Here is a 57,671-nt window from a genome sequence, read left to right as displayed (position 1 = left end):
GTTGAAGGTGCTTGACCTGTTGAAAGAGGATGCGAGAAGATCGCCGGCTCTATTGTCCACGCTGCTGGGTGTGGAGGAAGAAGAAGTGAAAACGGCGATTGCAGAGCTGGAGCGCGATCATGTTATCGTGAAGTACGCGACCGTAGTGAACTGGGGCAAGGTGGATGACGAGAAGGTGACTGCGCTGATCGAGGTGCAGATTACCCCTGAGCGCGGCAGAGGCTTTGAGGGCATTGCCGAGCGGATCTATCTGTTCCCGCAGGTGAAGTCGGTGTATCTCATGTCCGGCGCTTACGACCTGCTGGTTGAGGTGGAGGGGGCTAACCTGCGCGAGGTAGCCAATTTTGTATCGGAGAAGCTGTCGCCGATCGACTCCGTATTGTCGACCAAGACGCATTTTATTTTGAAGAAATATAAGCAGGACGGCATTATTTTCGAAGAACGTGAAGAAGACAATCGTCTTCTGATTTCTCCATAACATTGATATCGCAAGGGATTGCGAGCAGACTGACCGCGATTTACAGCGGAAATTTTTTTACGAGTATAGAGTGCCGTGGCTTTCGCTGTTACACATTCTATAGTCTGACAGAAGGAAGAGTGTGCCATGATTGTGAATGAAGAGCAGCTTTCAGAGAAGAACAGGAAATCGATGACTTCCTATTTGGCGCCGCAGGTTAGAGATATTCAGCCGTCGGGCATACGGAAATTTTTCGATCTCGTCAGCGGGAACAAGGATATCATTACACTTGGCGTCGGCGAGCCGGATTTTGTGACCCCGTGGCATGTCCGTGAGGCCTGTGTATATTCCCTTGAACGTGGCTTTACCGGCTACACTTCCAATGCAGGAATGCCGGAGCTGCGCGAGGCGATCGCTGAATACTTGAATGACAGCTTTCATGTCGAGTACAATCCGGCCAATCAGATTATTGTGACGGTCGGAGGCAGTGAAGCCATTGATTTGGCATTGCGGGCTTTGGTTGTACCGGGGGATGAGATTCTGATTCCAGAGCCCTGCTACATCTCCTATTCGCCGATTACATCCATTGGCGGCGGCGTGCCGGTAGGGATCGAGACCACGGCCGAGAACCAGTTTAAACTGACGGCTGAGGCGCTGGAAGCCAAAATCACGCCCAAATCCAAAGTGCTGATCCTCTGCTATCCCAGCAACCCGACAGGGGCGATCATGACCTACGAAGATTGGCTTCCGATTGTGGAAGTGGTCAAGAAGCATGATCTGATTGTGATCTCGGACGAAATTTATGCCGAGTTGACTTATGAGGGCAAGCATGTCAGCTTTGCCTCGATGCCGGGCATGATCGACCGGACCATTCTGGTCAGCGGATTTTCCAAGGCATTTGCGATGACGGGCTGGCGGATGGGCTATGTATGCGGACATCCGGAGCTGATCAATGCAATGCTGAAGATCCACCAGTATACGGTGATGTGCGCGCCGGCAATGGGCCAGGTTGCCGCCCTTGAGGCGCTTCGCAACGGCATGGGCGAGAAGGACCGGATGGTGGAATCCTACAACCAGCGCCGCAGATTGATCGTACAGGGACTGTGCGACATCGGGCTGGAATGCCATGAGCCGAACGGCGCGTTCTACGCGTTCCCGAGCATCAAGCGCACCGGATTGTCATCCGATGAGTTTGCCCAGCGGTTGCTGACCGAAGCGAAAGTGGCCGCGGTGCCGGGGTCCGCGTTCGGTATGGGCGGCGAAGGCTTCATTCGCTGTTCTTATGCGACGTCCATAACGCAGCTAAATGAAGCGCTGGATCGTATGGGCAATTTTGTAGCCAAACTGACCTAAGGGATGGCTCCTCAATGAATGCATAGAAATCAGATTGAGATTTTCCTTGAATTAACAAAATTTTCACTTTTCTTAACTGATTGATATGGTATAATTTTATTTTGGGAGCAGAATTTTACTTTCCAAGGAGGGGTCATCGATGTTATATGATTATGAATTGTCGAACTACCGTGGAGATTTTATGGCTGAGGACAACCAGCACGGTAAATGGTCAATTAAATCAGCAAAGTCTACTCCTCAGGAAATCACCTTGGAAGATGAAATTCACATGCTCCGGCAGAAGATGGAACAAATCTTTATGGAAGAGCAGTCCTTTACGTCAGATATTGTGATTGAGATCAGCAGTCTGCTTGACCTGAAAATCAACGAATATATGAAGACTTATCCGAAGAAGAAATAAGGATCGGGATAGAAGGAGACCTTCAGGGTCTCCTTTTTGGTATTCGCATTTGTTATGATATATTGAACATAAACTGAGGAAAACGGAGGTAGGAGCGATGAAGGTATACACGAAAACCGGGGATGCCGGGGAAACGTCGATCATCGGTGGCCGCGTCCCGAAGGACGATGCGCGTGTGGAAGCATACGGCACGATTGACGAGCTGAACAGCTTTGTAGGGCAGGCGGTGCATGCAGCCAAACAAAGCGGTTATAAGGAGATGGAAGAGCAGCTGCTTCTGATCCAGCACGAGCTGTTCGATAGCGGGTCTGACTTGTCCTATGCCAAAAAGGATGAGAGTCGCTACAAGGTGACGGCCGATATGGTGGAGCGGCTGGAGCAGTGGATTGATGAGCTGGAGCAAGGGAATCCGCCGCTGGAGCGGTTTATTCTGCCTGGCGGTAGTGCGTTGTCGTGCGCACTGCATGTATGCCGTACCGTATGCCGCCGTGCAGAGCGGCTGACGGTTACCCTCGCCCGTTCGGTGGATATCAATCCGGAGGTGCGAAGATATTTGAACAGATTGTCGGATTATTTCTTCGTTGCGGCTCGCGCGGCCAATGTAAAAGCAGGTGTGCCGGATGTAGAATATGTCCGAAGCGGAAAGGTGTTTCGATAAGAAATGGAAGACTATTATCCGCCGATTGCATACACAGTTCCTGACAAAGACGGCGGAATGCTGCTCAAGACCGTGCTGCAGCAGCGGATGGGGATTTCCCGGAAGCTGCTGTCAAGACTGAAGCTGACGGAGCAGGGCATTCAACTGAACGGCAAGCGGGTGTATATCAGCGAGAAGGTAAAGCCCGGGGATCTTGTGGAGATTCGGATGCAGCAGGAGGTATCCGATGATATTTTGCCGCAGCCGATGACGCTGGACATTCTATACGAGGATGATCATCTGCTTGTCGTGAACAAGGAGGCGGGGATCATCGTTCACCCGACCCACGGCCATTACACAGGCACGCTGGCGAACGGAATTGTACACTATTGGCAGTCCCGGGGCTGGAAATATCGGTTTCGTGCCATTCATCGGCTCGATCAGGAAACGTCGGGCGTTCTCGCTATTGCGAAAAATCCTTTTGTTCACCAGCATGTATCCGAGCAGATGATCGCCGGGACGGTCGACAAGCGCTATCTGGCGCTTGTTCACAACGCGCCCGATCCGGCCGTAGGGACGGTGGACGGACCGATCGACCGTGACCCTGAGGAGCTGCATCGAAGGATCATAACGGCCGATGGGTATCCTTCCCTGACGCGATACGAAGTGCGCGAGGAGTATGATGGGGCTTCGCTCGTGGCGCTCAAGCTTGAAACCGGACGGACTCATCAGATTCGCGTTCATATGACCAGCATCGGCTGCCCATTGATCGGGGATCGGATGTACCGGCATCCACTCTACAGCTCCCGGGGGATCGACGGCCCAGGGAAGGCGGACACTTCCCTGCAGGTTGAAGGTATGGACGATTCACGGGCGGAGGCTGCCTCGTCCCCGGCGCTGGCACGGGTTATGGCGCTTGATGAGAGCATAAGCAGACAGGCGCTGCATGCGGCGAGCCTGACGCTCGTTCATCCGATGACACGGGAGCAGATGACGTTCTCCGCTCCGATGCCGGAGGATATGGCGGCATTGCAGCAGCGCTTGCAGCAGAGGGTACGCTGACATGCTTGGAATCGGGAATGCGGACGTGGAAGGAACTCGCTAGGCCAACTTTCAAATTTTAATAACAAACATCAAGGAGAGTTGTTGAAATATGAGCAAATTGACAGTATATCAGTATCCGAAATGCGGCACTTGCCGCAATGCCGTGAAATGGCTGCAACAGCAAGGGCATGAGCTTGAGCTTGTTCACATTTTTGAACAGCCGCCGGGAGAGCATGAACTGGCAGACTTGATAACTAAAAGCGGCCTGGAGCTGAAGAAGTTTTTCAATACAAGCGGTGAGGTTTACAAGAAAATGCAGCTGAAGGACAAGCTTCCGGCAATGTCTGATCAAGAGAAAATCGCCCTTCTGGCTTCGAACGGAAGGCTGATCAAACGTCCGATCGTTACGGACGGTACCCGGGTGACGGTCGGCTTCAAGGCAGAGCAGTTCCAGGAGAGCTGGGGTGGACAGTAACGCGAAGCCTGACGAATATCGGGGCTGGCCAGTAGCAAGATGATGCCAATAGGTGGATATGTGATTCGGCCTGACATCTCGTCCCCAACGGACCGCAGGGATATGATATAATGGCAGGGAACTGCTAGATGGATCATGAAGAGAACAGTTAGGAGCGATTAAACTTGACACCGAACAAGCAGCCATCCTTGATGCTGGTCGACGGGATGGCTTTATTATTCAGGGCGTATTATGCCACGGCTGCGAGCGGGTACATTCGCCGCACCAAGTCGGGTGTGCCTACCAATGCCGTATATGGTTTTTTGCGATATTTATGGGACGCGATTGATACGTTCAAGCCGACGCATGTTGCATGCTGCTGGGATATGGGATCGAAGACCTTCCGGACAGAGCATTTTGCGGCTTACAAGGGCAACCGGATGGAAGCGCCGGATGACCTGATTCCCCAATTCTCCCTCGTCCGGGAGGTAACGGAATGCCTTGGCATTCCCAATCTGGGTGTGGAAGGTTACGAAGCGGACGATTGCATCGGAACGCTGGCCAGACGCTTCGGCGCCCAATCGCAGGTGATGGTGCTGACGGGGGATCATGATATGCTGCAGCTTGTCAACGAATCCACCTCCGTCATTATTATGAAGAAAGGCCATGGCAATTACATGGTCTATTCCCCGGAGACGCTCTATGCCGAGAAAGGCCTCCTGCCGCATCAAATTGTGGATATGAAGGGTTTGATGGGAGATACGAGCGATAACTATCCGGGTGTCCGCGGCATCGGGGAGAAGACGGCGCTGAAGCTGATTCAGCAATATCAGACCGTAGAAGGGATTTTGGCCAATCTCGATTCACTGGCTAAAGGGGTCCGCACCAAAATTGAGTCTGATCTCGATATGCTGCATCTGTCGAGATCTTTGGCCGAAATTTATTGCGAGGTTCCGCTGGAATGCGAGCTGGATTTGTGCCTGCTGGAAATTGACCACAGCCGGGCCCTGGCCAAGCTGGAGGAGCTGGAAATGAAGAGCCTGGCTCATATGTTCGGGGAAGCGACCGTTTCATGAGAACAGCGATAGCTTCACGGCTATACAGAAGCATGACACGATGTGGACTCTCCTGCCTGCTGGCTATGATGCTTATCATCTTGTCTGCCTGCGCTGAGGGTCAATCCGCAGCGCCTGCGACTTCTGGTGGCGAAAGCGGAGGAGCGGAGCCGCCTACCGAGTTGATCGTTTCCGCAGCTGCAAGCCTGAAGGAAACGCTGGAGGAAGCGGGCCGGAGGTTTGAGGCATCCCATCCTGGGGTGCGGCTGAGGTTCAACTTTGGCGGCTCTGGCGCGCTGGTTCAGCAGCTGGAGCAGGGAGCGCCGGCGGATCTGTTCATATCTGCCGCCAGGGAACCGATGGAGCGTCTGGTCCATAAAGGGGTTGTAGCTGAGCAGGATATCCGGGTACTGCTTCGTAATTCGCTTGTGCTAATTGAGCGGAAAGGCAGCGCGCACATCCGGCAGCTCGGCGATATAACCGGGGAACAGGTTCGTATTGTGGCAGTTGGCCAGCCGGAGACGGTGCCTGCCGGAAGTTATGCTCGGGAAGCGCTGGAGCATGTCGGTCTGTGGGAAGCGGTGGAGACCAAGGCGGTTTATGCCAAGGATGTTACGGCGGTGCTTACTTACGTGGAGTCGGGGAATGCGGATGCCGGATTTGTGTATGAGACCGATGCCCTGCAGTCCGATCAGGTGGAGACGGTGCTGCGTCTGGATCCGGAGCTGCACAGCCCGATAGAGTATCCTGCAGCTGTGCCGCTCATCGCTTCTCATCCGAAGGAAGCTGCGGAGCTGCTGGCATTTTTGAGCACGGATGAAGTGAAGGACATCTTTGAGCAGGCGGGTTTTGTTGTAATGGAGGGAATGTAGGTGTCATCATCGGAATTATTCTGGATGCCGGTATGGCTTTCGTTAAAAACGTCATTGCTGTCCAGCATCCTGGCCTTTATACTCGGAACTGCGGCAGCCAGATGGATGTCTCGCCGCATGTTTCCGGGAAAGGCGATGGTGGAGACCTTTCTCATTCTGCCGCTTGTTCTGCCGCCGACCGTGATCGGTTTTATCCTCCTGGTCGTGCTGGGAAGGAACAGCTGGGTTGGCAGACTGGCGGAGTGGCTGTTCGCACAGCCGATTATATTCAGCTGGGGCGCTGCGGTCATCGCCGCGGTGGTCGTATCTTTTCCGCTTGTGTATCAGAGCATGCGGGCCGGCTTTGACTCGGTTGATCGCGAGCTGGAGGATTCCGCCCGGTCGCAAGGAGCGGGGGAGTGGCAAGTGCTTCGCTGGATTACACTGCCGCTCGTAAGCCGATCAGCGATGGCGGCATACATCCTTGCGTTTGCAAGAGGATTGGGTGAATTCGGAGCGACCTGGATGGTAGCCGGTAATATTCCCGGCAAAACCCAGACGCTGCCGACTGCGATATATGTTGCCGTCAGCAACGGGGATCACAGGCTAGCGTGGACCTGGACGGCGGTCATTATATTGTTTTCCTGGCTGCTTCTGGCAGCTGCAGGTTCGGGACGACGAGAGCGCACCGGCCGGTGAACATGATGAAATGAGGGATGAACGAGCATGAGTATACTGGGAGCAATTGAAGCGGGTGGAACGAAATTTGTGTGCGGAATCGGTAATGAGGACGGCACTGTCGTGGAGCGTGTAAGCTTTCCAACGACGACACCGGAAGAAACGATGGGCCGGGTGTTTGAGTTTTTCGCGGATAAGAATGTGTCTGCTATTGGCGTCGGTTCCTTCGGACCGATTGATCCGGTAAAAGGAAGTCCTACATATGGAAGCATTACAACCACACCGAAGCCTCATTGGAGCAACTTCAACATTGTGAATGCGTTGAAGGAGCGCTTTCCGGTACCGATCGGTTTCGATACTGACGTGAACGGGGCAGCGCTGGGCGAATATACATGGGGGGCTGCCCAAGGGCTGGACAGCTGCCTGTATATTACGATTGGCACAGGTGTGGGTGCAGGAGCCGTTGTCTCCGGCGAATTGATCCACGGCTTGTCACATCCGGAAATGGGCCATATTTACGTGCGCCGTCATCCGGAAGACACCTATGAAGGAACTTGCCCGTATCATGGGGACTGTCTGGAGGGGCTGGCCGCAGGTCCGTCGCTTGGCAAACGCTGGGGAGTTGCCGGCGCCGAGCTTACGCCGGATCATCCGGCATGGGAGATGGAGGCTTATTATCTGGCCCAAGCACTGATGAATTATGTGCTCATTCTATCCCCGCAGCGCATCGTGATGGGTGGAGGCGTGATGAAGCAGGAGCAGCTGTTCCCGATGATTCGCAAGAAGCTTCAGGAGCTGCTTGCGGGCTATGTTCAGCATCCAAGCCTTGGGGATCAGATTGACGAGTTCATCGTTCCTCCGGGCCTTGGCGACAATGCGGGGCTGTGCGGGGCGCTGGCCTTGGCGAAGCTGGCTTTGGCTGAAGAGGCGAACTAAGCGGAAGAAGTTCGTTACCACCTTACAGCCATGGTCATGGACAGTTAGAGAAAGCTGTGCGATAAAGGCTTGATTACATTACAGAATATGGTATTATAACTGTAACAGTATAACGGAACGGATAAGGAAGCACCTTTCCAGCCGCGAGTAGCGGCGGAGGGGTGCTTTTTGTCGTTGTACTGAAATGCGTAGCGGGAGGAGTCGTAACATGCAGATTGTGTTTATGAATCAAATGTCGAGAACAGACCAGGAGGGCCTGGCGCAATTCGCACAGGTCTGGATTGGGGAGGAGGAAGGCGTGTGGCGCCTTGGTTGGCGGGATATGGAGCTTGACGGCGAGGCAGTGGATGAGGAATGGTATGAAGGCAGTTCGTGGAATGAAATGCTGTACGTTTATCGTCACCGGCTGGCAGTCAAGCTTGGAGATGGCTACAGACCTATGATTGAAGGCGTGTTTCATGAGCCGCAGGAAGTGGCAGGCAAGCAGCAGACGGCCCAGAAGCTGCAGTGCTACAGCGAGCTGTACGGTAACGAGGAGCTGTACACCGAGCTGTGTGCCTGGCGGCGCAAGAAGGCGGCTTCGGGAAGAAAGGCCCCTTATTTCGTCGCGAGCAATCGTGTGTTGAGACTAATCAGCGCCTTCATTCCGCAGACGGAGGAGGAGCTGCTTCAGCTGCCGGGCATTGGTGCCAGCAAGGCATCAGAGCATGGTGCAGAGTGGCTGGAGCTGACGTCCAAGGTGGCGCGCTCGACCGCGTTTCCGCTTGACTGGGTCTATGATGCGCTAAGGGAGGAAGAATATGTAGCCTGGCTGTACAAGCAGAAGGAGGCCAAGTACAAGCAGGAATTGGAGCGATTTCGCACGCGCAGGGTCATGCTGTCCGGCATAGCCGAAGGGGCGTCTCTCATGCAGCTGAAAGAGCGGACCGCCATGTCCCGGCGTGAGCTGCTGGAGCAGCTGGAAGAGCTGGAGAAGGACGGGTATGATACCGATGCCTTGATTCAGCTGGAGCTGAATGCGGTGCCGGAGGAGGAGCAGAAGTCAATTTGGAAAGCCTTCGAGGAGCTGGGCGACACGTTCCTGAAGCCTGTCCTGCAGCGGGTATATGGTCAGGAGGCGGATGGGACAAGCACGACAGAACAGCTGTACGAACGCCTCCGTCTGATCCGGATCCGTTACCGCCGGAGCACAGGGGGGGCGGACAGTCGAAATTCGGACAGACGAAGAAATGTCGGTTAGACGTGAGGAAAGCCTCAGGCTGCTGTGACAAGCGATGAATAAACCTAAAAAACGCTGTCTCTCATCAGCTACTCTAGCTTGTGAGACAGCGTTTTTCATTTCAGATCCAATCCTTTTTACGGAAAAGATAGAACATTAGGAGACCCGCAGATACCATAATCCCGATGACAACATAATAGGAATATTTCCATTCTAGCTCAGGCATATACTCGAAGTTCATTCCGTATATGCCGGTGATCAGCGTAAGCGGGATGAAGATGGTTGTAATCGCCGTAAAGACACGCATGATTTCGTTCGCGCGGTTGGCGATACTGGACTGGTAGGCTTCCCGAAGGTTGCCCATCAGATCCCGATACGTCTCGAACGTCTCGGAAATTTTGACGGCGTTCTCGTAGATGTCGCTGAAGTACTTTTGCAGCTGATCATCGATGAGCCGAAGATCCTTTTTATTCAGGGTGTTGATCACTTCCTTCTGAGGACCGAGCACCTTCTTCAGCCACAGAATCTCACTGCGAAGACCGATAATCTCATGCAGATGGGCTTTCTTGGTATGCATCAGAATATCTTCTTCCAGCTTCTCGATCCGCGCCTCGATTCGGTCCCCGACGGAGAAGTAGTTGTCGGTCACAAGGTCGATCAGCAGATACAGGAAGCGGTCCGGCGTGCTGACCTCCTCTTCCCATAGAAGAGGTTTCAGTGTGCGAAGTTCGTGGATTTTTTGCTTCGTTACCGTAATGATAAAATGCCGTCCAAGAAAGATGTTAAGCGCCCGTAGAAAGATTTCCTCATCATCAAAGCGAATGCTGTTCACTACAATAAAGTAATGATCTTCATAAATTTCAATCTTCGGCCGCTGTTCCTCTTCGCTCAAGCAGTCCTCGACCGCGAGGTCGTGGAGGGAAAATAGCGGCTGCAGTTCCTCCAGATCGTCCACATCGGCATCCAGCCAATAAAAGCCGCTTTCCGGGGCCGTCAGGGTGGCTCTGATGTCTTCGACAGGTGTAAAAACACCCGCATCAACCAACCGGATTTTCATCTGATATCACTCCATTTCCATTCGTGAAAATTGGCGCATAAAAGCACAAGATATCAGCTTGCCGGGGAAGAACGGGCGAAGAGTTAGGTTTCTCTCATTAAAGCCTTCTATATAAGCGCATGAAAAATAACGCCGCCCTCCGCCGGTGAGCTGATCTTGGTCCTATGCGGTTGTGCTTCCTGGTTATCCAGCTTCTGGCTCGGGTCACCGTCCATCTTCCATGTCACCTCTTTCATCAATGTTGTTGCAGCACTTGTCTAGTATAACGCCGGGTGTACGACCTTTCAAGATGAAATATAGGCCGGATAGGACGCTGTTGTACAGGGTATGGAAACCGCGAGGAATATGTGACGATAAAGCTAAAGGTTCTTGACGAAAAAAAATTATTGATTTAAAGTAAATCTAACAACAGTCTTGTGACAATCGAATACAGCGAAATCTTATCAAGAGCAGGTGGAGGGACTAGCCCTATGAAACCCGGCAACCGGCGGCAACATCGCACGGTGCTAATTCTTGCAGGATGCATGGTTTGCGTTTTTGAAAAACGCAGGCATTCTGACAGATGAGAGAGGCGCATAGTTAATACGTATATGATGACCTTTCTCTTCGGAGAAAGGTTTTCTTGCGTTTCAAGGTACTTATCGCTCTTTCTCTTGAAAGCATGAATCGATTCGTCATTTAATTTGAAGGAGTGAGTTCACATGCCGATTAAAATTCCAGATGCGCTGCCAGCTAAAGAAGTGTTGGCTGGAGAAAATATTTTTGTGATGGATGAAAGCCAGGCCTTCCATCAGGACATCCGTCCGCTGCGAATTGCTATCCTGAATCTGATGCCTACCAAGGAAACGACCGAGACGCAGCTGCTTCGGTTAATTGGTAACTCGCCGCTGCAGGTCGATGTGGTGCTGCTCCATCCGAGCTCCCACACTTCCAAAAACACGTCGGCTGAGCATCTCTCCACGTTTTACAAAACGTTCGAGCAGGTCAAAAATCGCCGTTTTGACGGCATGATCATTACTGGCGCTCCGGTGGAGCAGCTGGAGTTCGAGCAGGTGAACTACTGGAATGAGCTGACGGAAATATTTGAGTGGACCAAGACGAATGTGACGTCTACCCTGCACATATGCTGGGCCTCCCAAGCCGGCTTGTATTATCATTATGGAGTTCCGAAATACAGCCTGCCGAAGAAATGCTTTGGCGTATTCGAGCATTCGGTTAACGAGCCCTGTACGAAGCTGCTCCGGGGATTTGATGAGATGTTCCTCGTTCCGCACTCCCGTCATACCGAGGTTCGCCGCGAGGACATTGCCCAGCATGAGGATCTTGTCATTCTGTCGGAATCGGAGGAGGCCGGCGTATATCTGGTAGCTTCCAAGGATGGCAAGCAAATATTTGCTACCGGTCATTCCGAATATGATCCAGACTCGCTGAAATGGGAATATGATCGCGATGTGGCAAAAGGGATGGAGATTGATCTGCCCGTTAATTATTATCCAAACAACGACCCGTCCAGGCAACCACGGTCCGTATGGCGGGCACATGCCAACCTGTTATTCTCGAATTGGTTGAACTATTATGTGTACCAAGAGACACCGTATGATATCGGCCCGCAAATCTAGCGCGCACACCCGAGGAGGAGCAATGATATGGATAAAAAACCGTTGAATATCGAAAGCCGGCTAGCCCAGATCGGTTCGGTTCAGGAGCCGGTAACCGGCGCGATCAATTTCCCGATCTATCAGGCAACGGCCTTCCGCCACCCCAAGCTTGGCCAAAGCACCGGGTTTGATTACATCCGCACGAAAAGCCCGACGAGACAAGTGCTGGAGGATGCCTGCGCGGAGCTGGAATCCGGGGATGCCGGATTCGCTTGCAGCTCGGGCATGGCAGCGCTGCAAACCGTATTTGCCCTGTTTGGCCAGGGGGATCATCTGATTGTATCCCTGGATTTGTACGGCGGCACTTATCGGCTGCTGGAGCGGATTATGTCCAAGTTCGGGGTAACGGCAACCTATGTGGATACGAACGATCTGGATGCGCTGGAGCAATCGCGGCAGCCAAATACAAAGGCGGTATTCATCGAGACGCCGACCAACCCGCTTATGATGATTACCGATATTGAAGCGGTTTGCACATGGGCAAGTCGTCACCAGCTGTTGACAATCGTGGACAACACGCTGCTCACGCCTTATTTTCAAAGGCCGATTGAGCTTGGAGCCGATATCGTCGTACATAGCGCGACCAAATATCTGGGCGGGCACAACGATGTGCTGGCAGGCCTGATTGTAACGAAGGGCAAGGAATTGTCCGAGGAGATGGCCTTTCTTCATAATTCGATCGGAGCGGTGCTGAGCCCGTCCGACTCCTATCAGTTAATGAGAGGGATGAAGACGCTGGCCCTCCGAATGGAGCGCCATCAGTCGAATGCGACGGCGGTTGCGACCTTCCTGCAGGGACATCCGGCTGTGGAGGAAGTATTCTATCCGGGTCTGCCGGAACATCCGGGCTACGATATTCAGAGCCGCCAGTCCAGCGGCAATACCGGAATTTTCTCCTTCAAGGTGAAGGATGCCCGCTATGTAGAACCGGTGCTGCGGCATATTCGCCTGATTGCCTTCGCAGAAAGCCTGGGCGGGGTCGAATCGCTCATGACCTATCCGGCCGTACAGACGCATGCGGATATTCCGGTTGAGATTCGGGAAGCGGTTGGTGTAGATGACCGTCTGCTCCGTTTCTCAGTCGGCATCGAATTCGCCGAGGACCTGATTGCTGATCTGGATCAAGCGCTGAACGCAGCGATGGCCGAGGTGGAAGGAGGCGAGCTGCGATGAGTTCGGACCGACATTCAACCGATCCGTTGAAGTTTGAAACGAAGCTGCTTCATTTCGGAGGCGAGATCGACCGCACGACCGGAGCGTCAAGCGTCCCGATCTATCAGGCGTCAACCTTTCATCACGAAGACGTCAATCATCCGCCGGTTCATGATTACAGCCGTTCCGGCAATCCGACCCGGCAAGCGCTGGAAGACTACATTGCGCTGCTGGAAGGCGGCGTGCGCGGGTTCGCGTATTCCTCCGGCATGGCTGCCATATCCAGCAGCTTCATGCTGCTGTCCGCCGGCGATCATATGATTGTCACCGAGGATGTATATGGCGGCACTTACCGGTTGTTGACCACCATCCTGAACCGCATGGGCATCGAGAGCACGTTCGTCGACATGACCGATCTGGAGCAGGTCAAGGCAGCAATCAGGCCAAATACCAAAGCTGTATATATGGAGACACCATCCAATCCAACATTAAAAATAACGGATATCAGCGGCGTGACGAGCTGGGCCAAGGAACACGGCCTGCTGACGCTGCTGGACAATACGTTCATGACCCCATACTATCAGCGTCCAATTGAACTGGGTGTCGATATTGTCATTCATAGTGCAACCAAGTTTCTCGGGGGCCACAGCGACGTGCTGGCCGGTCTTGCTGTCGCCAGAACGGAAGAGCTTGCGGCGGAGCTGAAGAAGCTGCAGAACGGGCTCGGGACGGTGCTCGGCGTTCAGGATTCATGGCTGCTTATGCGGGGCATGAAGACGCTCGGGGCGCGAATGGCCCACAGTGAGCAGAGCGCAGCCAAGCTTGCAGCCTGGCTTCAGGGGCGCAGCGATATCGGGCGGGTCTATTATCCGGGCCTGCTGCATCATCCGGGGCGCGAGATTCATGAGAAGCAGTCGACCGGATATGGAGCGGTCGTCTCGTTTGATGTAGGTTCCGGAGAACGGGCGAAGCAGGTGCTGAACCGCGTCAGGTTGCCGCTTGTAGCTGTCAGTCTTGGGGCTGTGGAGAGCATTCTGTCTTATCCGGCGATGATGTCCCATGCGGCCATGGGTGCAGAGGTGCGTCAGGAGAGAGGCATTACGGACGGTCTGCTGCGCTTCTCTGTCGGGCTTGAGGACGTGGATGATTTGATTATGGATCTCAGCGAGGCGCTTAACGGCGCTTGAGCAGATAAACCTGGCAGCGAATGAAGGCAAGTACCCCGGGCAAGAGCGATCGGAAGTCCCCTCATTCCCCGTAGCGGCATCTTTGCTGGAAGTCAAGCACTTATATCTGATATGAGCCTTATATATCTTCTTAAATGTTATGAATTCATGAACAACGGCATCCCGTTTCATTCGGTATGTCGTTTTTGAACCGGGAATGTGGTAGGATGGTGAAGACAAGAGTTTACTTGCCACTGCGAATTTGCTGCAGATAGGAGGCTATCAATATGGGTACGATCGATCGTATCTTGGATAAAGCATTGCGGGGAGAACGCCTTAACCTGGAGGACACCGTAACGCTGTTTGAAAGCGATCAAGTGGAGAAAATAGGCCATGCCGCGAACATCATGACCAAGCGTTTGCATCCTGACCCGATTACAACCTTTGTAATTGGACGGAATATAAACTATACGAATGTGTGCGACGTATACTGCCGCTTTTGCGCATTCTATCGCAGACCTGGCTCTTCTGAGGGCTATGTTCTTCCGGATGAGACCATTTTCCAGAAAATCCAGGAAACCCAGGATGTGAACGGGACGGAAATACTGATGCAGGGCGGCACGAACCCGGATCTGCCATTCAGCTATTACACCGACCTGCTTCGGAACATCAAGAAGCGTTTCCCGAACATTACGATGCATTCCTTCTCGCCTGCCGAGATCATGAAGATGGTGGAGGTATCCGGCTTGCCGCTGGAAGAAGTGGTGCGCGAGCTGCGGGATGCGGGACTGGATTCGCTGCCTGGCGGCGGAGCTGAAATTCTGGACGACCGAATCCGGAAAAAAGTCAGCCGTCTCAAGGGTTCCTGGCGCCAGTGGATGGACGTGATGCAGACCGCCCACAAGCTCGGCATGAACACGACAGCGACGATGGTTATCGGCCTGGGCGAGACGATGGAGGAGCGCGCACTCCACCTTCTGCGCATCCGCGACGCGCAGGATGAATGCATTCAGAACGGATGGGATTCCAAAGGCTTCCTCGCCTTTATACCATTCACGTTCCAGCCGGACAACACCAATTTGAAGCGGGAGCGGGAGACGCCGGAGGCTTATCTGAAGACGGTGGCCATCGGCCGGCTTGCCATTGACAATGTGCCGAATCTTCAATCGTCCTGGGTGACGATGGGGCCGGACATTGGCAAGCTGTCGCTAAGCTACGGTTGTAATGACTTCGGCAGCACGATGATGGAGGAGAACGTTGTATCCTCCGCAGGTGCGGTATACAAGGTCAACATCGAGTCCATTCTTCGTCTGATTCGTGAAGCGGGACATATTCCGGCTCAGCGGAATACCCGGTACGAAATTTTGCGTGTGTTTGAGGATAACAGCACCGTCGAGCGCGATTTTGTGATGCAGAACTAATCTGTGTTTATCCATCATCCGAAGTGTGAGTGATCAAGGCTTCCTTGGTCACTCACACTTTTTCTGTGGGAACAGTTTCCGCCTCGAGTACAACGTCATCGTATAGCGAAGCACCGCCCCGATCGTCTGGCTGAGCCGGAGTGAACGGGGTGTTTTTTATAGTAAGGCTGATGCGTTGCTTCATAAGGACTTGCTTGTTTTTCCAAGCTGATGTTCCGTATATCCCCCTGCCACTCCCCATATACTGAAAAGGGAACTCGAAAGGAGTGATTCCATGGAACTGTTCAGCATCTCAATCGATACACGGTCGGATCATGAGAAGGAGGCATTTCGCCGTATATTGTCAGACAAGCAGAAGGAGCTACATAAGCGATGCAAGCAGCTGAAATTTGCTTTCAGCGCTGCAGAAGCCCGGGTCACTTGGACTTGCTCCGGCAAGCTGCCGCTGTCGACCTGGACGCTGTCTGCGGAGGAGCTGCGACGGCTTATCTCCGAGGCGGTTACTGCTTACATTATGGAGGAGAGGGAGCAGGAGCTTGCTGCACGGCTACTGTACTCGGAGTTCGAGTTTGACGATGAAGAGGAGGCAGAACGAATTCTGCAATGCTATTTCCAGCTGCTGTCCAATGAAGGGGAGGCTGCCCAATATTGGCAAAGCCGCAGACGGAAGCTGGTTGAAGGCATTGACCAGTGTCTGCTTGAGGGGCCTGAGCTCAATTTGAACGGCTTCCTGACGTTTCGCCTCCACACTTATGAGCAAGAGCTGCGCGACTTGGCGGAGTACGCCGTTGATGAGTTTATCCTGGATCAGCAGTATGAGGAGTTTGTGAGTCTGCTGAAGTATTTTGTTTATTTTCAGGAGCCCAAAATGCCGATCGTCCACGTCATCCACAAGGGCGAAGAAGATTTCCTGCTGCTGGATGGCAACTTGAGGCCGATCGAGCGGCCGCAAGAGGACGGACTCATCATTGAGAGGCTGGATCAGGAAATGGAAATCGAAGATATGATCGTCAGCACACTGATTGCGGTTTCCCCGGCCCGAATGATCATTCACACGCGAAATCCTGATTTGCCGGTCATTATGACATTGGCCCAAATTTTTGACAACCGGGCTCAGATATGCTGCAGCTGTCCGGAATGCAGTGTGTTTCTCGGAAGCGGGCGCATGATGACTTGACGTATTCTGGCCAGCAGGATTATAATATCTCATAAATTCACGTAAAAGCTATGACAAAGACATGAGTCAATCGGCTAGATCCGTTCCAGAGAGAGGGAACCCGGCTGAAATTCCCTTCGGTGCGTCATTGATTTACCCCTTTGTAGCTGTGCGGTCGAAATTATGGGATTCATTTTTCGTAAGAGTAGGCTTCACCGGTTCATGACCGTTATTCAATGCTGATGAAGGATCCTTCGGATCGGCCCTGGCGCGGGCCAGTGTGACCGAGGATCGAATTAGGGTGGAACCACGGGTATAACACTCGTCCCTTTGCGGGACGGGTGTTTTTTGTTATGTCCTGCGAGAATGGAACAGGAAACGTGAAATTAAACCAACGTATGCTTTGAGGAGGAATGTAAGGTGGCTATCAGTATTAAACTGCCAGACGGCTCGGTCCGTGAATATGAGGCAGGCAGCTCGATTGAGGATGTGGCTGCATCCATCAGCAGCGGGCTGAAGAAAAACGCAGTGGCAGGAAAATTAAACGGGGTGCTGGTCGATTTGGCGACGCCGCTTGAGGAAGGTGCCCTCGTAGAAATCGTAACCCAGGATTCGGCTGAAGGGCTTGAAGTGATCCGCCACAGTACAGCTCACTTGCTGGCACAGGCAACGAAGCGCTTGTATGGCGCCAAGGAAGTGAAGCTGGGAGTCGGACCGGTCATCGAGGACGGCTTCTACTATGATATGGATCTTGAAGAGCCGCTGAATCCGGAGGATCTGCAGAAGATTGAGAAGGAAATGGAGCGCATCGTAGGCGAGAACTTGCCAATCGTGCGCAAGGAAGTGAGCCGTGCGGAAGCGCTGCGGATTTTTGGCGAACTGGGGGATCCGTACAAGCTTGAGCTGATCCATGATCTGCCGGAGGACAGTGTCATTACGATTTACGAGCAAGGGGAGTTTTTTGACCTCTGCCGTGGACCGCATGTGCCATCAACCGGAAAAATCAAAGTGTTCAAGCTGATGAATGTGGCCGGAGCTTATTGGCGTGGGGATAGCAAGAACAAAATGCTCCAGCGTGTATACGGGACCGCGTTTGTGAAGAAAGCGCAGCTCGATGAGCATCTGCATCTGCTGGAGGAAGCGAAGAAGCGCGATCACCGCAAGCTGGGCAAGGAACTGCAAATGTTCACGTTCTCCCAGCTCGTAGGACAAGGTCTGCCGATCTGGCTTCCGAACGGGGCGAAGCTCCGCCGCACCCTTGAGCGTTATATCGTGGATCTGGAGGAGCGTCTTGGCTACCAGCACGTGTATACCCCTGTGCTTGGCAACGTGGATCTCTACAAAACATCGGGTCACTGGGATCATTACCAGGAGGATATGTTCCCGGTCATGTCGATGGACAATGAAGATCTCGTGCTTCGTCCGATGAACTGTCCGCACCATATGATGGTGTACAAGAGCGACATGCGGAGCTACCGCGATCTGCCGATCCGGATTGCAGAGCTTGGCATGATGCATCGCTATGAGATGTCCGGCGCATTGACAGGACTTCACCGGGTTCGGGCGATGACGCTGAACGACTCCCACATTTTCTGCCGTCCGGATCAGATCAAGGAAGAGTTTGCACGGGTTATCCAGTTGATTATGACCGTGTACAAGGATTTTGGCATTCAGGACTACCGTTTCCGCCTATCCTACAGAGATCCGCAGGATACCGAGAAATACTTCCCGAACGATGAGATGTGGGAAATGTCCCAGCGCATGCTGCGCGAGGTTGTAGAGGAGCTGGATATGCCGTTCTTCGAGGCGGAAGGCGAGGCTGCTTTCTACGGACCGAAGCTCGATGTGCAGATCAAGACGGCACTTGGCAAAGAAGAGACGCTGTCTACTGTACAGCTCGACTTCCTGCTGCCAGAACGCTTTGAGCTTGAATATGTCGGAGATGATGGTCAGAAGCATCGTCCGGTCGTCATCCATCGCGGCATCCTCGGCACCATGGAGCGATTTGCCGCGTTCTTGCTGGAGAATTTTGCAGGCGCTCTGCCGCTTTGGCTTGCTCCGGTGCAGGTGAAGGTGATTCCGGTGTCTACCGCATTTGAGGATTATGCCAAGGAAGTAGCGGAGAAGCTGCAACTGGCAGGCATCTCGGTTGAGCCGGATCTCCGTAATGAGAAGCTCGGCTATAAGATTCGCGAAGCGCAGCTGGAGAAAATTCCGTATATGTTCATCGTTGGCGAGAATGAGAAGAACGCTGGCGCTGTATCCGTCCGCAAGCGCGGGGAAGGGGATATTGGCGCTCAGCCGCTGGATGATATCATCGCCAAGCTGCGTGAGGAAATCCAGACGCACGCTGTGTAATCCTATGCAAGCGAGAGCTTTCTGTTGTACGGGAACTGTAGACCGCTGCAGATGGTTGCCCCATTACTAGCTCGATCATAGGGTAACATTTCAACCCCTGTCATGTATAAACCGTTGAAGTTGCGGGAACCCTCGCTAGTAAGGGGGAGGTATTCGCAATGAACAAACGAAAAACATGGCAGGGGTTCTTTTTGTGCGGGCTCGTTATCGCTTGGCTGCTCGAACCGCCGGTAACGGCGAATGCAAGTCACTGGCAGCCGGTATTAAGTGATTCCTACAGCGTGTCCCACAGCGAACAGAAATCGAGCGCATTCATTGAAGGCTCAAGTTTTATGGAGATGGCGCATCTCTATGCCCTGAATTTGGTTAGCATCGGAAAAGTTAATAAACATATAACGCTTGCCGAAGACGAGCAGCAGCGCGATGATCACGGCGTCAAAGCAACCAGAAAAGGCGGCCATCCTTCGATGGCAGTACTGGCTCCAAGAGATGATCAGGTGCTGCATACGGTGACAGTGACGGCAACAGGATATACAGCAGGATATGAATCGACTGGTAAAAGACCCGGTCATCCCCAGTATGGCATTACGTATTCCGGGGTGAAGGTGAAGCGAGACCGAAATACGCTGTCCACGATCGCTGCCGATCCATCTGTATTTCCGCTGGGCAGCATTCTGTATATCCCGGGTTACGGGTACGGGATCGTCGCGGACATCGGCTCTGCCATCAAGGGTCGGAAGATCGATCTGTATTTTGCCACAACCGAGCAAGTGTATGAGGAGTGGGGTAAAAAGGATGTCGAGGTGCAGCTCATTCGAAAAGGCAGCGGAAAATGCACCGAAGCGATGTTGAAAAAGTTCGGAGAAGCGATTGAAACGTACCGTTTCCTGCCAAGCTCTGTGCTGGAGGAAGCGATTTGACCCCGGATTCCCGGCAGCCACTGGACTTACTACCCGAGCTCGCATAAGCCCCGCCGGTTCATCACATACTACTGTTCGGGGGCCAAACCCCTGAAGAGGATGATGGTATGAAGATAACCAGGAGGTGAAGACGGTGAAAAAGAATAAAGTTCAGGAAAACTTCAAGACACCGAACGAAAAGTTCAATGCCGAGTTTGCTGAAGATCAAAGCATTGCCAGCAACCCGAAGGGCAAATCGAAGGTTCAAGAGAACTACAAAAAACCAAACGAGAAGTTTGACGCGGAGTTTGGCGAGCTGAACGCGCCAGGCGACCACAAAACAAACCGTTAAGGTTAGTTAGCCGGTGGCAACCCTCGTTTCATGCTTTATACAAAACCCCTGCACTTGGCGGGGGTTTTTCTATATAGAAGACGTGATCCATTATTATCCAGTGCCTCGGTCTGGAGACCGAGTTGATTTTCATCCCGCCGCCGCTATATCGTTCCTTCAGGATGTTGTACACTGTAGTTACCAAAAGAAGTGAAGGCAAGGGGATGTGACCATGAGTAAAAAAGGATGGAGCCAGTTATTCGGCGGCCTGTTCCTGATCGGAATCGGCGTATTGTTTTTTCTAAATCAGCTTGGTTTTATTAATGTAAGCATCGGCTATCTCATATCGACATTCTGGCCGGTCATCTTGATCTGGTTCGGCCTGCAAAGCCTGATCTTTGCATCTGGTGCAGGGGTGCTGTGGGGCGCTTTGGTGCCAATTCTGCTTGGCCTTTATTTTCTGGGACGCAACCTGGGTTATGTATGGTTCTCGTTTGGAGATTTAATCAAATTTGCGATTCCGGTTGCTTTGATTCTGTTCGGCCTGCAGGTCATTCTACAGCCGAGAAATAACCGCCGGCCGCCTGAGCCGCCGCCTGCCCCGGAGCCTGACCGTCGGCAGAGCCCGATTCCGCCAGAGCCGCCGGAGGCCGTTCCGCTCGATTCTTCGCTTGATGAGGTGTTTGAACGCAAGTTTGGCAAACCGCAGCAGGAGCCGAAACAGGAGCATACCGATCATGCGAATCATAGGGATCATACGGCCGCATCCGGAAGAAGAGGCTACCGCTATGACGATACGGATCCGCATTACGGTTATAATGAAGAGGAGGGTCACCGGTACTACGAAGACCGAGATGACCCCAATAGAAGTGGCGCCAGATGGTCCCATCACGATACAGTGAATAAATCCGCTTTTATCGGGGATGTGCATATGGGCAAGGAATACTTTTCGCTGAAGCCGACCAACATCTCCCAGTTTATCGGGGATACGGTGCTCGACTTGACCAAAGCCCAGATTCCGTACGGCGAAACCCGCATTAACATTTCCGGATTTATCGGAGACGTCAAAGTGTTTGTACCGAATGATTCGGACCTCGGCATCCATGTGTCGACCAGCTCGTTTATCGGCGACATGAAGGTGCTGGATCAGAAGGAAGGAAGCGGATTTATGAGCAGCTCGGGCATCGAGAGCCCGTACTACAGGGAAGCAGGGAAGAGGATCCGCATTCATGTCAGCGTGTTTATCGGCGATATTAAAGTGAACAGGGTAGGGTAACCGGCATGTCGATGATGAGTTTTCTGAAGAATACTAAATGGGTGCTTATGCTGTATTTTCTGCTCATCGGAGCAGGAGTTGCCGTATTCCTGTACGCTGCGGACGAATGGGGATACATTCATATTCAGGACAACCGACTGTGGGTTTATTACTCGGTCGGTATTGTTCTGTTCACAGGCATTGCCGGCTATATCGCCGGACAACGGATTCAGCGTCCGCTGGATTTGCTGCATCTGAACATGCTACAGGTGGCCAAAGGCAATTTGACGGTCAGGCTGCCAGCCGCAGAAGACGGTTCTTTCGCGCGCGTCTATGAGGAATTCAACACCATGACCGAGGCGCTGGAGAAGAAGATGAAGCTGTTGCAGCGCTTGGGCGAGCAGGATGTGATCGAGAAGGAAATCGCCGCTGAAGCTGCAGTTTTGGAGGAACGCCGACGCATGGCAAGAGACTTGCATGATACGGTAAGCCAGCAGCTCTTTGCCATACACATGTCCGCTTCTTCATTACCAGCTGTACTCAAGAAAAATCCGGAGCATGGGGAGAAGGTGCTCTCCCAGTTAATCGAAATGTCCCATATTGCCCAGAAGCAGATGCGCGCGCTCATTGCACAGCTTCGCCCGGTAGAGCTGGAGGGTCGGACGCTCGAGGAGGCGCTGGAGCGCTGGTTCCCGGATTATTGCCGGCAGAACAGTCTCAAGGGCGTGAAGGATGTTGAGGTTTACGGCGGAGTGTCCGAGGCCATCGAGCATCAGCTGTTCCTAATCATTCAGGAGGCGGTGGCCAACATTGTCAAGCACGCGGGCGCGTCCATGGTCAGCATGTCGCTGCGCGAGGAAGAGAAGCGCGTTGTGCTCAGCATCAGTGATGATGGCTGCGGGTTTGACGATTTAACGCAGAAACAGGGCTCCTACGGGCTGTCCACGATGCGGGAGCGGGCAGAGAAGCTGGGGGGACAGGTGGATATTATAAGCCGGCAGGGGGCCGGCACCACCGTGCGCGTGAACATTCCGCTGTTCGGAGAAGAGAACGGCTCTGGAGGACCGTCCGATGAGCATGACGATCTTGAGGAGGAAGCCGCTGTGCCGGTGAAGTAAACAAGGGGGAAATGATATGGATACCATAAAGATCATGCTGGCCGATGACCACGATATGGTGCGGATGGGCCTGAAAACTTATTTATCGCTGGACCCCGGCTTCGAAGTCATTGACGAGGCTGCCAACGGACTCGAGGTGCTGGAGAAGCTGAGAAAAGCCCCGGATGCCCGGCCGGATCTGATTCTGATGGACTTGATGATGCCGATCATGAACGGGGCAGAGACGACCAAGGCGGTGATGTCGGAGTTTCCGGATCAGAAAATCGTCATTCTGACAAGCTTTCTGGAAGATGAGCTGGTTGTTGACTGCGTCGAGGCCGGAGCGGTAAGTTATGTGCTGAAGACCGTTTCCGCTGATGAGCTGATCTATGCGCTTCAGGGAGCCTATCGCGGCATGCCGGTGATGACCAAGGACGTGTCCGATGCGCTTACGCGCGGAATTCGCCGTCATATGGTCGATGAGGATCAATCCGGTTTGACCGAGCGGGAGAAGGAAGTGCTGCTGCTGATAGCGGAAGGAAAAAGCAATAAAGAGATCGGCGAGGAGCTCCATATCAGCATCAAAACGGTGAAAACTCATGTCAGCAACCTGCTGATGAAATGCGAGCTGGAGGACAGAACCCAGCTGGCGATATACGCCCACCGAAAAGGCTGGGTGAAAACGCAATAAACGCTGTTTTAGCCGGGGAGAGCCGTCTTTTTATCTGCCTTTTAATTGTTTTTAAGGTACTATTAAGGTTTATAGTACACAATAGAAACAGTTAGTCATGTAGCACTTGGAATCAAGTGATTTAACATAGGAGGTAAAGACACTTATGGACGATCAGAGAAAACGCTTCGGATACCCCGACGAAGAACCTGAACAGAAACAGAAACAAGAGGAGTCTTCTTCATCGAATGAATCATCCTACTATTATTCGTACGGACCGTTCCGGTCTATTTCAAACGATAACGATTCAGAGGGGCGGGATGGTTATCGGCAGATGGAGCCCCAGCAGGTGGAGGTGACGGCTCCGGAGCCTGTGAAGCCGGTTCCGACAGGACTGACGCGGCAGTCTTCCGGCGGAGAAGGACAGGGCGGAGGCCTGCCGGACAACGCGAATCGCAACCGGAACCGGAACTATAGTTCCAGGCCGAGAAGCTCCTTCAAATCGTTATTTCTATCCTTCATGGCCGGGGTGCTCGTCATTTCAGGCCTGATGTTTGCTGCGGACCGGACGAACATGTTTACGCCGGAGGCCGCCTTGTCGTCTGGTGGCGATGCACCGGTGACCGAGTCCCAGCCGACCAATAGCGGCGGGGCGACGCCGGCCGCCGTGTCGATCCCGACGAATGCGAATGACGTATCGAGCGTCGTGGATCAAGCCAGCCCGTCGGTTGTGCTGATCAATACCTTTGTCAAGAGCAGCAACGCCCGCAGCGCGAACCCGTACGGGAATGACCCGTTCTGGTACTTTTTCGGCGGCGGTCGAAGCGGCAGCGAAGGAAGTGAGAGCGAGGGAAGCGGAAACGACGAATCCCTCCGGGCGCAGGGCATTGGCTCTGGCTTCATCTTTGACAAGGAAGGCTACATTCTGACGAATGAGCATGTTATCCATGGCGCGGACGTGATCCAGGTTACGCTCCAAGGAAACAAGAAGCCTTATGAAGCGAAGCTGCTCGGGTCCAGCTATGAGCTTGACTTGGCGGTGCTGAAGATCGAAGGGGACGAGGATTTCCCGACGGTGGCACTTGGGGATTCGGAGGCATTGAAAGTGGGTGAATGGCTGGTTGCCATCGGGAACCCGCAAGGATTTGACCATACGGTCACAGCCGGGGTGCTCAGCTCCAAGGAGCGCAGCATCGAAATTCCAGGAACGAACAATGAAGCGGACCGTAACTACAAAAATCTGCTGCAAACCGATGCGTCCATCAACCCGGGGAACTCGGGCGGCCCGCTGCTTAACCTGAAGGGTGAAGTTATCGGAATGAACGTAGCTGTCAGCTCCCAGGCACAGGGCATCGGGTTTGCGATTCCTTCCAGCACGATCAAGGAAGCGGTCGACTATCTGAAGAACGGCCAGGATGTGCCGAAGGATCCGGTTCCGTTCATTGGCGCAGAACTGGGCACCGTGACCTCCCAAATTGCCCAGCAGCTTGGGACCGATGTGACGGAAGGATCTTATGTGAACAGCGTCGTCTTCGGTTCGCCGGCATATCAGGCGGATCTGAGACAGTACGATATCATTGTGGGGGTTGACGGACAGAAATATCCGACCCACCTGGATCTGATCGAATTCATCCAGAGCAAAAATGTCGGTGATGATATTACACTGAATGTCATTCGCAATGGCAAGCAGATCGATCTGCCGCTCACGATCGGTGATCGGAACGAATTTGAACAATCCCAGCAGCGGCGTTAACGCCATACATGAAGGGACGAACAAGCGGAAGGGAAGAAGCCTTCCGCTTGTCTTGCATTAAACCGGACCGATATAATGGGGTTGGAATAAGTAAGCAACAGATGCTGATTCATAGATAGAGGAGATGCCGTGATGCGATCCCGAATATTAATAGTAGATGATGATGACAAAATTATATCAATGCTGCGCAGAGGGCTTGCGTTCGAGGGTTATGATGTCATGACTGCCTCCAATGGTGCAGAGGGCCTCAAAATGATCCTCGCCGAGGAGCCCGATGCGGTCATTCTGGATGTGATGATGCCGCAGGTGGACGGCTTTGAGGCGCTCAGGAGGCTGCGCGAAGGCGGAAGCACCGTGCCTGTCCTGATGCTGACCGCCAAGGATGAGGTGGAGAATCGGGTAAAGGGGCTCGATATCGGGGCGGATGATTATCTTGTGAAGCCGTTTGCGCTCGAAGAGCTTTTGGCCCGCGTCAGAGCTTTGCTGCGCCGGAAACCGAGCGACGATTCCTCCAGCCAGCGTCTTACCTTCGAGGATCTTGTCTTGGACACGGATTCAAGAGAGGTGCTGCGCGGCGGACGGCGGCTTGAACTGACGGCGAAGGAATTCGAGCTGCTCCATCTATTTATGCAAAATCCAAGGCGCGTGCTGTCACGCGATACGATTATGGATAAAATCTGGGGATATGATTACAGCGGGGAATCCAACGTGCTTGAGGTTTATATTGCCATGCTTCGCCAGAAGACGGAGGAGAACGGGGGCAAAAGGCTGATCCAGACGATTCGCGGAGCAGGGTATATTTTAAGAGGAGACAGCTAGCATGTCGATACGGTTGCGGCTTACAGCATGGTATACAAGCATTCTATTCGTGACGCTGGTCATATTCAGCACGGCGATTTATACTTTTGTGAATCTGTACACGTACAGTGAACTCGAGCAGCGCATCCGGCAGCAGGCCAAAAGAGTGAGCTTTGGTCAAGGCATCATTGAGGTGCTGCCGAACCGCTCCTCGGAAATTCGGCTGGAGGATATGGACTTGTATGTCCAGACGTTCACGATTCGCAATAACTCGACCTGGCGATCGGATAATATGAAATTCAGCGGGTTGATGTTTGAAGTGCCAGGTGTGGAGAAAGCGGCGACCGAGGCATTTTTCTCCAAAGTCAGCCTCGGGGGCAACCCGTTCCTGGTCTACAGTCACCCCGTGATTGAGCAATACACGGGCAGCCTGGCCGGATGGCTCCAGATTGGTGCAAGCACAAGGCAAATTGAGGATACGCTCAAGCAGCTTCAGACCATCCTGATCATGGGATCGGCGGCTACGCTGGTCATTGCTTCTTCCTTCGGGCTGTTCCTGGCCCGCAAGTCGATCAGCCCGATCGGCAAGGTGACGGAAGCGGCCGAGCGCATCCAGAAGGGGACGGACTTGAGCCTGCGGATTGAGTATGATGGGCCGCCGGATGAAATCGGACAACTGATCGGGACATTTAACGGGATGTTGTCCCGGACCGAAGGCTTTTACAAAGAACTGGAGGACGCGTATGCGGCGCAGCGGCGCTTTGTCTCCGATGCTTCGCATGAGCTGAGAACACCGCTGACGACCATTCGCGGCAATGTCGATCTGCTGCATAAAATATGGACTTCCCCGCCCGAGGATCGGCCGGATCTGGATGAAGAGGCGCTGAAGCAAATATCGATGGAGGCGATCGGGGATATTGCCGATGAGGCGAGACGGATGAGCCGGCTGGTGAACGATATGTTGTCTCTGGCCCGGGCGGATACCGGAAAGACGTTTGAGAAATCGGCCATACCGCTTCGGCCGTTGCTTGAAGAGGTCGCCCGGAGAGCGCAATTTTTGAAAAGAACCGCGGCCTGGAAGGTCGGGGATTTCATGATGCTAGGCAGTATCTACATCAATGGTAACAAAGATTATTTGCAGCAAATGCTGTTCATTTTCATCGAGAATGCGTTCAAATATACGCCGGAGGGCGTGGTGTCGCTCGATGCTGTGCTGTACAAGGGACAGGTCGGCATCCGGATTGCGGACACCGGCATCGGCATGGATAAAGACGAGGTGCCGCATATCTTCGACCGCTTCTATCGGGCGGACCAATCCCGGGGAGTAACCGAAGGTACCGGCCTTGGACTGTCCATTGCCAAATGGATTATTGATGTCCATGAAGGCTCTGTGGAAGTGGTGACGAAGCGGGGCGAAGGCAGCACGTTTATTATATGGCTTCCGCTCGTTTTTGCTCCTCCTCTTGAATAGAGGTATAATGAACAGGTACAGCGGTAATTTTCGTGGGAAGCAGGTGAGGATCAGTGGAAGTGATTAAAATATCGCCGAGAGGATACTGCTACGGTGTTGTGGATGCGATGGTGCTGGCACGGCAAGCGGCGCAGAATCTCGATCTTCCTCGGCCTATCTATATACTGGGCATGATTGTCCATAACAGTCATGTGACAAAATCCTTTGAGGATGAAGGCATTATTACGCTCGACGGGCCCAACCGTGTGGAGATTCTAAACCAGGTGGAGAGCGGAACCGTCATTTTTACGGCGCACGGGGTATCCCCGGAGGTTCGGAAGCTGGCTCGCGACAAAGGTCTGACAACCTTGGACGCCACCTGTCCGGATGTGACCAAAACACATGACCTGATTCGTGAAAAGGCGGCCGACGGCTATGAGATTATCTACATCGGGAAGAAAGGCCATCCCGAGCCGGAGGGAGCCATCGGCATTGCACCGGAGCATGTTCATCTGATCGAGACGGAGGATGAGATCGACCAGCTTGACATCCCTTCATCGAGAATCATTATCACGAACCAGACGACGATGAGCCAGTGGGATATTAAGCATATTATGAGCAAGCTGCTCGCAAGGTTTCCCGGCGCGGAGATTCATAATGAGATCTGCCTGGCAACCCAGGTGCGTCAGGAGGCGGTTGCAGAGCAGGCAGGTCAGGCCGATCTGGTCATTGTCGTCGGGGATCCGCGCAGCAACAACTCGAACCGTCTCGCACAGGTGTCTGAAGAGATTGCAGGTGTGACGGCATACCGGATCGGAGATGTGTCAGAGCTGAAGCGGGAATGGCTGGAAGGCGTGAACAAGGTGGCGGTCACGTCGGGCGCATCCACGCCGACGCCGATTACGAAAGAGGTTATTGCCTATCTGGAGCAGTATGAACATGACCGTCCGGAGACTTGGGAGATCAAGCGGACGATCAATATGAGCAAGCTGCTGCCGCCGGTTCGGACGAAGAGCAAGGCGTAGTGGAACTGCACCCCCTTGTTAGACACCGTCTAACGTTGGAGGTGCAGTTTTTTATGTTTTTCATCCTAGGTTACAGGAATCAGGCGCAAGCACCGTGGCGCTTGACCGGGATGAATCGGTGGCAAGGGACGGCCCCCCCCCTGTGTGATTCTTGCTGCGTGACATTAACTTCTCACTCGATGTAAGCGTTTTATTTTTGGATTGATAAGTATCATTTTTCGTTGATTAGGCAAATAGTCATACCCGCGCCCTTCGATTACAATTTGATTCATAGACAAACTGTACGATAGGGGCACAAGCGGGAGGGAAGATTATGGCACAGATCTCAATGGAGCAGAAACCTGTTCCCAAACGGAAGAAAGATAACCTCGCGGTTCGTTTTGCGAAGCAGTGGGACATTCAGCTGATGGTTCTTCCGGCACTGGCATTGATTTTTGTATTTAGTTACATCCCAATGTACGGCATCCTGATGGCTTTCCAGGATTATAACATTTTCAAAGGTATGGCAGAGAGTCCATGGGCAGGCCTGAAGCATTTCCGAATGTTCTTCGAGGCTCCCGAGTTTGCGAACGTCATGCGCAACACCATCGTCATCAGTCTCCTCAAGTTTTTCATCGGCTTTCCGGCGCCCATCCTGTTGGCGCTGATGCTGAATGAGGTCAGACATATGTTCTTCAAGCGGATGGTACAGACGGTCAGCTACTTGCCGCACTTTCTGTCCTGGGTTATCGTGTCGGGTTTTGTGATCTCCATGCTCTCGACCGACAATGGAAGCGTGAACATTCTGCTGACGAATCTGAATCTGGTGGAGGAGCCAATCAATTTCCTCTCAATTCCGGAGTACTTCTGGGCGATTCTCGTAACGACAGGAGTATGGAAGGAGATCGGATTCTCGTCGATCGTATATTTGGCCGCTGTGGCGGGCGTTGACCCGCATATGTACGAAGCGGCAGATATGGATGGCGCGAGCAAGTTCCGGCAAATCTTCACCATTACACTTCCATCGATCATGCCGGTGGTTATCATTTTCATGATTCTGTCGATCGGCAATCTGCTGAGTGCAGGCTTTGAGGATATTTTGCTCCTGGCGAAAAACCCGGTGCTGAGAGAGGTTTCCGACGTCATTGATACGTATGTCTACCGAATCGGTATCGAAAATTCTCGTTTCTCATACGCAACGGCTGTAGGCTTGTTCAAAGCAGTGATCAGCGTCATGCTGCTGACGATAGCGAACTTGATCGCACGCCGGTCAGGAAACAGTCTATGGTAATCAAACATCCTGAGGAAGGGAGCGGGTAGCATTGGTACGTCTTGGATTTGGGGACCGCGTAATGATGGTCGTAATATACATTTTTCTTACACTGCTGGCTTTTGTGACATTTTATCCGTTTTGGAATGCGCTAGTCGTGTCGTTGAATACCGGAGCGGATACGGCAATGGGGGGTGTCACCTTCTGGCCGAGAAGCTTTACACTGGAGAACTATGAGATTGTCTTTCAAGATAAGCGGCTGCTGAACGGCTTTGCAATTTCGGTGGCCCGTACGGTAGTCGGTACGTTCTGTTCGATTCTGGTAACCTCCATCTTCGCTTACGGAATGACCAAGCGTGAGCTGATTGGACGTAAATATTATATGATCATGTGTATCATCACCATGTACTTCGGCGGGGGCTTGATCCCGAGCTTCATGCTGATTCGCAGCCTCGGGCTGATGGATTCCTTCTGGGTGTACATTATTCCGACGCTTGTAAGCGTGTGGAATATGATCATCTTCCGTACCTTCTTCCAGGGGCTTCCGGCCGGTCTGGAGGAATCGGCAAAAATTGACGGCTCCGGTAACTGGGGGATCTTCTTCCGAATTATTCTGCCGCTGTCCGGTCCGGTCATCGCGACCCTGTCGCTGTTCACTGCGGTCGGGCACTGGAATGAATGGTTCCTCCCAAGTATCTATATTTCGAAAAACGAGTTGCTGCCGATTCAGACTATTCTGAATCAGATTCTGAACTCGAACATCATGTCAGAGCAGATGAGCAACCTGGATTCGGCTTCGCAAGCGGTCTTGTCCAGAATGCAAAGCGTAACCACCAAATCGCTGTCCATGGCAACGATGATTGTGGCCACGATTCCGATCATTATGGTCTATCCGTTTGTCCAAAAGCATTTCGTTAAAGGGGTTCTGATTGGTTCCTTGAAGGAATAGCTTATCTGTCTGTTGTTTGAAGCCGAGGAGGCTTTAGACATAAATAAAGAGGGAAGAACGAAAGGGGAATTCGAGAATGAGGCAAAGAAAAAAATCGCTGTCCACATCGCTGATCATATTGCTGGCAGCTATGCTGATGCTTTCCGCCTGCAGCGGGGGAGGCAATTCGAATACGGCGGAACCGACGCCGACGCCATCCGATAACGGGACCGAGAACAATACCTCCGCTGAATCCGACACATATGTGCTAGGTGAGGAGCCGCTGGAATTCAGCTTCTACGGTCACTATGACTGGTACACAATGCCGAACTGGGGCGATGATGACGCTACGAAATGGATTAAAGAGAACAAAAAAGTCAACGTAGTTCCTATCAACTCCCAAGGCAACGCGCAGCAGAAATTCAGCACGATGATTGCCTCCGGTCAGCTGCCGGACGTCATCTGGATGGAGCGCGGACCGGACGTCGATAAGCTTCGTCAGGCCGATATGCTGGTTCCATTTGATGATTATCTCGATAAATACCCGAACCTGAAGCAGTGGCTCGGCGAAGAAGGAATTAACATGCTTCGTTCCGAAGACGGCAAGCTGTATCAGTTCCCGAACTGGTATACGAGCCAGCCGAACGGCAACGCAGGTTATGTTGTGAACAAAAAGATTTACGAGGAGCTCGGTGAGCCTCCACTGGAAACAACCGATGATCTGTACAACTACCTCGTAGCTGTTAAAGAGAAGTACGGCAATCAGGTTGTGCCTTACGAGCCGGGTATCGAAGGTCAAGGTATCGAAACGCTGTACTCTGCTTTTAGAGAAAATGCGTTGACACGCTGGATTTCGATCCGCGGTGTTCCTGAAGGTGACCAATTGACATCGATCTTCCTGGATCCGACATTCCGCGAGTCGATGCAGTACGCTGCGAAGCTGTTCCGCGAAAGACTGATCACGCAAGACGCAATGACACAAACTGCTGACCAGGTGAAAGAGAAAGTTATGGCTGGCCGTGTTGCCGTATATTCGGCATCCAGCCCGACCGAGAATGCGATGAATGCGCATGTTGAATTGACGGCTCAAGATCCGGATGCAGGTTACTTCATGATCTGGCCGATTGCGAAGCCAGGTCTGGATAAGAACAAAATCTTCCCGGGCACTTACAACCAGCTCGGCTGGAACGTAAGCGTCATTACAAAAGCAGCCAAGGATCCTGAAGCGATCTTCGCTTTCCTGGATTGGTATACTGGACCGGAAGGTCAAGCGATCCTCATGTGGGGACCTGAAGGCGGATACTGGGATGGTTGGGAAGAAGAAGGGGTAATGCCGAAGTTCACAGAGAAATACGTGACGGATGCGGCAGGCCTCGGCAAGCTTCAAGCAACTACGACGAATGTTCAATGGAACGGTAACACGGTGTTTATCGACCAGGCAAAAGCCAAGTACGAAAGCACGCTTCCTGAGGAACAGCGTAACTGGTCCACACGTTGGCAGTATGAAATTACTTGGAAAACACAAGCTAACGCTACCGAATTTATTAACCTCGATCCGGCTCCGGACAGCGAGGAAGGAATTATTCGTCAACGCGTAGAAGATATCTTTACAGAAGCTAGAGCGAAAGCCCTGTATGCGAAAGATGATGCAGAAGTATTGGCCATTCTCGACAAGGCTGAGGCGGATGCACAAACAGCTGGTTTCGACAAGCTTCTGGCATTCAAAACGCAAAAATGGCAAGAGAACCTGGCCAAAATGCGTGGGGAATAACAATATAATGAGAAACGTAAGGGTATGCTGCGCTAAGCAGTATACCCTTATCGGAATTTATGGGGGGAGATGGAGCCCGTGTATAAAGTGCTGCTTGCAGATGACGAAATACTGGATCTAGAAGGCATGAAGAGCTTTATTCCATGGGAAAAACTCGGTATGACGATTGCGGGCGCGGTCACCAATGGCTTCGCCGCCTGGGAGGTGCTGGAGAAGGAACCTATCGATATTTTGGTAACCGATGTGCGGATGCCGAACATGACAGGCATCGAGCTGGCTCAGCGTGCGCTCAAGCATCATGAAGATTTGCGGGTCATTTTTATTAGCGGGTATCAGGATTTCAGTTATGTGAAGCAGGCGATCGCCCTGAATGCGTGCAGCTATGTGCTCAAGCCGATGGAGGACGAGGAGTTGATCCAGGAGCTGACAAAAGCGAGGCAGGAGCTGGATCGTCTTCATCGCCGGAAGGAAACGGAGCGGGCCTATCAGCAGATGATTCCGATTCTGAAGCATCAGTATTTGCTGCGGTTGCTGCAGCAGCCTTATGATGGCGCGGTCCTGGAAATCATGAAGAGGGAGTATCGTTGGGCGGAGCATGAATGGCCTATCCGCGTGGCGCTGCTCGAGTTGGACGAAATGAGTTCCTGGCGAAGCCAGCAACAGGTGTCCGAGGAGAGGAGAGGAATTCGGGAACAGTACATGGCACAGCTGCATATGGCTTTGGATCAAGGCGGTTTTGCCCATGTATGCAGAGTGACAGATCAACGTACAGCCGTTCTGTTCGGAGGGGATCGTGACCGGGCGGAGATTGAAGCGATTCTGGAACAATTACGTCAGGAATACGGCCTCACTGTGACGGTGGGCGAGGGCGGGGACGCGCATAAGCTCGAAGACCTGCACCAGTCCTACGAGATGGCGGTCAGAGCTTTGGATTACAAAATGTTCCGCGGGAAAGGTCAGTGGATTATGTACCACGAGGTGCCGACGGAGAACCGCGAGGAAGTGGAGAGTCTCGATATCCGGCTGGATGCGCTGTTCAAGGCGATGGCATCCTATGATCTGGTCGGCATTCATGATGAAATTTTGGCCATTCAGCATCTGGCGGCGAACATCCGTTCAACATTTACGGTTCGGAACCTCGCGATGTATATTATATTAAAGCTGGATGAGCATCTGCACACGATGCATGAAGACTTGTTCCGGATTTTAGGCATCGAGCTGAAAAATCTGGACATTCTGCTTCAATTTGAAACGCTGGATGATATTTTTTCATGGTTAAGAATGAAAGTGTTTGAAATCTCAGAACAGTTAAAATTTCGCAAAGCATCCAAAAACGGGCGTCTCATTGAGGAAATGATAGACGTGATCCGCGATCGCATGCATGAAAACATTACTTTGCGCGATATGGCGAACCGCTTTTCTTTTTCACCGAATTATCTGGGGGTTATCTTCAAGGAAGAGACCGGTCATAATTTCAGCGACTATGTCATCAAGCTTCGCATGGAGAAGGCCAAGAGCCTGCTTGTCACAACGAAGCTTAAAATATATGAAATCGCCTCCCTGACGGGATATCAGTATTTACCTTATTTCAGCCGGCAATTCAAGGAGTTTTACGGCATGACTCCGCTGGAATATAGACGCAAACATACCTAACCGAAATACTTGCACCATTCGCTTATCTCAGATGTGGGGTCGTGATGTGTTATGGCTGGAAAATTTGAACGCATTCGGGTCAGACTGCCGTTTGGCTACAAGCTGATGCTTTCGTACTGCGTGTTTATTATTGTGCCCGTGCTGCTGGTCGGAAATATCGCCAATCAGCTGGCGGTGCAGTCGATCAGGGAGCAAACCTACAACAACATTCAAGGGACGCTCTATCAAATGAGCGATAATATCTCTTACAAAATGGAAGATGTCGCTCGCGTGTCGGATATGCTGTATTTCGATATGTCTTTTAACAATCGGCTCCGCTTCAGCGAGAGCCCCTGGGTCAGCTATGACACAACCGTCAATGTCCTCATTCCCAAGCTTGAAACCGCCATCAACACAGCCAACCGGAAGGTGTGGTTGTCCATCTATCTGAAAAATGATGAAATACGTGAAATTTATGACAGCTACAGCACGACCGACCCTTTGCACTCGGATAACCGTCTATATGATATTTACCAATACAAGCGGCTTGAGAACAGGGACTGGTATCACGAATATCCGAAAGAGGAGCAGTACGGTGTCACCATGCAGTGGAAGCAGATTGAGGATGATGCGAGAAAGGACCGCATCTCATTGCTCCGCAGATTGGTCGATATCACTTCCGTCAAGCCCCGAGAGATTGGGTTTATGCGAATCAACGTGAATCTGTCCAGCCTGTTTGAGAGCATGGATTATCGAAAGATCGGGGACGGAACCGCGCTTTATCTGACGGACAGCGAGGGGCGCATCGTGATCTCGTCAGGAGGAAAGCATTCGACGGTGTTCAAGGAGCCTGAGCTGCGCAATAACGGGGACCTGCTGATCCGCAAGCCGATCACGCAACTCGGGTGGGATTTGATCGCGGTTGTGCCTTCCCATATCGTCGAGAAGGATACGGCGAAGATCCGCTATGTGACCCTGCTCATCTGTGTGGTCTGCATTGCGATCTTTATCGTGGTCAGCCTGATCATCTCCCGATATTTCAGCCGCAGGGTATCCAAGATTGTATCCGTGCTGGATTCCTTCCAGGAAGGGGAGTTTCACAAGCGGGTTCACTTCAAGGGGGCTGACGAGTTCACGCACATATCGGCAGCGCTGAACGAGATGGGAAGCAATATCGGACAGCTGATCCGTGAGGTGTACCTGGCCGATCTGCAGAAGAAGGAGGCGGAACTGGAATCGCTGCATGCGCAGATTAACCCGCACTTTTTGTACAACACGTTATCTTCCATCAGCCGGCTGGCCAAATTCGGCAAGCTGGAAAAACTGCAGCGTATGGTGCTGGATCTGGCGAAGTTTTACCGCTTGTCTCTTAATGACGGCAGAACGATCATCCCGGTCAAAAATGAGCTGGAGCAAGCCCAGGCCTACATCGATATCCAAAAAATCAAATATGAGAACCGCATGCAGGTTCAGTACGACATTGACCCCGAGGTCGTGCGGTATGAGACGGTGAAGCTCATATTGCAGCCTTTTATCGAGAATGTCCTTGAGCATGCATGGACCGGCGATTACATTCATATTCGCATCATAGGCAGCGTCGTGGAGGAAGGGCTGGAATTCAGAATTATTGATAACGGCGTCGGCTTTCCGCCAGGGGCTGCCACGTACAGCACAGGCGCCCAGGATCTGGGCAGCACCGGCTACGGCATAAGGAATGTGGATCAGCGCATCAAGCTCCATTACGGGCCGGAGTACGGTGTGACGCTGTTCAGCCGCCCCGGCATCGGCACGACGGTAAGAATTATACTGCCGCTGGTGACGCGCAGCGTGACCGAGAGGCGTAACAAGCGAATCGAATAATCTGGACGGATATCCCTGTTCAAACCATTTTGGGCTTGACGAACAGGGATATCTTTTGTATATTTGCTTTATTAGATAAAAGCATAAAAGCTTAAAAGCGAACAAGCGATTAAGTGTAAAAGTGGATGAAAGCATTCATGCATAAGATAGACTAAGAGAAGGAAGGTACCCGTTATGATCGTCATTACATCCAATACGACCCCCGAGGAACAGATTCGGAACATTGTGTCCGAAATTGAGAAAGAGGGGCTTCAGGTCCATATTTCCAGAGGCGCGGACCGAACTGTGATCGGTCTCATCGGCAGTGTTAATCCGAAGCTTGCAGAGCATCTGCGGCAGATGAAGGGCGTGGAGAATGTCGTGAAGATCTCCAAGTCCTACAAGCTGGCCAGCCGGGACTTCCATCCGGATGACACCGTCATTGATATCAAAGGCACGAAAATCGGCGGCGGTAACCTGGTTGTCATGGGCGGTCCGTGCGCTGTCGAGTCTGCGGAGCAGATTGATGAAATCGCCGGGCTTGTGAAAGCTGCCGGCGGCCAGGTGCTGCGCGGCGGCGCGTTCAAGCCGAGAACAGGCCCTTACAGCTTCCAGGGCATTGGCGTCGAAGGGCTGATTATGATGGCGGAAGCCGGGCAGAAGCATGGCCTGTTGACCATTACTGAAGTCATGACACCAGAATATGTGGACATCTGTGCAGAGTACGCGGACATTCTGCAGGTGGGAACGCGCAACATGCAAAATTTCGACCTGCTCAGAAAGCTGGGCACCTGTGGCAAGCCGGTGCTGCTGAAGCGCGGATTCAGCGCCACATATGACGAATTTTTGAATGCAGCCGAGTATATTTTGGCTGGCGGCAACCCGAATGTCATGCTGTGCGAGCGGGGAATCCGAACATTTGAAACCTATACGCGCAATACGCTGGATTTATCTGCCATTCCGGTTTTGCAGCAGCTTAGCCATTTGCCGGTGATCTCCGACCCGAGCCACGGCACGGGACGTCGTGAGCTGGTGGAACCGATGTCCAAAGCGTCCGTAGCCGCCGGAGCGGACGGTCTCATTGTCGAAATGCATACCGACCCGGACAACTCGATGACAGGCGACGGGGTGCAATCCCTGTTCCCAGATCAGTTTGCGGCCTTGCTGAAAGATCTGGAGCAGCTGGCTCCGCTCGTTGGTAAAACGTTCAATACGGCTAAAGCGCCTGCTGAGCAATTTCAACGCGTCTAATTGATGTAGGTTTCTGGGGCGCAGGGAAAGAGGCGGGAGGAAACCGATTACAAAAGGTTGTTTGCTGTCTGGACGAGGGCTAATATAAATAGGTAGACACTTGCTTCGATGAAGCAGGTGTCTTTTTGCTGATGATCCAATATATGGTTTTCTGTGTCAATATATATAACGTGGTTTTTAAAAATACCTTACATGGGTATTGACGTCAGGTTATCTCCCGGCATATAATGACGAAAAGAAATTTCAAAGATTATGAACATTGTTAAGCTGTTTTAGTCTTAATGTTCGGAAACTGGGAGGAAGAGATATGTCGGTAGAGAAAGTATTGCAAACAATTCAAGAGAACAACATTGAGTGGGTCGATTTTCGTTTTGTAGACTTGTCGGGACGGGCGCATCACATTACCCTGCCGGCTGCTGAAGTAGATGAAGAGACTTTTAAGAACGGTGTAGCTTTCGACGGTTCTTCCATTCCTGGCTTCCGCGGAATTGAAGAGTCCGACATGGTTATGCTGCCAGATCCAGAATCGTTCTTCATTGATCCGTTCACAGCTCATCCAACGCTGAATGTCATGAGCAACATTTTCACTCCGGAAGGCGAAGCCTACGAGCGCGACCCGCGCGGTGTGGCAGAGCGTGCTGAGAAATACCTTCAGCAAACCGGTATCGGCACCGCTGCATTCTTCGCACCGGAGTCCGAGTTCTTCCTGTTCGACGATGTCCGTTACCAAAGCTCCATGAACAGCTCCAGCTACACGGTAGATTCCGAAGAAGCAGCTTGGAACACCAACCGTGCTGAAGAAGGCGGAAACCTTGGCTTCAAAATTCGTGTCAAAGGCGGTTATGTTCCAGTAGCTCCAGCGGATTCCCAGCAGGACATTCGCAGTGAAATGTGCCGCTTGCTGAATGAAGCCGGACTGCGCGTTGAGCGTCATCACCATGAGGTGGCAACGGCTGGCCAGGCGGAAATCAACTTCCGTTTTGACACATTGAAGAAAACAGCTGACAACCTGTTGAAATACAAGTATATCGTTCACAACACTGCTCGTCAGTTTGGCAAAACAGCAACCTTCATGCCGAAACCGCTCTTCGGGGACAACGGAAGCGGCATGCACGTTCACCAATCCATCTTCAACGGCGACACGCCATTGTTCTACGAAAAAGGCGGATATGCTAACCTGAGCGAAACTGCGCTGCACTACATCGGTGGTATTCTGTACCATGCTCCAGCGCTGATCGCGTTGACCAACCCGAGCACGAACTCCTTCAAGCGTCTGGTTCCTGGCTATGAAGCACCAGTTAACCTGGTATTCTCCAAAGGTAACCGTTCCGCAGCAGTTCGTATCCCGGTTGCGGCTGTAACGCCTAAGGGCTGCCGTATCGAATTCCGTACACCGGATTCCACAGCTAACCCTTACCTGGCCTTCTCCGCAATGCTGATGGCGGGTCTGGACGGTATCAAGCGCAAAATCGATCCAGTCGCTCTGGGCTATGGTCCTTTCGACAAAAACATCTATGAGCTGTCCGATGCGGAGAAGAAAGAAATCCGCAGCGTTCCAGGCAGCCTGGATGAAGCTCTGGATGCACTTCAGGCAGACTATGAGTTCCTGACTGAAGGCGGCGTATTCACGAAGGAGTTCCTCGATAACTTCATCGAGTTCAAACGTGCAGAAGCCAAAGATATTTCCATCCGCACGCATCCACATGAATACTCCCTGTACTTTGACATCTAATAGCCATCATCTGTATATGTACGAGGCTGTCCCGAATGATCCTTGGATCTTGCGGGGCAGCCTCTTCATATTCAGGCCGATCGCTGCGATTGGATACATAGAGCATATTTTCACTTGAACGAGCATCGGTTTGTTGCTATGATAGGCGATAAAATAAGCATTCATAAGAGAGAAGGGTGGAGAGTTTTTTGAGCAAGAGAGCCTATAATTTTAACGCTGGACCCGCAGCGCTGCCTCTGGAAGTGCTGGAGCGCGCACAGGCCGAATTCGTAGACTATCAACATACCGGAATGTCCATTATGGAGATGTCACACCGCGGTGCCGTATATGAAGCTGTACATAATGAAGCACAGGCGCGGTTGCTGGCTCTGTTGGGCAATCCGACAGGCTATAAGGTGCTCTTCATTCAGGGCGGTGCGAGCACGCAGTTTGCCATGATTCCGATGAATTTCCTTAAAGAAGGCCAGACCGCGAACTACGTAATGACTGGAAGCTGGGCCAGCAAGGCGCTGAAGGAAGCCAAGCTGATCGGAAACACCCATGTGGCTGCTTCCTCTGAAGCAAGCAATTATATGACCTTGCCTAAGCTGCAGGAGATCCAGCTGCAGGACAATGCGGCTTATCTCCATCTGACCTCGAATGAAACGATCGAAGGCGCGCAGTTCAAGGCGTTTCCTGACACCGGGTCGGTGCCGCTTATCGGAGATATGTCCAGCGATATTTTGAGCCGGCCATTTGATCTGAATCAGTTCGGCCTGGTGTATGCGGGCGCACAGAAGAATCTGGGTCCATCCGGCGTAACGGTGGTGATCGTGCGGGAGGATCTGGTTGCCGAGTCGCCGAAGCATCTGCCAACCATGCTCCGTTACGACACGTATGTGAAGAACAACTCGTTGTACAACACCCCTCCATCCTTCGGGATTTATATGGTAAATGAGGTGCTGAAGTGGATCGAGGAGCGCGGGGGACTTGAAGGCGTCCAGCAGGCGAATCGCAAGAAGGCGTCCCTGATTTATGATGCGATTGACCAAAGCGGCGGCTTCTATCGTGGCTGTGTGGATGTGGATAGCCGTTCGGACATGAATATAACCTTCCGGCTTGCCTCCGAGGAACTGGAGAAGGAGTTCGTCAAGGCTTCCGAGCAAGAAGGCTTTGTCGGTCTTAAAGGTCATCGCAGCGTCGGCGGCCTGCGGGCTTCAATCTATAATGCGGTTCCGTATGAAAGCTGCGAGGCGCTGGTTCAGTTCATGGAGCATTTCAAGCGCAGCCGCGGATAACAGTGATTCGGGTATGCATGCCTTCCGTTATTTGGCGGAAGGTTTTTTTTCTTCATAGCTAGATCCGGAATAGGATAAGTTATAATAGAATATAAAATGATCTAAAAGGTGGAACATCATAACATGGCACTTCATATCGTACTTGTTGAACCTGAAATCCCTGCCAATACCGGCAATATTGCCAGAACATGCGCGGCTACCGGCACGCATCTTCATCTGGTTCGCCCGCTTGGCTTCAATACCGATGACAAAACGCTGAAACGGGCCGGGCTGGACTACTGGTATGCGGTACATATTGAATATCACGATTCTTTTGAGGAGCTGCAGCAAAAGTATCCGGAAGGCCGCTTCTTCTATACATCAACCAAAGCGACCAAGCGCTATTGTGATATCGCCTTTCAGGACGGTGACTTCCTCGTATTCGGCAAAGAGACCAAGGGGCTTCCGCCCGAGCTGCTGGCCGCGAACCCGGATTCCTGCATTCGGATGCCCATGACGGATAAAGTGCGCTCGCTTAACCTGTCCAATTCGGCAGCCATCATCGTATATGAAGCTTTAAGGCAATTGGATTACCCTGGCATGGCATAGAAGAGGTAATTTTAGTCCGAAATCGGCAGAAATCATCCAGTATACCTATATAATTTAAAAAAACAAACAATTTCTTAAAATCTAGCAGGATTCGACAACTTTTTATCGAACTATTATACTAGGCCCAAAATATCAGGTTTTTTCTAACTTGAAATTTATTGTTGAAATGAAAGAGGGTGACAGTATCATGAAACCTGCTGGTGTAGTTCGTAAAGTGGATCAACTGGGAAGAATCGTTCTGCCAAAATCCTTGCGTAAAAGATATCAGATGAACGAAGGCGATCCTGTAGAGATTTTGGTTCAAGGGGACCATATCATCTTGGAGCGTTACCGTCCGAAATGTGTGTTCTGCGGATCTATGGACGGGGTAAGCGAATTTAAAGAGCGCTACTTATGTGCCCAATGCATGTCGGAGATGCAACAACTTCCGAAGCATGCCTAATACGAGCAATTATGATAGCATCGCATCATGCGATGCTTTTTTGTCGAAATAAATAAGACCCCCTCGCTTGAGGGAGTCATGCCTTACAGGCCTTTGGTTTTATCATCATTGTAGGCGGCAGTTAGAATACCGACCATATAAAGGGCAAAGACGATCATGACAATCCAAAAGGTTAATGAGAACGACACGAAAACCCACCTCCTGCTAAGCTATCCTTATTATACCCACCTTCCGGCAAAAAATAAATGAGAACATCCAGCTTATTTCAGGTTTTTGCTAAAATCTACTTAAAAAACAAGAAGTGTGTCGGAACAGGCCGCAGACTGCCGTCGGAAGGCTTGTTCACCACTCTGCCATTCAGCACCAGTGAAGTAGAGCCGCCACCATCCAAGTTATATGCATCCATTACGCCGAGATTGACCAGCTTGTTCTGAATTTCCTGCAGGGTTGCCCCGGAGCGGCCATTCTCATCATAGCCCTCGGTGATAAGAATCAGCAGTTGATCGTCCTTGTAATTGCCAATCACCGTGCGCGGGGCGCGAGCCGGCGAAGTGCGCCATTTGTCCGGGATGGCCATTTTCTTGCCGTTCTTCAATAACACCGGGACAAACGTTGCTCCGAAGGCAGGCTCCAGCTTATCCAGCTCCTGTCTGTTGTGGAACTTGCCGCCGATTAGCTGACCGGACTTGCTCATCCCGACAAAAGTAAGGTCCTTGAAGCTGGGATGAAATCCGGACACGTACTGACCGTTGATGACTGTGGTGCCAAGCGGATGGCGACCGCCATTCCCGTCGGCGAATCCGCCGGCATTGATGCCGGCGACCGCCCCGTGCCGGCTAACGGCTCTCATCGTTGTTTCGACAGAGCCGGGCTGGCCTGTGCCAAGCGACATCGTCATGGCCGAAGGATCCTTCAGCTTCACTTTGATGGCATAGCCATTATATGTTCCGGGATTGATTTTATATAACTCAATTCGAATCCGGTTGCTGTTCACCGTCTCCATCGGGGTGCCCAGCTTGGCGGTGATTCGCCGGTTATAGATCTGCTCCGGACGAGCCGCTTGCGTCTGGGCCGTCTTCAGAATGGAATTGACGGCGGCGGTCGTCTGCTGATACAGTTTCGCCGTCTCCTCAATGGAAGAGATCGTCTGTTTGGCGGCATCGGCAGCCAGATCCAGATCCTGCTTGATGACGCCCGATTGGCTGGCCAAGCTGTCAGCTGATACATATTCCTCATATTGCAGTGAAAGCTGCGGCGGCTTGGTCAGCAGCCACATGCAGAACAGCATGCCGATAAAAGGAGCGATTGCGAGCATAAACATCCGGTTGACCTGCTTCGGCTTGCCATATATTAATGCTTTCACTTTAACAGCTCCATTTTTCGCTCAAGTTCCTTCAGCTGCTTCTCCACTTCGCTTAACTGGCTGTACAGCTTGTTGCTGTTATCGGTCGTCCCGGTCGCCTGATCCTTCGTGAAGGTCAGCAGCTCGTTGAAGGACTGCACCTTGCTCTGCAGGTCATTGATCTCCAGCACCAGCTCGCCGAAGCGCGCTTCGTATTCCGCTTTAAACTGTGCCATCTGCTGGCGTGTATCCTCCTGAAGCTTGACAATCGCCTGTTCTTGCAGGTGATTGCTATATAGGTAGGCTGCGGTTGTACCCAGCCCGATCAGAACAATCCAAAAAATCCAGAACCATTTGGCGGATGGCCCTTTTTGCTGCATTGTCTCCCGGGGTTCATAGGCTGTTTGAACTTCTGTCTCCATCGACATTTTTCACCCCTTAAAAGCGTTCATTTTACCAGCTCTCATTCTATCATGTCAGAATTGCTTTCGCAAAGACGAATAAAAACCGACTTAATTCTTAAAAAGAGATTGCTTATGCAGTTGAAGTTAGGATACAATCTGTATAGATTTGTTAAACCATGTGGATACATAACTAACATTCTTCATGCTCTACCACGATAAGCCTGCAGTTCAGGGCGCGGCCTCTTCACCCCTAAATAGCTGCAAACAACGGGCATTCGCAAGTGTCGAATAGTTGTCCGGAAGGCGGGCTTTACTTTAATAGAATTAATAGTATTGAAGTTCTCTGAAACAGGAGGTTTTAAGGGATTATGAATGAGGTTTGGCGAGTGGTCATTATTGGCAGTCAACCTACAAGCATGCTGGGGACAAAATTAATATTGGAAGAACAGAAGGATCTGGTTGTCGAGGGAATGACATCATCGGAAGCGGTCGGGATGCGGATGGTGGAGGACCTGCTGCCGAATGTGGTACTTCTGGATTATCGACTGCAGGATCAGACGTCCGAGGAGCTGTTGGAACGGATTAAACAGATGTCACCCAGCACCCATGTGATTATCGTTACCGATAACGACGGACTGTCGTTACTGCAATCCTTAATCAGCCGCGGTGCGAGCGGGTTGCTGTCCAAGCAGTCCTCCACGTTCCAGCTCATACATATGATTACCGGACTTCGGGAAGGCATTGCATCGCTGCCGCTGGAGTGGGTGAGACAGGGAGTATGGCCGCTGGCATCGTCATCGATGAATGAAGGCGGAATTTCACTCTCGGAGACAGAAGCATTTATAATGGAACGGATCGTGCAGGGCATCACCTATGATAAAATCGCGTCCGAGATTCAAGTAAGCCGCCGGTCGATTGACAATTATTTGCGGAAAATTTATGTGAAGCTCGGGGTGTCGACCCGGGCCCAGGCGATTGAGAAATATGCGCTGTATACCCGGCATAACCGTCAAGTATATGCGTGAAATCGGGTATAAGGTATAATAAATGAACTTCGGGAATACCCTTTAAAGGCTGCTTCTGCTCGCAAATGAGATGTGTTCAGCCTTGGCTGGCTGTATGCAGGACCTGATTTACAAGACCCGAGGCTTACGATTACGGCTAAGGAGGGACTTCCATGCAGTATTCCTTTGCTTCCCGTGCACAGACTTTGCTGACATCCCCGCTGCGCAATATTCGAGCTCTTGCGAAGCGGGATTCTTTTATTTCCTTGGCGGAAGAGCTGCCTGCAGAAGAACTGTTCCCCCAGCATTCGCTGGCTGAAGCGGCAGCAGCTGTACTCTCCCAGGATCCGCGGTCGCTGCAGTATGGCGAGGCGGAGGGGTATGGCCCGCTGCGGGAGTGGCTTAGCCAGGACCTTGGCAGGCGCAAAGGAGTCCATGTTCAGCCGGATCATATCCTGCTGACCACCGGAACCCAGCAGGCGCTGGATTTGCTCGTGCGGGTCTATGTTGAGCCGGGAGATCCGGTTCTGATCGAAAGCCCGACCTCTCCCGGCATGCTGCAGGTGCTTCGGCTGCAAGGGGCCCGCATCATCCCGATCGAGGGCGATGAAGACGGCCTTCTCCCGGATGAGCTGGAGAGGCAGATTGTGGAGCATAAGCCGAAGCTGTTGATGGCGGCGCCGAATTTTACGAATCCAACAGGAGTCATGTGGAGTCTGGAGCGTCGAAGGCAGGTGCTTGAGCGGTGTGCCAAGCATGAGCTGCTCATTGTGGAGGATGATTCCTACGGGGATTTGTATTTTGCAGATGCAGAAGGGATTGAAGCCCGCGAACGGATCCCCTCGCTGTTCTCGCTGGAACAGCCGCAGGGCAATCATGTGCTCTACATCGGGTCATTCAGCAAAACGGTAGCTCCGGCGCTTCGGACCGGCTGGGCGGCAGGCCATCGGCGCCTGATCGAAATGATGACAGCTGTGAAGCAGATGGCCGACTGGCAGTCCAGTCTGTTGAATCAGCGCATTCTCCAGCACATGCTGGATTCGAAGCATTTTGACCTGGAAGAGCATATCCGGATGCTGAACCGGGAATACCGGACGCGGCTCAAGCTGATGATTGAGCTGCTGAAGCGCAAGCAGTGGAAGCATGCGCGCTATGCGGTGCCGGAGGGCGGCATGTTTCTATGGGTGGAGCTTCCGCCAGGGCTTAACGGGGATGCGCTCTTGAGAGCCGCTTTATTAAAGGGGGTCGCCTTTCTTCCAGGCTCCATGTGTTCGCCGAGTGAGAAGGCTGACGGCTGTATAAGATTGAATTTCACCCATCCCGGTAGGGATGAACTGCTGCTGGGCATGAATCTCATTAGCGAGGCCGTCACGGAATTCACGGCTCGCAGCTAATATTGGCAGCAATCCCATCGTACGGCAGCAGGCTGCCGGTTCAGGTCTATGAGGAGAACCTGAAACCGGAAGCCTTTTTTTGTTGTTGATCCGGCCCGGGCCGGATCATGATTTACCGGATGCACGCCGCTTCTTCTTTTTACGGGGAGTCGGTGAAGGTAAAGGCGCTGCCTCCTTTGCGGCGAAAGGCAGCTGCCCGAGGGATTGGTCCACAACCGGGGCATATTCCTGCAGCGCCTGCAGTCCGGCAGGCGTCAGGACATACCGCCCCCGGCTGATCCTCCTGAACCAGCCGTAATAGTTGTGCTGCAGAATTGCACCGGCCGAGCCGACGCCGCTGGCATCGCGCACCTGGGCCGGTGAGATTCCGGCAGTCGCGCGCGGGCCGGCCGCATCATTCGTAGCCTCCGCATCCGCATCCTCAGCTTCATCCGGACCGGCGAGCTGCGTGATCGCGGCGGCGACGCGGAGCGCTTTTTCCCGGTAGGCCGTTACCAGCTTCGCCCGCGTAATTCCCCCGGTATTATAATCCCCGCTCCGCTCATGAAACTCATACAGCAGCCGCTCTCTCCGTCTTGGGGATGTTCTTCCGGTCTGCACGGCAGCTTCAGGCTCGCAGAGCACCTCCACGAACGGGGCTTTGGTTTTGTAGAACGTTACGGTCATCAGACCAAGTCCCAGTCTCCGGCACAGATCGCACAGATCGGACCAGCGCTGATTGACAGCGCCTTTTTTCGTCCGGCTCTTCTCGACGGCCAAATACACATACGGGCTCAGCTTTAACCTCTCCAGTCCTTGCAGAAGCAGGGCGAGGTTGAAGGTCTTCTTCATCTCGACAATCAACGGCTCCTTCATCCCTTCCTTCATTCCGACCAGATCGCAATTGCGGACCTCTCCTTTAATGATGTAACCGTTCGTTTCGAAAAAAGCCTTTAACGGAGCGTACAGCTCGGCTTCGTGCTTAATCGCCATGGAACTCTCCTTTATCCATATTATAAGATGTAATATTGATGTAATTTCAGTATAGCATGGTCACGGCATTCGCAGGGGGAGAGGGAGGAGGCGAGATCGTGCTGACCAGAGAATTAGCGGGAAAATGCTTCGAAAATAAGGTCAACTATTCCGAGCAAGCCGCATAGGTATGTAATACCCTTTTTGTAAATAGAGTGTTATAACCTGGCGCTGTGGAATGGAAGCCAATCCCCATAAACAGACTCATAGGAGGTAGCGGTATGGATATTTTCGAACGCATAGCATCGTATCGTGCAGAGAGCGACCGTTTGGCGTGGAGCGGCACATTCAGGGAATATATCGACATGTTGAAGAAGGACCCCTCCCCAGCCATGACCGCGCATGCTCGTGTATATGACATGATTGAATCGTACGGTATCGAGGAGAGCGGCGGCCGCAAAAAATATAAGTTTTTCGAGCAGGAGATATTCGGGCTGGATCGGGCCATCGAAAAGCTGGTGGAGGAATACTTCCATTCGGCTGCGCGCAGGCTGGATGTCCGCAAGCGGATCCTGCTGCTTATGGGGCCGGTGAGCGGAGGCAAATCAACGCTCGTTACGATGCTGAAGCGCGGGCTGGAGAAGCATTCCCGGACGGATCGCGGCGCGATCTACGCCATTTCGGGATGCCCGATGCAGGAAGAGCCGCTGCACCTTATTCCGCTGGAGCTGCGACCGGAGGTGGAGAAGGAGCTGGGCGTGCGGATTGAGGGCAATCTGTGCCCGGCCTGCCAGCTGCGGCTGAAAACGGAATACGGCGGGGATATTGAAAAGGTGCAGGTTGAGCGGGTACTCATTTCGGAGGAAGGCAGAGTCGGCATCGGCACGTTCAGTCCCTCTGATCCGAAGTCTCAGGATATTGCCGATCTGACCGGCAGCATCGACTTCTCGACCATTACGGAGTATGGCTCCGAGTCTGATCCGAGGGCATACCGGTTTGACGGCGAGCTGAACAAGGCCAACCGGGGGCTGATGGAATTCCAGGAGATGCTCAAGTGTGACGAGAAGTTTCTGTGGAATTTGCTGTCCTTGACCCAGGAGGGGAACTTCAAGGCCGGCAGGTTCGCGCTGATAAGCGCGGATGAGCTGATTGTCGCTCACACGAACGAGTCGGAGTACAAGGCGTTTATCGCTAACAAGAAGAATGAGGCACTGCAATCGCGGATGATTGTCATGCCGATTCCATACAATCTGAGGGTCAGCGACGAAGAGAAAATCTATGCCAAGCTGATCAGCCAAAGCGACATGAGGCATATTCATATTGCACCGCATGCGCTGCGCTCGGCGGCCATATTCTCGATTCTGACCCGCCTTAAGGAAACGAAGAAGCAGGGCATGGATCTGGTGAAGAAAATGCGGATGTACGACGGCGAAGAGGTGGAAGGCTACAAGGAAGCCGACCTCAAGGAAATGCAGAACGAGTATCTGGAGGAAGGCATGTCCGGCGTGGATCCGCGCTATGTCATCAACCGGATATCCAGCGCTTTGATTAAGCAGGATCTTCAATGCATTAACGCGCTGGATGTACTGCGTGCCATCAAGGACGGACTGGATCAGCATCCTTCGATAACGAAGGAGGAGCGGGAGCGGTATCTCAATTTCATTGCTGCGGCCCGGAAGGAATATGATGAGCTGGCCAAAAAAGAGGTGCAAAAAGCGTTTGTATACTCCTTCGAGGAATCCGCCAAAACATTGTTCGAGAACTATCTGGACAATATTGAGGCCTTCTGCAACTGGAGCAAAATCCGCGATCCGCTGACCGATGAGGAGATGGATCCGGATGAAAGATTGATGCGTTCAATTGAGGAGCAGATCGGGGTGTCTGAGAATGCGAAGAAGGCTTTCCGCGAGGAAATTATGATCCGCATTTCGGCTTATTCCCGCAAGGGCAAGAAGTTTGAATACCACAACCATGAACGTCTGCGGGAAGCGATTGAGAAGAAGCTGTTTGCTGATCTGAAGGATATCGTCAAAATTACAACTTCGACCAAAACGCCGGATGCTGTGCAGTTGAAAAGAATCAACGAGGTTAGTTCCCGGCTGATTGAGGAGCACGGCTATTGCCCGGTATGTGCCAATGAACTGCTGCGGTACGTGGGCAGCTTGCTGAACCGGTAGTAGTGTCAATAATGGCCTGCCGGAGAATTCAAGGTCAGGCACAAGAATAACAAGGGTGATATGAAGGGATAGACAGATCGGGCGATCATGCGCGGAAGCTAGCGCAGGGTCGTTTTTTTTTGTATGTTTGCGATATGCGGCGTATAAACACCTTGTGAATGTGAAAAACATAACATACTCCAAACCGCATTTTTTATATAGTAGTTCCAGCAAGATCGTTCATGAAGAAGCCGATATCCCCGGTACGGTACCCGTCGCAGGTTTGCAAGTTTAGGGAGACGCAGCCCGCTTACAAGTCATCTTGTCAGCGTAAAGTGCCGTAAGATTAAGATGGGATAGGAAAGAGGAGAGGACCCTGATGAACAGAACGCTTTCGATGGTTACACGAGATGCTGGAGAGCTTGAAATTCCGTTCGTTCGAGAATTGGCCGAAATTACGCAGCATATGTGGAGAAATGGATGGGATGAACGAAATGGCGGCAATGTGAGCTATATACTGTCCGAGGATGAAGTTGCCGAGTACATCGATATCCATCACGTCCAGCGCATTATCAAGCCTGCTTTTCCGGTACATGAGCTGAGGGGCAAGTATTTTATCGTTACGGGTTCAGGGAAATATTTCAAGAACATGCTGTCCGAGCCCGGGGCTAATCTTGGTGTTCTGCGGGTATCAGCAGACGGCGAGCAGTTGGAGCTGTTATGGGGGCTGAACCACGGTGCGGTTCCGACAAGCGAGCTGGCCTCCCACTTTCTTAGCCATATCGAGCGGCTGAAGGCGGATCCGAGCCACCGGGCCGTCATTCATAATCATGCGACCCACACCATCGCCATGACCTTTATTCATCAACTGGATGAAAAAGCATTCACGAAGACGTTATGGTCGATGTGCTCAGAATGCATCGTTGTTTTTCCGGAAGGAATTGGCATCCTGCCATGGATGGTTCCGGGCTCCAATGCCATCGGCAGGGCCACGGCTGAGAAGATGAAGGGTCACCGTGCGGTCATCTGGCCGCATCACGGCATATTCGCGGCGGGCAGCTCGATCGATGAAGCCTTCGGCCTGATCGAGACCGTGGAGAAAGCCGCAGAGCTCTACATGCTGGTATCGGGGAAGGACATTCAGCAGCGAATAACCGATCAGCAGCTGGCGGATCTCGCGGAAGCCTTCCAGGTCACACCCCGGCCGGGGATTTTAAACCTATAAACGGGGATAACACCACAACCTGTTATGATGGAAGCCACGCTCCGGAGTTGATTGCTGACTCCGGAGCTTTTTTATACAGGAAGAAAAAAGGTATGTCGTCATCTACATTGAAATGGGGGAAGAGGTTACCAAGGGCAGTCTTTTTGTATAAGAATTAGGTATATTTATCATCGAATTGGGACTTTGGGATTATGACCGATTGGTCTGTTTGGTCTATAATGGACCCTAAGACATGGAGTACTGTGATTTAGGTCATATCGTAGGAGAGGATTTTCAATGATCAATGTATCTGAGAAAAGACGCCGCCAATTGAACTATATGGGATTGGACGAAAGTACCCTGAAACTTTTGGCGGATTATCAGCCGGCGTTTGTCAAAGTGGTTGATGAGGTGGTGGACCGGTTATATGAGCAAATCGGCACACAGCCAGTATTAATGGAAATTATTAACCGGACATCAACGGTGGAGAGGCTCAAGGAGACGCAGCGTCAATACTGGTTGTCGCTCGTCAATGGCGTGGTGGACGAGTCTTACATCGAGAACCGCCTCAAGGTCGGCCAGATTCATTCCCGAATCGGCTTGAGTCTGGACTACTATCTGGGAAGTTATATGGTCTACCTGGACATCGCTGCGGATGTGCTGAAGCAGGTCATTCCGGGAGAATGGATGAAGGTCATTCATGCGCTAAGCAAGATGTTCAATCTGGATTCCCAGCTTGTGCTTGAAGCGTATCAGGTCAAGGAAAAGGAGAAGATCGAACAGCTGGCAACCAAGCAGCAGCATATGTTGGAAGCGATTACGGCTGCGGTCCAGGAACTGACCGCGATGGTGGTTCAGCTCGATCAAAGCGCGGAGCTGATAGCGGAGAATGCAATGAAGACGGCAGAGGCCCAGGACAAGGCGCATTCGCTGACGATCGAGCTCGGTCAGGAGATGCTCCATATCGAGAAGATGGGCGAGCTTATCAAAGAGATTTCCGATCAGAGTCATCTGCTCGGATTGAATGCGGCAATAGAGGCGGCGCATGCCGGCGAATTCGGACGCGGGTTCGAAGTGGTGGCGGGCGAAGTGCGCAAGCTGGCCAGCCATTCGCGCTCTGCAATGGAGGACATTCAGGACAAGGTCAGCAGCATTACGTCCAAGCTGAAGCAGGTTGAGGAGAAATCGGAGATTTCTTCGGCCAACGCCCGCGGTCAGGCGGCAAGCTCACAGGAGCTGGCAGCTTTCGTCAAGATGATGGAGAAGCTGGCTGAGGATCTGGAAGCGCTTCAGCATCAATATGATGAAGCCGGGCCTGGGGAAGCAACTGCAGATGAACCGAGACTTGTGGTGAATGCAGCCGAGGAAGTTGGCGTTTAATGATAATAAGGCTCTCCCCTCGTTATGCAAAACGGGAGGGCCGACAGCAATGGCACCTGCCCTGCGATCAGGAATGATCGCGAGGCGGGTGCCTTTTTGCTGCGGCTTGCTGATCTTGTTAGCGAGGGGGTGCCGTGGACGCGGCCACTTACAAAAAGCGGCGATGGAGCTTCTTGCCGTCGTACGAGAACAGAATGGTCTTGCCTTCGACGATGGTTTGCAGATGGATTGGCTTTCCCCACAGCCGGTAAACATAAGGAATGGTGCGCTCCATATATTTCAGGTCAAGCTCAATTCCTTCGTACATATGCTGGATCATCAGCTCTCCGGCGCGGAGATGATCGCCGTCGGTGACAACCAGATACGGAGAGCCCCCGTTCACACGTGAGACAACGAGCTGATCGCGTATGTTTTCCCATGCCTTATCGGTAATTTTCCATTCAGGCCCCTTCTTCTCAAACACATACAGATCGAGGTCTTCGACCAGTTCCTGGGTCAAATAGTTACGCAGGAAGGACGTATCGGAATCGTATTCGCGCACCTCGAATATTTTATCCCGGTCCCAGCGCCGCTCGATATCCTCGAAGATTTTCAGACCGAGATAATACGGATTCAGACTGTGGCGGGAAGGCTGCACGACCGAAGCGTTAAGCTTGGCGAATTCCACCGTCTCCTCGCTTGTCAGATCCATCTCCCGGAGGATGCGCTGATGCCAGTAGGAGGCCCATCCCTCGTTCATAATTTTGGTTTCCATCTGCGGCCAGAAGTACAGCATCTCCTCCCGGAGCATGCTCATAATGTCACGCTGCCAGTCCTCCAGCTCATGGGAGTACTCCTGGATGAACCACATCAGATCCTTCTCGGGCTCTGCCGGGAATTTGCGGTGAGAGGCTGGCGCCTCGGATGCTTCCTTCGTGTCCTGCTCCAGCTCCCACAGATCATCATAGCGTCCAGGGGGCTTCTGTTTCCTGGCTTCTTCCTTGCGCTCCATTTCCCGGCGCTGATTATGGCGCTGTTTATCCAGATTGCCTGGCCGAATGATTTGAGGGTCGACATGCTCCTGAATCGCGAGCACGGCATCAATGAACTGCTCGACAGCGGCAGTGCCATGCTCCAGCTCGTAGCGGGAGACACGCTCGGCTGTGGCAGACATGCTCTCGACCATATTGCGGTTTGAGGCGGAGAAGCGGGCATTATTTTTGAAAAAGTCGCAGTGGGCAAGCACATGGGCAACAATCAGCTTGTTCTGAATCAATGAATTGCCGTCGAGCAGAAAGGCGTAGCACGGATTGGAATTAATGACAAGCTCATATATTTTGCTGAGACCGAAGTCATACTGCATTTTCATTTTATGAAAGGTTTTCCCGAAGCTCCAATGGCTGAAGCGGGTGGGCATTCCATAGGCACCAAAGGTGTATATGATGTCCGCCGGACAGATTTCATATCGCATCGGATAAAAGTCGAGGCCAAAACCTGCCGCAATCTCGGTTATTTCCTCAATCGAGCGTTCGAGTGCCGTTATCTCGTCCTGGTGCACGAGAATCCCCCCTTCTCATGATAAAAAGCTGTTTCATACTCATATATATGGCGAGTTGGAGGAGATATGTGGGCTTTGGCACAGGCTCAACAAATTATAACTGCGACAAAAGCTGACATACGGTGGGACGATGATTGCCAGAGCCGAATTTGATACAATGATACATAATCCATAGGGATGACCGTTGAATCGGTGCCCGTTTTAATCGACCTGTGGACAATTTATAGACAGGGGGAAGTTTTCTATGATTCCGTTTCCTAAACCGGATGTGGAGCAATTTTTTCAAACCTACTTGATTCGGGCTTTCGGGGTCAGTGCGGATGAATCCAGGCTTGTGTTCACAAGTACGCTCAGCGGCAAATTCAATCTGTGGGCCATGGACTTGAATGAGGCCACAGTCTATCCTTACCCGCTCACATACAATGACCAGGTCAGCAGCTTTATCAAGCTGGACCCGGAAGGGCGGCATATATTGACAGCCTTTGACCGTGACGGCAATGAGAACTATCAGTTCCATGCGCTTCGCTGGAATGGCGGTCATCCGTTGCCGCTATTTGAGGGGGAGGACCCGGATACCAAGCATTACTTTGTTCATTTGTCGGAGGACGGCCAAAGGCTGTATTACTCCACCTCCAAGGATAATCCGTCCTTTCTGAATGCGCGGGTGTACAATCTCGTTACGAAGGAGGACAAGCTGCTGATTGAAGGGCAGGATGCGGCGACCGAGCTTGCTGCCGTAAGCCCGGATGAGCGTACAATGGTATATACAAAAGCATATGCCAATACCTACTATGTGAGCTATATTCTTCCTGAGGGCGGAGAGCCGCAGTGTCTGACGCCTGATCCGAATGTGACGCATATCGCGGGGGATCCTGTGTTTGCGGACAATGAGCGAGTCTATTTTGTCACCAACTATGATGCGGAATTCCCCTATGTGGCCGAGTACGATCTGGCAACCCGAAGCTTCAAGCCTCTCGTTCACATCGAGCGCGAGAGCGTGAGCCTGCTGCGCTGGCACAAGGCTTCCCGCACGCTGTATATCGTCACGGACAAAGGAGTGGAGGACCGGCTGTATGCATACTCGGTGGATCGCGGTGAGCTGACATCCATTTCCTTACCCGCGGATATTGTCGAACAATTGAATGTGACCCCGTCGGGCAATCTGTACCTGCTCGCCCGCGGTGCGGTCAAGCCGTACAATATTTATCGCTATGCGGATGGCGCATGGACGATGCTGACCCACAATGTGCTGACCGGCTTGACGGAGAAAGACCTTTCTTATCCGGATGTGGTCACCTATTCATCCTTTGACGGGATAGAGATTGAAGCGCTGCTGTACCGTCCGAATCCGGAGACGGCTAACGGCTACACGGTGTTTTGGCCGCACGGCGGACCTCAGGCTGCGGAGCGCAAGCAGTTCCGTGCCATGTTCCAGTACATCATTGCCCAGGGCTATCATATTTTCTGTCCGAACTTCCGCGGTAGCTCGGGCTATGGCAGCTCGTTTGTCAAAATGGTGGAGCAGGACTGGGGAGAAGGTCCGCGCAAGGACTGTCTTGCCGGCATGGACTGGCTGTTCGAGCAAGGCATCTCCAGCCCGGAGAAGCTGTTTGTGATGGGCGGCAGTTACGGCGGATATATGACCCTGCTCTTGGCCGGCCGGAATCCGGAATATTTCCGAGCTGCCATCGATATTGTCGGGGTGAGCAATCTGTTCACCTTCTACAACTCGGTTCCGGAACACTGGAAGCCGATGATGGAGCTGTGGATTGGGAATCCGGAGCGGGACAAGGAACGGTTTATCAAGGATTCCCCGATTACCTATCTGGATCATATGGTGAATCCGATGATGATCATTCAGGGCGCGAATGACCCGCGTGTGGTGAAAGAGGAATCGGACCAGATTGTTGAAGCGCTTCAGGCCCAGGGCCGGGATATCGAGTACTTGGTGTTCGATGATGAAGGCCACGGCATCACGAAGAAGGAGAACGAGAAGGTGGCTTACGCCCGAATCGTTGAATTTTTGAAACGCAATCATTAAGGGATGGCATATGTTACCCCTGTAGAATGGATCCGGTCAGCCCCTGAGGTGAAGCCGATCTGTTCTCGGGGGTTTTTTCTATATTAACATCTTGGATGAGTTGACAGCTCTCATGCCCTCATGATATTCATAAGTGGTAAATATGGAAAAATCATGATTATCATCACTCATAGAGGAGTTGGCGCTGTGAAAGCCGACAATCGGGTCTCGCCCGGGACCGCGATAAAACTTACGATGTTATTCGCTTTGATCTGTATAACGATATTTGCAGCAATGGATCATATGCATCCCCATGAAGAAGTCATCACAACGGAACTGGTCGTTATGGAGAGGTTGGCGGATACCCCAAACACCGATGGAAGGTATGATACTGTAGGCTATTCTGTCATGGGCAGCACGACCAAGACCGTGACAGATCGAGCAGGTGCACTTCGTCAGCTTGAAAGTCAATCGGTGACGGATCACTATGACTTCCAAGGCCGGTATGAAGGCACCTATCTGGAACGAACACAGCATACGCTCCGGAGGCAAGCCGAAGCGGTCCAACAGACCGCAACACGAACCTCACCCGTTCATGATCCGGACAGGATTGAGGACTTTATAGCAAGCGGGCAGATAATTCAATGGATTGACCTCACAGCGGAAGAGGAGCAAGCATTGGCGGATCAAATCCAGGAGATGATGAATCAACTTTTCCCCCGATAAGATCACTTGCTACTCATAACGGACGAAAACCCCCAATACAATAAGGAATAAGACAGCAGAGCAAGGAGACAGATGTAGCGTGGTTTTAGCGCCGGTTGGATCAAAGCGTGGAAGAAGCCTTTGACGGAGTTGGAGGTGAAGTTAAGCGCACTTCTTGACGGCTTCTTGCGACACAAAAACCTTGAGGAGGAGTAAAATGAGAGCGTTAACAAGTCCCGAGGCGGCAAAAAACGGTTCTGGACAGGATTGGGGGCTTATTATTTGTACCGGCTGCAGTGATATTATCGACACGATGCCAACCGACGGTGTCAAAATTCTGTATGGCTACTGCGGCAATGAAGAATGCACGGGCAAACGCCGCGAGGATTAAGCAATCGGTCGTTCACATAACTGCGAATCAAGCATGCTTTCAGGTCTTTGACCTGGGAGCATGCTTTTTTTGATGACGGGTTCGTTCTAACAGCGGATGCAGCAGACATAGCGGACATCTAGATTCGTCATCATCGTTGCAGATTTTAGCCATAGTCTCTATCAATGACTGCTCCCCAAATGATTGATGCCCTTTATTGCCAATTTCAGGCGAAAATATGTTGCATATATAATATATATGACGTATTATATCCGCAAGCAGGAAAATAATGTGTACAAAATGAGAGCAAACAGCTGCGGCTACCAGGAGGGATCACTATCGAACTGACACCTAGACAGTTGGATATCGTCAATATCGTAAAAAAACACGCCCCGATCACCGGAGACCAAATCGCGGAAATGCTGAATGTCAGCCGGGCCACCCTGAGGACCGATTTATCCAAGCTGGTCATTCTGGATTATATCGATGCCAAGCCCAAGGTCGGTTATTTTCTAGGGAAACGGGGGACACCCGACCGGGAGGAGAAGCTTCGTCTGCTGGAGATGAAGGTAGGGGATGTGCACGGTGTTCCTGTCATCATCCGGGAGACGACAACGATTCATGAAGCGGTTGTGTCGCTGTTTCTTGAGAATGTGGGTACCCTCATCGTCACGGATGCCGATGGACATCTGGCCGGAATCGTGTCACGAAAGGACCTGCTCAAGGTAACGCTTGGCAATCCGTCGGCCTCCTCGATGCCGGTCAGCATGATCATGACCCGGCGTCCCAATGTGACCACAGTGCAGCCCGAGGATACCGTCCTCCATGCTGCTCGAAAAATTATCGCCCAGCAAATCGACAGTCTGCCGGTTGTCGTTCCTTCCGCTTCCGGGCAACCCGGCGAAAGCTGGAAGGTCGTTGGGCGAATTACAAAAACAAATATCATCAAAATGTTGCTCGATAGGGTAGCAGAGGAGTAGTGGGAGGAATGGGATGGATCAGTCATCGACGCATTTTATAGCGATATGTTCGGACTCGATTGGGGAGACGGCAGAGGCTGTCGTGCAGGCGACCCTGCGGCAGTTCGAGCTTCCGAATACGGAAATCAAGCGGTATATGAATGTGCGGGACGAGGAGGAACTGACCGCACTGATGGAGGAAGTGGCCCGGCGTGGCGGATTTGTCGCTTATACGCTGGTGCAGCCAGAGCTTCGGGAGGCGATGCGGGAGGAAGCGGTTCGGCTCAATATCCGTGCAGTGGATATTATGGGTCCGATGATGCAGGCATTTGCCGATACGTTCAACGATGATCCCAAGCGGCTGCCCGGCCTTCTTCATCGTCTGGACGACAGTTATTTTCGCCGGGTGGAGGCGATGGAGTTTGCTGTTCAGTATGATGACGGCAAGGATGTGAGCGCCATTCTTAAAGCGGATATTATACTGCTTGGCGTATCGCGGATATCGAAGACACCGCTGTCGATGTTTCTTGCACATAAAGGCTACAAGACGGTCAATTACCCGGTTGTGCCCGAGATGGCGCTGCCATCGCAGCTGCAGGAGGTGAAGCAGGGCATCATTATCGGTCTGACGATGGATGCCGAGCATCTGCTCAAAATTCGCAGCGAGCGGCTGAAGGTGATGGGGCTCCCGCATCAGGTGCAGTATGCAACGCTGGAGCGAATCCAAGAGGAGCTGGACTATGCGAAGCTGCTGTATAACGATCTTGGGTGTCCGGTCATCGATGTGACAGATAAAGCGATTGAAGAGTCTGCTGGACTAATTATGAATTTGATTCATCATAGATAAGGATTAGAGGAGGAGAGCGACGATGGAGAGCCAACTGGCGCTTGAACTGGTAAGGGTAACGGAGGAAGCAGCACTGAGGTCGGCATTGTGGTCAGGCAGAGGAGACAAGAACAGTGCAGATGAGGCTGCCACTACCGGGATGCGGGAGCAGTTTGATTCGGTAGCGATGGATGGGGTCGTCGTGATTGGCGAAGGTGAGATGGATGAGGCCCCAATGCTCTACATCGGTGAACGAGTCGGCAATGGCCAAGGGCCGCAGATGGATGTGGCCGTAGATCCGCTGGAGGGAACCGAGACCGTAGCGAATGGTCTCAACAATGCGCTGTCCGTCATCGCCGCTGCACCAAGAGGCCAGCTGC

General features: G+C 52.3%; 53 protein-coding genes and 1 riboswitch (1 of these 54 running past the window's edge). Of the genes, 47 read left to right on the top strand and 6 right to left on the bottom strand.

The genetic code is table 11. From position 1 onward, the window contains the following. The 11 genes from CHH75_RS19140 to CHH75_RS19090 all read left to right on the top strand — a co-directional run. On the top strand, positions 1-478 hold the 3' portion of the coding sequence (locus tag CHH75_RS19140) for an Lrp/AsnC family transcriptional regulator (protein WP_095266334.1). The gene continues 23 nt to the left of window position 1, outside the view; only the last 478 of its 501 coding nucleotides appear in the window; its start codon lies beyond the left edge, outside the window; it ends in the stop codon at positions 476-478. Positions 479-604: 126 nt separating this feature from the next. Continuing rightward, on the top strand, positions 605-1,810 hold the full coding sequence (locus CHH75_RS19135) for an aminotransferase class I/II-fold pyridoxal phosphate-dependent enzyme (RefSeq protein WP_095266335.1): 1,206 nt from the start codon (positions 605-607) through the stop codon (positions 1,808-1,810). A 139-nt stretch (positions 1,811-1,949) separates the two neighbouring features. Continuing rightward, positions 1,950-2,210 carry an aspartyl-phosphate phosphatase Spo0E family protein gene (locus CHH75_RS19130; RefSeq protein WP_095266336.1) on the top strand — a complete coding sequence of 87 codons (261 nt, stop codon included), beginning with the start codon at positions 1,950-1,952 and terminating at the stop codon, positions 2,208-2,210. Between the two features lie 97 nt (positions 2,211-2,307). Continuing rightward, complete coding sequence (locus tag CHH75_RS19125) at positions 2,308-2,868, top strand: cob(I)yrinic acid a,c-diamide adenosyltransferase (RefSeq protein WP_095398940.1); 561 nt, start codon at positions 2,308-2,310, stop codon at positions 2,866-2,868. 3 nt (positions 2,869-2,871) lie between these two features. Beyond that, a complete protein-coding gene (locus tag CHH75_RS19120; protein WP_095398939.1) occupies positions 2,872-3,909 on the top strand; it encodes an RluA family pseudouridine synthase in 1,038 nt (345 codons plus the stop codon). Between the two features lie 91 nt (positions 3,910-4,000). Further along, a complete protein-coding gene (locus CHH75_RS19115) occupies positions 4,001-4,366 on the top strand; it encodes an arsenate reductase family protein (protein WP_095398938.1) in 366 nt (121 codons plus the stop codon). Between the two features lie 164 nt (positions 4,367-4,530). Beyond that, positions 4,531-5,421, top strand: coding sequence for a 5'-3' exonuclease (locus CHH75_RS19110; protein ID WP_095266340.1), 891 nt, complete (start codon positions 4,531-4,533; stop codon positions 5,419-5,421). A gap of 65 nt (positions 5,422-5,486) precedes the next feature. Then, positions 5,487-6,272 carry a molybdate ABC transporter substrate-binding protein gene (gene modA / locus CHH75_RS19105; protein WP_255223076.1) on the top strand — a complete coding sequence of 262 codons (786 nt, stop codon included), beginning with the start codon at positions 5,487-5,489 and terminating at the stop codon, positions 6,270-6,272. Positions 6,273-6,296: 24 nt separating this feature from the next. Then, on the top strand, positions 6,297-6,950 hold the full coding sequence (gene modB / locus CHH75_RS19100) for a molybdate ABC transporter permease subunit (RefSeq protein WP_095266421.1): 654 nt from the start codon (positions 6,297-6,299) through the stop codon (positions 6,948-6,950). A gap of 27 nt (positions 6,951-6,977) precedes the next feature. After that, positions 6,978-7,865 (top strand): ROK family protein, encoded by an 888-nt coding sequence (locus CHH75_RS19095; protein WP_095266341.1) that lies wholly within the window; start codon positions 6,978-6,980, stop codon positions 7,863-7,865. A gap of 208 nt (positions 7,866-8,073) precedes the next feature. Beyond that, the gene (locus CHH75_RS19090; protein ID WP_095398937.1) at positions 8,074-9,105 is read left to right on the top strand and encodes an HRDC domain-containing protein; all 1,032 of its coding nucleotides are present in this window, start codon (positions 8,074-8,076) and stop codon (positions 9,103-9,105) included. Positions 9,106-9,205: 100 nt separating this feature from the next. On the opposite strand, the gene corA is transcribed toward CHH75_RS19090, so the two are convergent. Together corA and CHH75_RS25375 are read right to left on the bottom strand one after the other, a co-directional pair. Then, a complete protein-coding gene (gene corA / locus CHH75_RS19085) occupies positions 9,206-10,141 on the bottom strand; it encodes a magnesium/cobalt transporter CorA (protein WP_095266343.1) in 936 nt (311 codons plus the stop codon). Between the two features lie 107 nt (positions 10,142-10,248). Continuing rightward, positions 10,249-10,377: a hypothetical protein gene (locus CHH75_RS25375; RefSeq protein ID WP_255223075.1), complete on the bottom strand. Its 129-nt coding sequence runs from the start codon at positions 10,375-10,377 to the stop codon at positions 10,249-10,251. Positions 10,378-10,578: 201 nt separating this feature from the next. After that, a riboswitch (SAM riboswitch) is annotated at positions 10,579-10,710 on the top strand. 132 nt (positions 10,711-10,842) lie between these two features. Here CHH75_RS25375 and metA point away from each other — a divergent pair. From metA to CHH75_RS18960, 25 genes are all read left to right on the top strand, one after another. Continuing rightward, positions 10,843-11,760: a homoserine O-acetyltransferase MetA gene (gene metA, locus CHH75_RS19080; protein WP_095398936.1), complete on the top strand. Its 918-nt coding sequence runs from the start codon at positions 10,843-10,845 to the stop codon at positions 11,758-11,760. A gap of 27 nt (positions 11,761-11,787) precedes the next feature. Then, positions 11,788-12,972, top strand: a complete 1,185-nt coding sequence (locus CHH75_RS19075; RefSeq protein ID WP_095398935.1) for a PLP-dependent transferase — start codon at positions 11,788-11,790, stop codon at positions 12,970-12,972. Further along, positions 12,969-14,138 carry an aminotransferase class V-fold PLP-dependent enzyme gene (locus CHH75_RS19070; protein ID WP_095398934.1) on the top strand — a complete coding sequence of 390 codons (1,170 nt, stop codon included), beginning with the start codon at positions 12,969-12,971 and terminating at the stop codon, positions 14,136-14,138. The genes CHH75_RS19075 and CHH75_RS19070 overlap by 4 nt, the downstream gene beginning before the upstream one ends. Positions 14,139-14,404: 266 nt before the next feature. Beyond that, entirely contained in the window at positions 14,405-15,538 is a 1,134-nt protein-coding gene (gene mqnC / locus CHH75_RS19065; RefSeq protein ID WP_095266347.1) for a cyclic dehypoxanthinyl futalosine synthase, read from the top strand. Positions 15,539-15,812: 274 nt separating this feature from the next. After that, positions 15,813-16,715, top strand: coding sequence for a putative sporulation protein YtxC (locus CHH75_RS19060; protein ID WP_095266348.1), 903 nt, complete (start codon positions 15,813-15,815; stop codon positions 16,713-16,715). Positions 16,716-17,114: 399 nt separating this feature from the next. Continuing rightward, complete coding sequence (gene thrS / locus CHH75_RS19055; RefSeq protein ID WP_095266349.1) at positions 17,115-19,052, top strand: threonine--tRNA ligase; 1,938 nt, start codon at positions 17,115-17,117, stop codon at positions 19,050-19,052. Between the two features lie 314 nt (positions 19,053-19,366). Then, positions 19,367-19,972, top strand: coding sequence for a 3D domain-containing protein (locus CHH75_RS19050; protein ID WP_413773601.1), 606 nt, complete (start codon positions 19,367-19,369; stop codon positions 19,970-19,972). Positions 19,973-20,105: 133 nt separating this feature from the next. After that, positions 20,106-20,303 (top strand): hypothetical protein, encoded by a 198-nt coding sequence (locus CHH75_RS19045; RefSeq protein ID WP_095266351.1) that lies wholly within the window; start codon positions 20,106-20,108, stop codon positions 20,301-20,303. Between the two features lie 205 nt (positions 20,304-20,508). Then, positions 20,509-21,558: a cell wall-active antibiotics response protein LiaF gene (gene liaF, locus CHH75_RS19040; RefSeq protein ID WP_095266352.1), complete on the top strand. Its 1,050-nt coding sequence runs from the start codon at positions 20,509-20,511 to the stop codon at positions 21,556-21,558. Positions 21,559-21,569: 11 nt separating this feature from the next. Next, the gene (locus tag CHH75_RS19035; protein ID WP_095266423.1) at positions 21,570-22,655 is read left to right on the top strand and encodes a sensor histidine kinase; all 1,086 of its coding nucleotides are present in this window, start codon (positions 21,570-21,572) and stop codon (positions 22,653-22,655) included. 16 nt (positions 22,656-22,671) lie between these two features. Beyond that, positions 22,672-23,325, top strand: coding sequence for a response regulator (locus tag CHH75_RS19030; RefSeq protein ID WP_095266353.1), 654 nt, complete (start codon positions 22,672-22,674; stop codon positions 23,323-23,325). Positions 23,326-23,470: 145 nt separating this feature from the next. Then, positions 23,471-25,057: a S1C family serine protease gene (locus tag CHH75_RS19025; RefSeq protein WP_095266354.1), complete on the top strand. Its 1,587-nt coding sequence runs from the start codon at positions 23,471-23,473 to the stop codon at positions 25,055-25,057. A gap of 132 nt (positions 25,058-25,189) precedes the next feature. Beyond that, positions 25,190-25,876, top strand: coding sequence for a response regulator transcription factor (locus tag CHH75_RS19020; protein WP_095266355.1), 687 nt, complete (start codon positions 25,190-25,192; stop codon positions 25,874-25,876). A gap of 1 nt (position 25,877) precedes the next feature. After that, the gene (locus tag CHH75_RS19015; RefSeq protein WP_095266356.1) at positions 25,878-27,326 is read left to right on the top strand and encodes a sensor histidine kinase; all 1,449 of its coding nucleotides are present in this window, start codon (positions 25,878-25,880) and stop codon (positions 27,324-27,326) included. A gap of 53 nt (positions 27,327-27,379) precedes the next feature. After that, complete coding sequence (locus CHH75_RS19010) at positions 27,380-28,330, top strand: 4-hydroxy-3-methylbut-2-enyl diphosphate reductase (protein WP_095398933.1); 951 nt, start codon at positions 27,380-27,382, stop codon at positions 28,328-28,330. A 313-nt stretch (positions 28,331-28,643) separates the two neighbouring features. Beyond that, positions 28,644-29,600 (top strand): ABC transporter permease, encoded by a 957-nt coding sequence (locus CHH75_RS19005; RefSeq protein WP_095266358.1) that lies wholly within the window; start codon positions 28,644-28,646, stop codon positions 29,598-29,600. A 31-nt stretch (positions 29,601-29,631) separates the two neighbouring features. Then, positions 29,632-30,528, top strand: coding sequence for a carbohydrate ABC transporter permease (locus CHH75_RS19000; RefSeq protein ID WP_095266359.1), 897 nt, complete (start codon positions 29,632-29,634; stop codon positions 30,526-30,528). 76 nt (positions 30,529-30,604) lie between these two features. Continuing rightward, positions 30,605-32,278, top strand: coding sequence for an extracellular solute-binding protein (locus CHH75_RS18995; protein ID WP_095398932.1), 1,674 nt, complete (start codon positions 30,605-30,607; stop codon positions 32,276-32,278). Positions 32,279-32,356: 78 nt separating this feature from the next. After that, the gene (locus CHH75_RS18990; protein ID WP_095266361.1) at positions 32,357-33,931 is read left to right on the top strand and encodes a response regulator; all 1,575 of its coding nucleotides are present in this window, start codon (positions 32,357-32,359) and stop codon (positions 33,929-33,931) included. 51 nt (positions 33,932-33,982) lie between these two features. Continuing rightward, positions 33,983-35,770: a sensor histidine kinase gene (locus tag CHH75_RS18985; RefSeq protein ID WP_095266362.1), complete on the top strand. Its 1,788-nt coding sequence runs from the start codon at positions 33,983-33,985 to the stop codon at positions 35,768-35,770. Positions 35,771-35,944: 174 nt separating this feature from the next. Beyond that, the gene (gene aroF / locus CHH75_RS18980) at positions 35,945-37,000 is read left to right on the top strand and encodes a 3-deoxy-7-phosphoheptulonate synthase (protein WP_095398931.1); all 1,056 of its coding nucleotides are present in this window, start codon (positions 35,945-35,947) and stop codon (positions 36,998-37,000) included. A gap of 307 nt (positions 37,001-37,307) precedes the next feature. Next, entirely contained in the window at positions 37,308-38,732 is a 1,425-nt protein-coding gene (glnA, locus tag CHH75_RS18975) for a type I glutamate--ammonia ligase (protein ID WP_095398930.1), read from the top strand. A gap of 188 nt (positions 38,733-38,920) precedes the next feature. Next, entirely contained in the window at positions 38,921-40,009 is a 1,089-nt protein-coding gene (serC, locus tag CHH75_RS18970) for a 3-phosphoserine/phosphohydroxythreonine transaminase (RefSeq protein WP_095398929.1), read from the top strand. A gap of 123 nt (positions 40,010-40,132) precedes the next feature. Beyond that, complete coding sequence (gene trmL, locus CHH75_RS18965) at positions 40,133-40,597, top strand: tRNA (uridine(34)/cytosine(34)/5-carboxymethylaminomethyluridine(34)-2'-O)-methyltransferase TrmL (RefSeq protein WP_095398928.1); 465 nt, start codon at positions 40,133-40,135, stop codon at positions 40,595-40,597. Between the two features lie 187 nt (positions 40,598-40,784). Further along, positions 40,785-41,039, top strand: a complete 255-nt coding sequence (locus CHH75_RS18960; protein ID WP_095266367.1) for an AbrB/MazE/SpoVT family DNA-binding domain-containing protein — start codon at positions 40,785-40,787, stop codon at positions 41,037-41,039. A gap of 283 nt (positions 41,040-41,322) precedes the next feature. Here CHH75_RS18960 and CHH75_RS18955 read toward each other — a convergent pair whose 3' ends face one another. Further along, entirely contained in the window at positions 41,323-42,360 is a 1,038-nt protein-coding gene (locus CHH75_RS18955) for a phosphodiester glycosidase family protein (RefSeq protein WP_483310958.1), read from the bottom strand. A 38-nt stretch (positions 42,361-42,398) separates the two neighbouring features. Further along, entirely contained in the window at positions 42,399-42,803 is a 405-nt protein-coding gene (locus CHH75_RS18950) for a hypothetical protein (RefSeq protein ID WP_095266424.1), read from the bottom strand. Positions 42,804-43,153: 350 nt separating this feature from the next. Here CHH75_RS18950 and CHH75_RS18945 point away from each other — a divergent pair, with 350 nt between their 5' ends. Both CHH75_RS18945 and CHH75_RS18940 read left to right on the top strand, forming a co-directional pair. Beyond that, the gene (locus CHH75_RS18945; protein ID WP_095398926.1) at positions 43,154-43,810 is read left to right on the top strand and encodes a DNA-binding response regulator; all 657 of its coding nucleotides are present in this window, start codon (positions 43,154-43,156) and stop codon (positions 43,808-43,810) included. 152 nt (positions 43,811-43,962) lie between these two features. Beyond that, positions 43,963-45,183: an aminotransferase-like domain-containing protein gene (locus CHH75_RS18940; RefSeq protein ID WP_095266370.1), complete on the top strand. Its 1,221-nt coding sequence runs from the start codon at positions 43,963-43,965 to the stop codon at positions 45,181-45,183. Positions 45,184-45,288: 105 nt separating this feature from the next. Here CHH75_RS18940 and CHH75_RS18935 read toward each other — a convergent pair whose 3' ends face one another. Further along, positions 45,289-46,155 (bottom strand): DUF2161 family putative PD-(D/E)XK-type phosphodiesterase, encoded by an 867-nt coding sequence (locus CHH75_RS18935; protein ID WP_095266371.1) that lies wholly within the window; start codon positions 46,153-46,155, stop codon positions 45,289-45,291. A 260-nt stretch (positions 46,156-46,415) separates the two neighbouring features. Between CHH75_RS18935 and CHH75_RS18930 the strand changes: the two genes are divergently transcribed. From CHH75_RS18930 to CHH75_RS18920, 3 genes are all read left to right on the top strand, one after another. After that, positions 46,416-48,311 (top strand): PrkA family serine protein kinase, encoded by a 1,896-nt coding sequence (locus CHH75_RS18930; protein WP_095266372.1) that lies wholly within the window; start codon positions 46,416-46,418, stop codon positions 48,309-48,311. Between the two features lie 358 nt (positions 48,312-48,669). Further along, positions 48,670-49,515: a rhamnulose-1-phosphate aldolase gene (gene rhaD, locus CHH75_RS18925; protein ID WP_095266373.1), complete on the top strand. Its 846-nt coding sequence runs from the start codon at positions 48,670-48,672 to the stop codon at positions 49,513-49,515. Between the two features lie 276 nt (positions 49,516-49,791). Further along, positions 49,792-50,874 (top strand): globin-coupled sensor protein, encoded by a 1,083-nt coding sequence (locus CHH75_RS18920; RefSeq protein ID WP_095266374.1) that lies wholly within the window; start codon positions 49,792-49,794, stop codon positions 50,872-50,874. A gap of 148 nt (positions 50,875-51,022) precedes the next feature. On the opposite strand, the gene CHH75_RS18915 is transcribed toward CHH75_RS18920, so the two are convergent. Continuing rightward, positions 51,023-52,411 carry a SpoVR family protein gene (locus CHH75_RS18915; protein ID WP_095398925.1) on the bottom strand — a complete coding sequence of 463 codons (1,389 nt, stop codon included), beginning with the start codon at positions 52,409-52,411 and terminating at the stop codon, positions 51,023-51,025. A 244-nt stretch (positions 52,412-52,655) separates the two neighbouring features. Here CHH75_RS18915 and CHH75_RS18910 point away from each other — a divergent pair, with 244 nt between their 5' ends. From CHH75_RS18910 to CHH75_RS18885, 6 genes are all read left to right on the top strand, one after another. Further along, on the top strand, positions 52,656-54,452 hold the full coding sequence (locus CHH75_RS18910; protein WP_095398924.1) for a S9 family peptidase: 1,797 nt from the start codon (positions 52,656-52,658) through the stop codon (positions 54,450-54,452). Positions 54,453-54,638: 186 nt separating this feature from the next. After that, complete coding sequence (locus CHH75_RS18905) at positions 54,639-55,157, top strand: hypothetical protein (protein WP_095398923.1); 519 nt, start codon at positions 54,639-54,641, stop codon at positions 55,155-55,157. A 196-nt stretch (positions 55,158-55,353) separates the two neighbouring features. Further along, positions 55,354-55,527, top strand: a complete 174-nt coding sequence (locus CHH75_RS18900) for a GapA-binding peptide SR1P (protein ID WP_095266378.1) — start codon at positions 55,354-55,356, stop codon at positions 55,525-55,527. 338 nt (positions 55,528-55,865) lie between these two features. Continuing rightward, a complete protein-coding gene (locus CHH75_RS18895) occupies positions 55,866-56,486 on the top strand; it encodes a helix-turn-helix transcriptional regulator (RefSeq protein ID WP_176475614.1) in 621 nt (206 codons plus the stop codon). Positions 56,487-56,499: 13 nt separating this feature from the next. Further along, the gene (locus CHH75_RS18890; protein WP_095266380.1) at positions 56,500-57,312 is read left to right on the top strand and encodes a pyruvate, water dikinase regulatory protein; all 813 of its coding nucleotides are present in this window, start codon (positions 56,500-56,502) and stop codon (positions 57,310-57,312) included. Positions 57,313-57,334: 22 nt separating this feature from the next. Beyond that, on the top strand, positions 57,335-57,671 hold a 337-nt coding region (locus CHH75_RS18885; RefSeq protein WP_141235865.1), incomplete at its 3' end, for a fructose-bisphosphatase class II.

Source organism: Paenibacillus sp. 7541, from assembly GCF_002276395.1.
In the GTDB taxonomy this organism is placed as follows: domain Bacteria; phylum Bacillota; class Bacilli; order Paenibacillales; family Paenibacillaceae; genus Paenibacillus_AQ; species Paenibacillus_AQ campinasensis.
Note: the sequence above shows the minus strand (reverse complement) of the source record. Positions and strands in the feature narration are given on the sequence as shown.

What these genes read in the sequence shown, in the direction of transcription:
- rhaD (WP_095266373.1), top strand. Translation starts at nt 48,670, where the DNA reads ATGAACAGAACGCTTTCGATGGTTACACGAGATGCTGGAGAGCTTGAA.
- CHH75_RS18890 (WP_095266380.1), top strand. Translation starts at nt 56,500, where the DNA reads ATGGATCAGTCATCGACGCATTTTATAGCGATATGTTCGGACTCGATT.
- CHH75_RS19115 (WP_095398938.1), top strand. Translation starts at nt 4,001, where the DNA reads ATGAGCAAATTGACAGTATATCAGTATCCGAAATGCGGCACTTGCCGC.
- CHH75_RS25375 (WP_255223075.1), bottom strand. Translation starts at nt 10,377, where the DNA reads ATGAAAGAGGTGACATGGAAGATGGACGGTGACCCGAGCCAGAAGCTG.
- aroF (WP_095398931.1), top strand. Translation starts at nt 35,945, where the DNA reads ATGATCGTCATTACATCCAATACGACCCCCGAGGAACAGATTCGGAAC.
- CHH75_RS18920 (WP_095266374.1), top strand. Translation starts at nt 49,792, where the DNA reads ATGATCAATGTATCTGAGAAAAGACGCCGCCAATTGAACTATATGGGA.
- CHH75_RS19025 (WP_095266354.1), top strand. Translation starts at nt 23,471, where the DNA reads ATGGACGATCAGAGAAAACGCTTCGGATACCCCGACGAAGAACCTGAA.
- CHH75_RS18960 (WP_095266367.1), top strand. Translation starts at nt 40,785, where the DNA reads ATGAAACCTGCTGGTGTAGTTCGTAAAGTGGATCAACTGGGAAGAATC.
- CHH75_RS19020 (WP_095266355.1), top strand. Translation starts at nt 25,190, where the DNA reads ATGCGATCCCGAATATTAATAGTAGATGATGATGACAAAATTATATCA.
- CHH75_RS19090 (WP_095398937.1), top strand. Translation starts at nt 8,074, where the DNA reads ATGCAGATTGTGTTTATGAATCAAATGTCGAGAACAGACCAGGAGGGC.
- CHH75_RS19135 (WP_095266335.1), top strand. Translation starts at nt 605, where the DNA reads ATGATTGTGAATGAAGAGCAGCTTTCAGAGAAGAACAGGAAATCGATG.
- CHH75_RS18950 (WP_095266424.1), bottom strand. Translation starts at nt 42,803, where the DNA reads ATGGAGACAGAAGTTCAAACAGCCTATGAACCCCGGGAGACAATGCAG.
- CHH75_RS18910 (WP_095398924.1), top strand. Translation starts at nt 52,656, where the DNA reads ATGATTCCGTTTCCTAAACCGGATGTGGAGCAATTTTTTCAAACCTAC.
- CHH75_RS18935 (WP_095266371.1), bottom strand. Translation starts at nt 46,155, where the DNA reads ATGGCGATTAAGCACGAAGCCGAGCTGTACGCTCCGTTAAAGGCTTTT.
- CHH75_RS19015 (WP_095266356.1), top strand. Translation starts at nt 25,878, where the DNA reads ATGTCGATACGGTTGCGGCTTACAGCATGGTATACAAGCATTCTATTC.
- CHH75_RS18900 (WP_095266378.1), top strand. Translation starts at nt 55,354, where the DNA reads ATGAGAGCGTTAACAAGTCCCGAGGCGGCAAAAAACGGTTCTGGACAG.
- metA (WP_095398936.1), top strand. Translation starts at nt 10,843, where the DNA reads ATGCCGATTAAAATTCCAGATGCGCTGCCAGCTAAAGAAGTGTTGGCT.
- CHH75_RS19060 (WP_095266348.1), top strand. Translation starts at nt 15,813, where the DNA reads ATGGAACTGTTCAGCATCTCAATCGATACACGGTCGGATCATGAGAAG.
- CHH75_RS19125 (WP_095398940.1), top strand. Translation starts at nt 2,308, where the DNA reads ATGAAGGTATACACGAAAACCGGGGATGCCGGGGAAACGTCGATCATC.
- CHH75_RS19035 (WP_095266423.1), top strand. Translation starts at nt 21,570, where the DNA reads ATGATGAGTTTTCTGAAGAATACTAAATGGGTGCTTATGCTGTATTTT.
- CHH75_RS19130 (WP_095266336.1), top strand. Translation starts at nt 1,950, where the DNA reads ATGTTATATGATTATGAATTGTCGAACTACCGTGGAGATTTTATGGCT.
- CHH75_RS19005 (WP_095266358.1), top strand. Translation starts at nt 28,644, where the DNA reads ATGGCACAGATCTCAATGGAGCAGAAACCTGTTCCCAAACGGAAGAAA.
- CHH75_RS19120 (WP_095398939.1), top strand. Translation starts at nt 2,872, where the DNA reads ATGGAAGACTATTATCCGCCGATTGCATACACAGTTCCTGACAAAGAC.
- CHH75_RS19075 (WP_095398935.1), top strand. Translation starts at nt 11,788, where the DNA reads ATGGATAAAAAACCGTTGAATATCGAAAGCCGGCTAGCCCAGATCGGT.
- CHH75_RS18945 (WP_095398926.1), top strand. Translation starts at nt 43,154, where the DNA reads ATGAATGAGGTTTGGCGAGTGGTCATTATTGGCAGTCAACCTACAAGC.
- CHH75_RS18930 (WP_095266372.1), top strand. Translation starts at nt 46,416, where the DNA reads ATGGATATTTTCGAACGCATAGCATCGTATCGTGCAGAGAGCGACCGT.
- CHH75_RS19070 (WP_095398934.1), top strand. Translation starts at nt 12,969, where the DNA reads ATGAGTTCGGACCGACATTCAACCGATCCGTTGAAGTTTGAAACGAAG.
- trmL (WP_095398928.1), top strand. Translation starts at nt 40,133, where the DNA reads ATGGCACTTCATATCGTACTTGTTGAACCTGAAATCCCTGCCAATACC.
- CHH75_RS18995 (WP_095398932.1), top strand. Translation starts at nt 30,605, where the DNA reads ATGAGGCAAAGAAAAAAATCGCTGTCCACATCGCTGATCATATTGCTG.
- CHH75_RS18955 (WP_483310958.1), bottom strand. Translation starts at nt 42,360, where the DNA reads ATGTTTATGCTCGCAATCGCTCCTTTTATCGGCATGCTGTTCTGCATG.
- CHH75_RS19030 (WP_095266353.1), top strand. Translation starts at nt 22,672, where the DNA reads ATGGATACCATAAAGATCATGCTGGCCGATGACCACGATATGGTGCGG.
- corA (WP_095266343.1), bottom strand. Translation starts at nt 10,141, where the DNA reads ATGAAAATCCGGTTGGTTGATGCGGGTGTTTTTACACCTGTCGAAGAC.
- CHH75_RS18940 (WP_095266370.1), top strand. Translation starts at nt 43,963, where the DNA reads ATGCAGTATTCCTTTGCTTCCCGTGCACAGACTTTGCTGACATCCCCG.
- modA (WP_255223076.1), top strand. Translation starts at nt 5,487, where the DNA reads ATGATGCTTATCATCTTGTCTGCCTGCGCTGAGGGTCAATCCGCAGCG.
- modB (WP_095266421.1), top strand. Translation starts at nt 6,297, where the DNA reads ATGCCGGTATGGCTTTCGTTAAAAACGTCATTGCTGTCCAGCATCCTG.
- glnA (WP_095398930.1), top strand. Translation starts at nt 37,308, where the DNA reads ATGTCGGTAGAGAAAGTATTGCAAACAATTCAAGAGAACAACATTGAG.
- mqnC (WP_095266347.1), top strand. Translation starts at nt 14,405, where the DNA reads ATGGGTACGATCGATCGTATCTTGGATAAAGCATTGCGGGGAGAACGC.
- CHH75_RS18985 (WP_095266362.1), top strand. Translation starts at nt 33,983, where the DNA reads ATGGCTGGAAAATTTGAACGCATTCGGGTCAGACTGCCGTTTGGCTAC.
- CHH75_RS19095 (WP_095266341.1), top strand. Translation starts at nt 6,978, where the DNA reads ATGAGTATACTGGGAGCAATTGAAGCGGGTGGAACGAAATTTGTGTGC.